The sequence below is a fragment of the Streptomyces ovatisporus genome (assembly GCF_042653885.1).
GTDB classification, from domain to species: Bacteria; Actinomycetota; Actinomycetes; order Streptomycetales; family Streptomycetaceae; genus Streptomyces; species Streptomyces ovatisporus.
Window position 1 is genome coordinate 115,105 of sequence record NZ_JBHSFH010000007.1, and the last position, 57,671, is coordinate 172,775.

The 57,671-nt window shown below is 70.1% G+C and carries 48 protein-coding genes, 1 tRNA gene and 2 pseudogenes (2 of these 51 only partly in view); 17 read left to right on the top strand and 34 right to left on the bottom strand.

Annotated elements, in window-relative coordinates; translation table 11 throughout:
- From topA to bldG, 7 genes are all read right to left on the bottom strand, one after another.
- Positions 1-2,797, bottom strand: the 5' portion of a protein-coding gene (gene topA / locus ACFPA8_RS14330; protein WP_386449435.1) for a type I DNA topoisomerase. 68 nt of this gene lie to the left of the window's left edge; the window shows 2,797 of its 2,865 coding nt (coding positions 1-2,797); its start codon is at positions 2,795-2,797; the stop codon falls past the left edge of the window.
- Positions 2,798-2,959: 162 nt separating this feature from the next.
- A complete protein-coding gene (locus ACFPA8_RS14335) occupies positions 2,960-3,169 on the bottom strand; it encodes a hypothetical protein (protein ID WP_386447926.1) in 210 nt (69 codons plus the stop codon).
- A 125-nt stretch (positions 3,170-3,294) separates the two neighbouring features.
- Positions 3,295-4,863, bottom strand: a complete 1,569-nt coding sequence (locus ACFPA8_RS14340) for a DUF7059 domain-containing protein (RefSeq protein WP_386449437.1) — start codon at positions 4,861-4,863, stop codon at positions 3,295-3,297.
- A 60-nt stretch (positions 4,864-4,923) separates the two neighbouring features.
- On the bottom strand, positions 4,924-5,484 hold the full coding sequence (locus ACFPA8_RS14345) for a small secreted protein (protein WP_386447928.1): 561 nt from the start codon (positions 5,482-5,484) through the stop codon (positions 4,924-4,926).
- Between the two features lie 209 nt (positions 5,485-5,693).
- Positions 5,694-8,126: a sodium-translocating pyrophosphatase gene (locus tag ACFPA8_RS14350; RefSeq protein ID WP_386447931.1), complete on the bottom strand. Its 2,433-nt coding sequence runs from the start codon at positions 8,124-8,126 to the stop codon at positions 5,694-5,696.
- Between the two features lie 731 nt (positions 8,127-8,857).
- A complete protein-coding gene (locus ACFPA8_RS14355) occupies positions 8,858-9,304 on the bottom strand; it encodes an ATP-binding protein (protein ID WP_386447934.1) in 447 nt (148 codons plus the stop codon).
- Between the two features lie 103 nt (positions 9,305-9,407).
- Positions 9,408-9,749: an anti-sigma factor antagonist BldG gene (bldG, locus tag ACFPA8_RS14360; RefSeq protein WP_019547857.1), complete on the bottom strand. Its 342-nt coding sequence runs from the start codon at positions 9,747-9,749 to the stop codon at positions 9,408-9,410.
- Positions 9,750-9,879: 130 nt separating this feature from the next.
- Here bldG and ACFPA8_RS14365 point away from each other — a divergent pair, with 130 nt between their 5' ends.
- Positions 9,880-12,387, top strand: coding sequence for a DEAD/DEAH box helicase (locus ACFPA8_RS14365; RefSeq protein ID WP_386447937.1), 2,508 nt, complete (start codon positions 9,880-9,882; stop codon positions 12,385-12,387).
- Between the two features lie 114 nt (positions 12,388-12,501).
- Here ACFPA8_RS14365 and ACFPA8_RS14370 read toward each other — a convergent pair.
- The 7 genes and pseudogenes from ACFPA8_RS14370 to ssd form a co-directional block, all read right to left on the bottom strand.
- A pseudogene (locus ACFPA8_RS14370) lies at positions 12,502-12,813 on the bottom strand (Rv3654c family TadE-like protein); the annotation flags it as partial.
- Positions 12,800-13,165 carry a TadE family type IV pilus minor pilin gene (locus tag ACFPA8_RS14375; RefSeq protein ID WP_386447940.1) on the bottom strand — a complete coding sequence of 122 codons (366 nt, stop codon included), beginning with the start codon at positions 13,163-13,165 and terminating at the stop codon, positions 12,800-12,802. The pseudogene ACFPA8_RS14370 and the gene ACFPA8_RS14375, both read right to left, overlap by 14 nt.
- Complete coding sequence (locus tag ACFPA8_RS14380; RefSeq protein WP_386447943.1) at positions 13,152-13,289, bottom strand: DUF4244 domain-containing protein; 138 nt, start codon at positions 13,287-13,289, stop codon at positions 13,152-13,154. The genes ACFPA8_RS14375 and ACFPA8_RS14380 overlap by 14 nt, the downstream gene beginning before the upstream one ends.
- Before the next feature lie 311 nt (positions 13,290-13,600).
- On the bottom strand, positions 13,601-14,500 hold the full coding sequence (locus ACFPA8_RS14385; protein WP_386447946.1) for a type II secretion system F family protein: 900 nt from the start codon (positions 14,498-14,500) through the stop codon (positions 13,601-13,603).
- On the bottom strand, positions 14,497-15,435 hold the full coding sequence (locus ACFPA8_RS14390; protein ID WP_386447949.1) for a type II secretion system F family protein: 939 nt from the start codon (positions 15,433-15,435) through the stop codon (positions 14,497-14,499). The genes ACFPA8_RS14385 and ACFPA8_RS14390 overlap by 4 nt, the downstream gene beginning before the upstream one ends.
- On the bottom strand, positions 15,432-16,850 hold the full coding sequence (locus ACFPA8_RS14395) for a TadA family conjugal transfer-associated ATPase (RefSeq protein WP_386447952.1): 1,419 nt from the start codon (positions 16,848-16,850) through the stop codon (positions 15,432-15,434). Before ACFPA8_RS14395 ends, ACFPA8_RS14390 begins: the two co-directional genes overlap by 4 nt.
- Positions 16,847-18,001 carry a septum site-determining protein Ssd gene (ssd, locus tag ACFPA8_RS14400; protein ID WP_386447954.1) on the bottom strand — a complete coding sequence of 385 codons (1,155 nt, stop codon included), beginning with the start codon at positions 17,999-18,001 and terminating at the stop codon, positions 16,847-16,849. Before ssd ends, ACFPA8_RS14395 begins: the two co-directional genes overlap by 4 nt.
- 452 nt (positions 18,002-18,453) lie before the next feature.
- Between ssd and ACFPA8_RS14405 the strand changes: the two genes are divergently transcribed.
- A complete protein-coding gene (locus tag ACFPA8_RS14405; protein ID WP_386447957.1) occupies positions 18,454-19,287 on the top strand; it encodes an HAD family hydrolase in 834 nt (277 codons plus the stop codon).
- A 415-nt stretch (positions 19,288-19,702) separates the two neighbouring features.
- On the opposite strand, the gene ACFPA8_RS14410 is transcribed toward ACFPA8_RS14405, so the two are convergent.
- Entirely contained in the window at positions 19,703-20,527 is an 825-nt protein-coding gene (locus tag ACFPA8_RS14410) for a Fic family protein (RefSeq protein WP_386447960.1), read from the bottom strand.
- 108 nt (positions 20,528-20,635) lie between these two features.
- Between ACFPA8_RS14410 and ACFPA8_RS14415 the strand changes: the two genes are divergently transcribed.
- The gene (locus ACFPA8_RS14415; protein WP_386447963.1) at positions 20,636-21,634 is read left to right on the top strand and encodes an ATP-binding protein; all 999 of its coding nucleotides are present in this window, start codon (positions 20,636-20,638) and stop codon (positions 21,632-21,634) included.
- A gap of 213 nt (positions 21,635-21,847) precedes the next feature.
- On the opposite strand, the gene ACFPA8_RS14420 is transcribed toward ACFPA8_RS14415, so the two are convergent.
- Positions 21,848-23,077 (bottom strand): polysaccharide deacetylase family protein, encoded by a 1,230-nt coding sequence (locus ACFPA8_RS14420; protein ID WP_386447965.1) that lies wholly within the window; start codon positions 23,075-23,077, stop codon positions 21,848-21,850.
- A 522-nt stretch (positions 23,078-23,599) separates the two neighbouring features.
- Between ACFPA8_RS14420 and acs the strand changes: the two genes are divergently transcribed.
- The 3 genes from acs to ACFPA8_RS14435 all read left to right on the top strand — a co-directional run bounded on the left by acs (position 23,600) and on the right by ACFPA8_RS14435 (position 27,566).
- Positions 23,600-25,564, top strand: a complete 1,965-nt coding sequence (acs, locus tag ACFPA8_RS14425; RefSeq protein WP_386447968.1) for an acetate--CoA ligase — start codon at positions 23,600-23,602, stop codon at positions 25,562-25,564.
- 389 nt (positions 25,565-25,953) lie between these two features.
- Positions 25,954-26,445: a phage holin family protein gene (locus ACFPA8_RS14430; protein ID WP_386447971.1), complete on the top strand. Its 492-nt coding sequence runs from the start codon at positions 25,954-25,956 to the stop codon at positions 26,443-26,445.
- A gap of 182 nt (positions 26,446-26,627) precedes the next feature.
- Entirely contained in the window at positions 26,628-27,566 is a 939-nt protein-coding gene (locus ACFPA8_RS14435) for an alpha/beta fold hydrolase (protein ID WP_386447974.1), read from the top strand.
- Between the two features lie 520 nt (positions 27,567-28,086).
- Here ACFPA8_RS14435 and ACFPA8_RS14440 read toward each other — a convergent pair.
- From ACFPA8_RS14440 to nth, 3 genes are all read right to left on the bottom strand, one after another.
- Positions 28,087-29,286, bottom strand: a complete 1,200-nt coding sequence (locus ACFPA8_RS14440; RefSeq protein ID WP_386447977.1) for a MarP family serine protease — start codon at positions 29,284-29,286, stop codon at positions 28,087-28,089.
- 130 nt (positions 29,287-29,416) lie between these two features.
- Complete coding sequence (locus ACFPA8_RS14445) at positions 29,417-30,079, bottom strand: NUDIX hydrolase (RefSeq protein WP_386449438.1); 663 nt, start codon at positions 30,077-30,079, stop codon at positions 29,417-29,419.
- A gap of 77 nt (positions 30,080-30,156) precedes the next feature.
- Positions 30,157-31,116: an endonuclease III gene (gene nth, locus ACFPA8_RS14450; RefSeq protein WP_386449440.1), complete on the bottom strand. Its 960-nt coding sequence runs from the start codon at positions 31,114-31,116 to the stop codon at positions 30,157-30,159.
- A 281-nt stretch (positions 31,117-31,397) separates the two neighbouring features.
- Here nth and ACFPA8_RS14455 point away from each other — a divergent pair, with 281 nt between their 5' ends.
- Complete coding sequence (locus ACFPA8_RS14455) at positions 31,398-32,072, top strand: Crp/Fnr family transcriptional regulator (protein WP_028438501.1); 675 nt, start codon at positions 31,398-31,400, stop codon at positions 32,070-32,072.
- Between the two features lie 87 nt (positions 32,073-32,159).
- Here the strand turns inward: ACFPA8_RS14455 and ACFPA8_RS14460 are convergent, their stop codons facing one another.
- The 4 genes from ACFPA8_RS14460 to ACFPA8_RS14475 all read right to left on the bottom strand — a co-directional run bounded on the left by ACFPA8_RS14460 (position 32,160) and on the right by ACFPA8_RS14475 (position 34,719).
- Positions 32,160-33,002 (bottom strand): MBL fold metallo-hydrolase, encoded by an 843-nt coding sequence (locus tag ACFPA8_RS14460; protein ID WP_386447981.1) that lies wholly within the window; start codon positions 33,000-33,002, stop codon positions 32,160-32,162.
- Positions 32,999-33,976: an NUDIX hydrolase gene (locus tag ACFPA8_RS14465; RefSeq protein WP_386447984.1), complete on the bottom strand. Its 978-nt coding sequence runs from the start codon at positions 33,974-33,976 to the stop codon at positions 32,999-33,001. The genes ACFPA8_RS14460 and ACFPA8_RS14465 overlap by 4 nt, the downstream gene beginning before the upstream one ends.
- A gap of 117 nt (positions 33,977-34,093) precedes the next feature.
- Positions 34,094-34,567, bottom strand: coding sequence for a RidA family protein (locus tag ACFPA8_RS14470; RefSeq protein ID WP_386447987.1), 474 nt, complete (start codon positions 34,565-34,567; stop codon positions 34,094-34,096).
- Positions 34,564-34,719 (bottom strand): DUF4177 domain-containing protein, encoded by a 156-nt coding sequence (locus ACFPA8_RS14475; RefSeq protein WP_074467952.1) that lies wholly within the window; start codon positions 34,717-34,719, stop codon positions 34,564-34,566. Before ACFPA8_RS14475 ends, ACFPA8_RS14470 begins: the two co-directional genes overlap by 4 nt.
- 44 nt (positions 34,720-34,763) lie before the next feature.
- On the opposite strand from ACFPA8_RS14475, the gene bagA reads away from it, so the two are divergent.
- Both bagA and bagB read left to right on the top strand, forming a co-directional pair.
- Entirely contained in the window at positions 34,764-35,750 is a 987-nt protein-coding gene (gene bagA, locus ACFPA8_RS14480) for an ATPase BagA (RefSeq protein ID WP_386447990.1), read from the top strand.
- On the top strand, positions 35,747-37,201 hold the full coding sequence (bagB, locus tag ACFPA8_RS14485) for an ATPase BagB (protein WP_386447993.1): 1,455 nt from the start codon (positions 35,747-35,749) through the stop codon (positions 37,199-37,201). The genes bagA and bagB overlap by 4 nt, the downstream gene beginning before the upstream one ends.
- Positions 37,202-37,686: 485 nt before the next feature.
- On the opposite strand, the gene ACFPA8_RS14490 is transcribed toward bagB, so the two are convergent.
- Positions 37,687-38,049: a WhiB family transcriptional regulator gene (locus ACFPA8_RS14490; RefSeq protein WP_386447996.1), complete on the bottom strand. Its 363-nt coding sequence runs from the start codon at positions 38,047-38,049 to the stop codon at positions 37,687-37,689.
- A 412-nt stretch (positions 38,050-38,461) separates the two neighbouring features.
- Here ACFPA8_RS14490 and ACFPA8_RS14495 point away from each other — a divergent pair, with 412 nt between their 5' ends.
- Entirely contained in the window at positions 38,462-40,765 is a 2,304-nt protein-coding gene (locus ACFPA8_RS14495) for a transglycosylase domain-containing protein (RefSeq protein WP_386447999.1), read from the top strand.
- Between the two features lie 242 nt (positions 40,766-41,007).
- Here ACFPA8_RS14495 and ACFPA8_RS14500 read toward each other — a convergent pair whose 3' ends face one another.
- Positions 41,008-41,475, bottom strand: a complete 468-nt coding sequence (locus ACFPA8_RS14500) for a GatB/YqeY domain-containing protein (RefSeq protein WP_386448001.1) — start codon at positions 41,473-41,475, stop codon at positions 41,008-41,010.
- A 141-nt stretch (positions 41,476-41,616) separates the two neighbouring features.
- Here ACFPA8_RS14500 and ACFPA8_RS14505 point away from each other — a divergent pair, with 141 nt between their 5' ends.
- The 3 genes from ACFPA8_RS14505 (at position 41,617) to ACFPA8_RS14515 (ending at position 44,872) form a co-directional block, all read left to right on the top strand.
- Complete coding sequence (locus ACFPA8_RS14505; RefSeq protein WP_386448004.1) at positions 41,617-42,546, top strand: metallophosphoesterase; 930 nt, start codon at positions 41,617-41,619, stop codon at positions 42,544-42,546.
- Positions 42,547-42,853: 307 nt separating this feature from the next.
- A tRNA-Pro gene (locus ACFPA8_RS14510) sits at positions 42,854-42,927 on the top strand.
- Between the two features lie 553 nt (positions 42,928-43,480).
- The gene (locus ACFPA8_RS14515; RefSeq protein ID WP_386448007.1) at positions 43,481-44,872 is read left to right on the top strand and encodes a serine/threonine-protein kinase; all 1,392 of its coding nucleotides are present in this window, start codon (positions 43,481-43,483) and stop codon (positions 44,870-44,872) included.
- A gap of 329 nt (positions 44,873-45,201) precedes the next feature.
- Here ACFPA8_RS14515 and ACFPA8_RS14520 read toward each other — a convergent pair whose 3' ends face one another.
- From ACFPA8_RS14520 to ACFPA8_RS14550, 7 genes and pseudogenes are all read right to left on the bottom strand, one after another.
- Positions 45,202-45,813, bottom strand: coding sequence for a hypothetical protein (locus ACFPA8_RS14520; RefSeq protein WP_386448010.1), 612 nt, complete (start codon positions 45,811-45,813; stop codon positions 45,202-45,204).
- Between the two features lie 662 nt (positions 45,814-46,475).
- Positions 46,476-46,985: pseudogene (locus ACFPA8_RS27670) on the bottom strand (N-acetylmuramoyl-L-alanine amidase); the annotation flags it as partial.
- Positions 46,986-47,953: 968 nt separating this feature from the next.
- Positions 47,954-49,000, bottom strand: coding sequence for an ABC transporter ATP-binding protein (locus ACFPA8_RS14530; protein ID WP_386448016.1), 1,047 nt, complete (start codon positions 48,998-49,000; stop codon positions 47,954-47,956).
- Positions 48,997-49,968, bottom strand: a complete 972-nt coding sequence (locus ACFPA8_RS14535; RefSeq protein ID WP_386448019.1) for an ABC transporter ATP-binding protein — start codon at positions 49,966-49,968, stop codon at positions 48,997-48,999. Before ACFPA8_RS14535 ends, ACFPA8_RS14530 begins: the two co-directional genes overlap by 4 nt.
- The gene (locus ACFPA8_RS14540) at positions 49,965-50,828 is read right to left on the bottom strand and encodes an ABC transporter permease (protein ID WP_386448022.1); all 864 of its coding nucleotides are present in this window, start codon (positions 50,826-50,828) and stop codon (positions 49,965-49,967) included. The genes ACFPA8_RS14535 and ACFPA8_RS14540 overlap by 4 nt, the downstream gene beginning before the upstream one ends.
- Positions 50,825-51,769, bottom strand: a complete 945-nt coding sequence (locus tag ACFPA8_RS14545) for an ABC transporter permease (protein WP_386448024.1) — start codon at positions 51,767-51,769, stop codon at positions 50,825-50,827. Before ACFPA8_RS14545 ends, ACFPA8_RS14540 begins: the two co-directional genes overlap by 4 nt.
- The gene (locus tag ACFPA8_RS14550) at positions 51,769-53,286 is read right to left on the bottom strand and encodes an ABC transporter substrate-binding protein (protein WP_386448027.1); all 1,518 of its coding nucleotides are present in this window, start codon (positions 53,284-53,286) and stop codon (positions 51,769-51,771) included. Before ACFPA8_RS14550 ends, ACFPA8_RS14545 begins: the two co-directional genes overlap by 1 nt.
- A 185-nt stretch (positions 53,287-53,471) precedes the next feature.
- Here ACFPA8_RS14550 and ACFPA8_RS14555 point away from each other — a divergent pair, with 185 nt between their 5' ends.
- The gene (locus ACFPA8_RS14555; protein ID WP_386448030.1) at positions 53,472-54,122 is read left to right on the top strand and encodes a DUF1028 domain-containing protein; all 651 of its coding nucleotides are present in this window, start codon (positions 53,472-53,474) and stop codon (positions 54,120-54,122) included.
- A gap of 107 nt (positions 54,123-54,229) precedes the next feature.
- On the opposite strand, the gene ACFPA8_RS14560 is transcribed toward ACFPA8_RS14555, so the two are convergent.
- Positions 54,230-54,877 carry a helix-turn-helix domain-containing protein gene (locus tag ACFPA8_RS14560; RefSeq protein ID WP_386448032.1) on the bottom strand — a complete coding sequence of 216 codons (648 nt, stop codon included), beginning with the start codon at positions 54,875-54,877 and terminating at the stop codon, positions 54,230-54,232.
- Positions 54,878-55,156: 279 nt separating this feature from the next.
- Positions 55,157-55,342, bottom strand: coding sequence for an excalibur calcium-binding domain-containing protein (locus ACFPA8_RS14565; protein WP_386449442.1), 186 nt, complete (start codon positions 55,340-55,342; stop codon positions 55,157-55,159).
- Position 55,343: 1 nt separating this feature from the next.
- Between ACFPA8_RS14565 and ACFPA8_RS14570 the strand changes: the two genes are divergently transcribed.
- From ACFPA8_RS14570 to ACFPA8_RS14580, 3 genes are all read left to right on the top strand, one after another.
- Positions 55,344-55,580 (top strand): hypothetical protein, encoded by a 237-nt coding sequence (locus ACFPA8_RS14570; protein ID WP_386449536.1) that lies wholly within the window; start codon positions 55,344-55,346, stop codon positions 55,578-55,580.
- Between the two features lie 575 nt (positions 55,581-56,155).
- A complete protein-coding gene (locus tag ACFPA8_RS14575) occupies positions 56,156-57,277 on the top strand; it encodes a family 43 glycosylhydrolase (protein ID WP_386448035.1) in 1,122 nt (373 codons plus the stop codon).
- Between the two features lie 76 nt (positions 57,278-57,353).
- Positions 57,354-57,671, top strand: partial view of a hypothetical protein gene (locus ACFPA8_RS14580; protein WP_386448038.1) — the beginning only. Its footprint extends 519 nt past the window's final position; the window shows 318 of its 837 coding nt (coding positions 1-318); its start codon is at positions 57,354-57,356; its stop codon lies beyond the right edge, outside the window.

The following is a 57,671-nucleotide window of genomic DNA, read 5'->3' on the forward strand; positions in this document are numbered from 1 at the left end:
CGGTCGTCTTCGCGGTCGTCTTCTTCGCAGTGGACTTCTTCGCGGTGGACTTCTTGGCCGTGGCCTTCTTCGCGGTCGTCTTCTTCGCCGTGGCCTTCTTCTTGGTGGCCTTCTTCGCCGGGCCCTTGGCCCGCTTGTCCGCCAGCAGTTCGAAGCCGCGCTCGGGGGTGATCGTCTCGACGTCGTCGTCCCGGCGCAGTGTGGCGTTGGTCTCGCCGTCGGTGACGTACGGGCCGAAGCGTCCGTCCTTGACGACCACGGGCCGCTCGGTCTCCGGGTCCGTGCCCAGCTCCTTCAGCGGCGGCTTGGCGGCGGCGCGGCCCCGCTGCTTGGGCTTGGAGTAGATCTCCAGCGCCTCGTCGAGGGTGATCGTGAAGAGCTGCTCCTCGGTCTCCAGCGAACGCGAGTCCGTACCGCGCTTCATGTACGGCCCGTACCGCCCGTTCTGCGCGGTGATCTCCTCACCCGTCTCCGGGTCGGTACCGACCACACGGGGCAGCGACAGCAGCTTGAGTGCCTGCTCGAGCGTCACCGTTTCGAGCGACATGGACTTGAAGAGCGAGGCGGTTCGCGGCTTCACCGCGTTCTTGCCGGTCTTCGGAGTGCCCTCCGGCAGGACCTCTGTGACGTACGGGCCGTACCGTCCGTCCCTGGCGACGACCGGACGGCCGCTCTCCGGGTCGGTGCCCAGCTCGAAGTCGCCGCTCGGCTTGGCCAGCAGCTCCTTCGCGAGCTCGACGGTCAGTTCGTCCGGCGGCAGGTCGTCGGGGACGTCGGCGCGCTGGCCCGGCTCGTCGGGCGAGGGCGGCGGTCCCTCGACGTACGGCCCGTACCGCCCCACCCGCAGGGTGATGCCCTCGCCCACGGGGAAGGACGAGACGCCCTTGGCGTCGATCGCCCCCAGGTCGGAGACGAGTTCCTTCAGACCGCCCAGGTGGTCGCCGTCGCCGTTGCCGGAGTCCGCGGCAGAGCCCCGCACGCCCTCGTCGGCGGCCTCCTCGCCGAAGTAGAAGCGGCGCAGCCAGGGCACCGACGCGGCACTGCCCGCGGCGATGCGGTCGAGGTCGTCCTCCATCTTCGCCGTGAAGTCGTAGTCGACGAGCCGTCCGAAGTGCTTCTCCAGCAGGCCCACCACGGCGAAGCTCAGGAAGGAGGGCACCAGGGCCGTCCCCTTCTTGAAGACGTAGCGCCGGTCGAGGATGGTGCTGATGATCGAGGCGTAGGTGGAGGGGCGTCCGATCTCCCGTTCCTCCAGCTCCTTCACCAGCGTGGCCTCGGTGTAGCGGGCGGGCGGCTTGGTGGCGTGCCCGTCGACCGAGAGGTCGTCGGCGGTGAGCGGGTCCCCCTCGGTGACGTGCGGCAGGCGGCGCTCGCGGTCGTCCAGCTCGGCGTTGGGGTCGTCGGAGCCCTCGACGTACGCCTTGAGGAAACCGTGGAAGGTGATGATCTTGCCGGTGGCGCTGAACTCGGCGTCCCGGCCGTCACTCGCACGACCGCCGACGCGCACGGTGACCGACTGGCCGGTCGCGTCCTTCATCTGCGATGCGACGGTCCGCTTCCAGATGAGCTCGTAGAGCCGGAACTGGTCGCCGGTCAGGCCCGTCTCGGCGGGGGTGCGGAAGCGGTCGCCGGAGGGGCGGATCGCCTCGTGCGCCTCCTGCGCGTTCTTGACCTTCCCCGCGTAGACACGGGGCTTGTCCGGCAGGTAGTCCGAGCCGTACAGCTGCGTCACCTGCGTGCGCGCTGCGCCGACCGCGGTGTCCGAGAGCGTCGTGGAGTCCGTACGCATGTAGGTGATGAAGCCGTTCTCGTACAGCTTCTGCGCCACCTGCATCGTCATCTTCGCGCCGAAGCCGAGCTTGCGGCTGGCCTCCTGCTGCAGGGTGGTCGTACGGAACGGCGCGTACGGGGAGCGGCGGTAGGGCTTGGACTCGACGGAGCGCACCGAGAACTGCGTGTCCGCCAGGGCGGAGGCGAGTGCGCGGGCGTTCTGCTCGTCCAGGTGCAGCACCTGGCCGGGGCTCTTCAGCTGCCCGTCGGAGCCGAAGTCGCGCCCCTGGGCGACCCGCCTGCCGTCGACGGAGCTGAGCCGGGCGCCGAACGTCCCCGGCTCGGAGGCGTCCGTGGCTCTCTCCGCGGCGAAGGAGGCCGTCAGATCCCAGTACTCGGCGGAGCGGAACGCCATGCGCTCCCGCTCCCGCTCCACGACGAGCCGCGTCGCCACCGACTGGACGCGGCCTGCCGAGAGCCGCGGCATGACCTTCTTCCACAGCACCGGCGACACCTCGTAGCCGTAAAGGCGGTCGAGGATGCGGCGGGTCTCCTGGGCGTCGACGAGGCGCTGGTTCAGGTCCCGCGGGTTGCGGACCGCGTCCTGGATGGCGTCCTTCGTGATCTCGTGGAACACCATCCGGCGCACCGGCACCTTGGGCTTGAGGACCTCGCGCAGATGCCAGGCGATGGCCTCGCCCTCACGGTCCTCATCGGTGGCGAGCAGGAGTTCGTCGGATTCGGCGAGAAGCTGCTTCAGCTTCTTGACCTGGTCCTTCTTGTCCGTGTTGACGACGTAGAGCGGTTCGAAGTCGCTGTTGACGTTCACGCCCAGCCGCGCCCAGGACTCCCCCTTGTACTTCGCCGGAACCTCGGCGGCACCGTTGGGAAGGTCGCGGATGTGACCCACGCTGGCCTCGACCACGTAACCGGGGCCGAGATAACCCTTGATCGTTTTGGCCTTGGCGGGCGACTCGACGATCACGAGTCGGCGCCCGCCGTTTGCGGGCTCGCGGGTCGGGGACAACTTCTCGCTCTTCTCTCCGGTCGGCATACGGCATCGGTAGCTCGGTATCGCTGCGGAGTGTGACGGTACCTCCCGCCTCCGTGTCAAACGGTAAAACTCCGCAACGCAACTCGAACGGTAACCCGACACCAATCGATCCTGCCGCCCGATACAGCCCGTTCCTCAGGCCGCGAGGAGGACCCAGCCGCCCGTGAGGAGCGAAATCACGCCGAAAACGACGGCCACGGCCGCTGCGGTGAAAGCCGGTACGCCGTGCGCCACCGGCAGGTGCGACCGCAGCCGCACACCGGTCCACAACAGCAGCGCCGTCCCGAACAGCGCCAGCGACAATCCCGCGAAAACGGACGGCGTACTCTCCATGCTGCTCTGCATGGCGCGCACCCTGGCACCGCAAGGCGACCCTGGTACGAACAGCAGGTGAACCCGCGAAGCCGCCTCCCCCGGCGCCGGGTCGACCCGGCGCCCTCCGGCACGGCCGGCCCGACGCGGACGGCCGCCTACTCCCCCGCCGTTCCGTCTTCTCTCGCCTCCACCGGCAGCAGGAAACCCTGCTCGACCAGGAGCCGGATGGCCCTGGGCGTACGGTCGCGCAGCAGCACCGGGTCCTCGCCCACCAGCTGCGCGATGGCGTCCAGAATCCGCCATGCGGGCAGCGAGCCGTCACACACCCCGGCGAATCCCGCCCCGACGGTGTCGACCTTGGTCGCCCGCCGCATGCCGCGGTGCTGACGCAGGACCACGTGTTCGGGGTCCTCGGCACCGGGCATGCCCACCTGTTCCTGCACGACCCCGTCGGCGAGCTGGAAGTGGCAGCCCAGGAGTGCCGCGTCGTCCGTCGCGCGCAGGAAGTCGTGCCGCTGGAAATGCTGCACGATCTCCTCCCCGAGAGGCTGCTCGACCGGATGCGGCCACTCCTCGACGAGGACCGCCGGATCGGCCGCCCCGCTCTTGCGCAGGGTGATCCAGCCGAACCCCACCGCCGTCGTGCCCCGCCGCTCGAACTCGTCCAGCCACTCGCCGTACCGGGCCGCGTATGCGGCGTCCCCCGCACGGTGATCGCCGGCGTCCCGCAGCCACAGCTCCGCGTACTGCGTGACGTCCTGCACCTCGCGCTGCACGATCCACGCGTCGCATCCGCGCGGCACCCAGGACCGCAGCCGCTCGTGCCAGTCCTCCCCCTCCCGGTGCTCCCAGTTGGCGAGCAGCTGGCAGTAGCCGCCCTGCGCCAGCCGGCCGGCGGCGCCGTCCACGAGAGTGCGGCACAGGTCGTCGCCGTCCATGCCGCCGTCCCTGTACGTCAGCCGGGCCCGCGGCGAGATCACGAACGGCGGGTTCGAGACGATCAGGTCGTACGGTTCGGCGTCGGCGACCGGTTCGAACAGCGGGCCCTGCCGGAACTCCGCTTCGGGGGCGCCGGAGAGCATGAGGGTGAGCCGGGCGAAGGCCAGGGCCCGGGGGTTGACGTCGGTGGCGGTCACGTGGCCGGCGTGCTGGGCGGCGTGCAGCGCCTGCAGCCCCGAGCCGGTTCCGATGTCGAGAGCGCGGGCGGCCGGTCTGCGGACCGTGATGCCCGCCAGTGTCGTGGACGCACCGCCCACGCCGAGGACGACGTCTCCGCCGAGCCCACCCGGCGCGGAGCCGACGCCTCCGGCCCCTGCCACGGCGCAGCCGAGGTCGGCGACGATCCACCAGTCCTGCCCCTCGGGACCGGAGTAGGGACGTACGTCCACAGTCGCCCGTACGGACTCGGCCGCCCCCGCCCGTCCCGGTTCCGTTTCGGCGCGGACGAGCCAGCCGCCGTCGAGGACGTCGTCGAGGGGAAGCGCCGCCCTTGCCTGGTCGTACGGAACGCTCTGCTGCAGCAGGAACAGCCTGACCAGTGTCGGCAGAGGTTCCGCTTCGCGTGTCGCGCGCAGCGCGGGCACGGTCTCGCTCCGGGCGAGTGCGGCGTAGGCGGGCCCCCCGAGCAGGTCCAGCAGGCCGTCGGCGGTGAAGTCAGCGCTGCGCAGCGCCTCCCGCAGTCGGCTGGTGCGTTCGAAGTCCGCTTCGGGAAGGCGTTCGCTGATACTCACGTCACCATTGTGTCGTCCCCCGGGCGCAGGCGTGCCGTCACGGGGGCGAAGATCCTAGACCTTCGGGGAGTTGGCGGGACGCTTGCAGCCCTGCTGATCGGCCATGGCCTTGCCGACGTCGCCGGACTGCAGCTTGCTCAGCGCCTTGTCGCCGCTCTTGCCGAGCGCGTCCAGCTTGGTGGCGACGCCCTGGAGGCCCTCGGCGAACTTCGCCTGGTCCTTGGTGTCCAGACCGTCGACGGTCTTGCGGAGCTGGCCGTACTTCTCGGAGATGGCGCGAAGTTCCTTCACCGCGTCCTGGTGCAGCTTCTCTCCGTCGTCCACGGGCGGCGGGCCGGCCTCGTCGACGGCGGTGCCGAGGGACTTGTAGGCGCCGGAGATCTTCTCGAACGCGGCCGCGTCGGTCTCCTTGACCTCTTCCGAGGAGCTCTTCTCCTTGGACGCCTCGTTGATGGAGGTGTTGGCCTCCTGGATCTTCTTGACCTCGGGCTGCACCTTGTCGCAGACCTTCTTGGCCCACGCGTCGGTCTCTTTGCCGCTGTCGTCGCTGCAACCGGTCAGCGCGAGTGCGAGCGCCGCGCCGCTGGAGAGTGCAGCCGCAACTTTCTTGTTCACCGGATCGGTCCCTTCCGTGGCTGTTCGGCCCGGAACATACACGCCCGGAGGCTGCACACGGCTAGTCGGGCGAGAATTCTGCGCCGCATTGTAGCCATTTGCACCACATACTCCGACGGGTTGTGGGCCTTCCCACACACGCACTCGGGCGGGCGGGGCGCCAACGCGCCTCGCCCGCCCGTGTGTTGACGGACCAACCTGCCCGAGGGTCAGGAAGCCGCGACCGGATCGGACGGCTTCGCCGTCCTATCGGCCTCGGTGCCCTCGCTGTCGCTTCCGCTCTCGGACGAGGTGTCGTCGTCGCTCATGGCGATACCGCGCCGCTTCGAGACGTACACGGCACCGACGACGATCGCCGCGGAGACGAGCGCGACCACTGTCCGCACGCCCGCGCTCGCGTCCTCGCCGTACGAGAACTGGATCACGGCGGGCGCGATGAGCAGCGCCACCAGGTTCATCACCTTCAGCAGCGGGTTGATCGCCGGGCCCGCGGTGTCCTTGAACGGGTCGCCGACGGTGTCGCCGATGATGGTCGCCTCGTGGGCCTGGCTGCCCTTGCCGCCGTGGTGCCCGTCCTCGACGAGCTTCTTGGCGTTGTCCCACGCGCCACCGGAGTTGGCGAGGAAGACGGCCATCAGCGTGCCCGTACCGATCGCCCCCGCCAGGAAGGCGGCGAGCGCACCGGCACCGAACGTGAAGCCCACCAGGATCGGCGACATGACGGCCAGCAGACCCGGCGTCGTCAGCTCACGCAGCGCGTCCTTGGTGCAGATGTCGACGACGCGCCCGTACTCCGGCTTCTCCGTGTAGTCCATGATCCCGGGCTTCTCGCGGAACTGCCGCCGGACCTCGTACACCACGGCGCCCGCCGACCTGGAGACGGCGTTGATGGCAAGGCCGGAGAAGAGGAAGACGACCGCCGCACCGAGCATCAGCCCGACCAGCGTGCTGGGCTGCGCGATGTCGAGAAGCTGCAGCATCTTGCCGCTGCTCTCCCCGGCCTCGCTGAGCGCGCTGACCATCTCCGTACGGTACGAACCGAACAGCGCCGCGGCGGCGAGCACGGCCGTCGCGATGGCGATGCCCTTGGTGATCGCCTTGGTGGTGTTGCCCACCGCGTCCAGGTCCGTGAGGACCTGGGCGCCCGCGCCCTCGACGTCGCCCGACATCTCGGCGATGCCCTGGGCGTTGTCGGAGACCGGACCGAAGGTGTCCATGGCCACGATGACGCCGACCGTGGTCAGCAGACCGGTGCCGGCGAGCGCGACCGCGAACAGCGCGAGCATGACGGTGCCGCCGCCGAGCAGGAAGGCGCCGTAGACGCTCAGCCCGATCAGCAGGGCCGTGTAGACGGCCGACTCGAGGCCGATCGACATGCCCGAAAGGATGACCGTGGCCGGGCCCGTCAGCGAGGTCCGGCCGATGTCCCGTACGGGCTTGCGGTTGGTCTCGGTGAAGTACCCCGTCAGCTGCTGGATCACTGCGGCGAGCACGATTCCGATGGCGACCGAGACGATCGCCAGCACACGCGGGTCGCCGCTGTGGTTCAGGATCTCCTGGGCGTCGTCCCCCGCAACGCCGGTCAGAGCGCCGTAGCTGGAGGGGAGGTAGGCGTAGGCCGCGATGGCGACCATCACCAGGGAGATCAGCGCGGAGATGAAGAATCCGCGGTTGATGGCGGTCATGCCGCTGCGGTCCTTGGCGCGCGGAGCAACCGTGAACACACCGATCATGGCCGTGATCACGCCGATGGCGGGGACCATCAGCGGGAACGCGAGACCGTCGTTGCCGAAGACAGCGGTGCCCAGAATCAGCGCGGCGACCAGGGTCACGGCGTACGACTCGAACAGGTCGGCGGCCATGCCGGCACAGTCGCCGACGTTGTCGCCGACGTTGTCCGCGATGGTCGCGGCGTTACGCGGGTCGTCCTCGGGGATGCCCTGCTCGACCTTGCCCACGAGGTCGGCGCCGACGTCCGCCGCCTTGGTGAAGATGCCGCCACCGACACGCATGAACATCGCGATCAGGGCGGCACCCAGGCCGAAGCCCTCCAGGACCTTGGGAGCGTCCGCCGCATAGACGAGCACCACGCAGGCCGCACCCAGCAGGCCGAGACCCACCGTGAACATGCCCACGACGCCGCCCGTGCGGAAAGCGATCTTCATGGCCTTGTGCGAGACGCTGGTCAGGTCCGCAGGGGGCGCCCCTTCTTCGGGCGTCGCCTCACGTGCCGCAGCAGCAACTCGTACGTTGCTGCGCACCGCGAGCCACATGCCGATATAGCCGGTGGCAGCGGAGAAAGCCGCGCCGACCAGGAAGAACAGCGAACGTCCAACACGCTGACCCATGTCATCGGCAGGCAACAGGAACAGCAGGAAGAAGACCACCACGGCGAAGATGCCGAGCGTTCGCATCTGCCGCGCGAGGTAGGCGTTCGCGCCTTCCTGCACCGCTGCTGCGATCTTCTTCATGCTGTCAGTGCCCTCGGATGCGGCGAGCACTTGACGGACCAGCACCACGGCGACGCCGAGAGCTGCCAGGGCGACTAGCGCGATCACGATGACGAGACCGCGGTTGGCGCTGGTCAGCACTGCGTCAGCGAGGTGCTGTTGATTCTGAGATGGGCTGAGGTGCCCCGCCATTCGTCCTCCTTGACGCTTGGCGCAGGGGCGCGCGGTTCGACGTACGGCTCCTGCTTGCAAAGATGTGGACGGATTGTAGGGATCAGCTCCAGATCAAAACAGAGCGCAGGATCGGCAATTCGCCTACACCAGCGGAGATCAAATGGAGTTCGTGTGGGGAATTAGCCCGGACGAGCTAGCCTTACAAAAATGCTGACGCTGTAAAAAATGATCAACACGGGCGCCGCACATGCCCCTCTTTTCCCATCAAAGCGGCTCAGAAAAGAGCCTTTCAGAGACCTCGCGGACGTCCGGCAGCCGAGCACGCGGAGGCTCGCATACGGGGGCGCGGACGCCCGAGAGCGGGTGTCACCGGGCTTGATGAAGATCCGGAAACATTTTGCGGCCGACGCGGAATGCTAGCTTCCGCATCCGTCTCTCCCAGCAGCCGCCCCCGGGGAGATGGACGGTGCCGGGGGGCTTGTCGCGCTGCGAGGTCGTGGACCGTCTCCAGCCGCTCATCCCCTGTCGCGAGGGCTGCCGGACGGGTGCGGTCCCCCGATGAGCGGGTCCCTCCGCCGCTCGTGCCGACGGCCGGCCGCCGCAAGCAGCCCGGGCCTGAAGCCCGGGCTGAGGAAATCGTGCAGCCTGCGAAGGGGGTTAGGGCACGTCGTTTGGATCTTCGCGGGCTCGCGACGCCCGAGCCGGCTCAGGGAAGAACCCGCTCAGGGAAGAACCCGCTCAGGGAACGCTCAGGGAAGGACCGGCTCCGGAGTCACCGGCCAGCTCATGCGGATCAGGCCGCCCTTGTCGTCCGTGGTCACTTCCACGTCGTCGACGAGACCGCTGATGACGGCCAGGCCCATCTCGCTCTCGGCTTCTTCACCGTCGGATGCCGCGGATGAAGCCGGGGCAGGCCCTGTGGAGCCACGGGCTCCGGCAGTCGCCGTGGGAGCCGCATCGCCGACCTCGATGGAGAACTTCTTCTCCTCCTCGATGAGCGCCACGCGTACGGGGGTGTCCAGGCCATGGCTCACATGCAGCCCGACGGCGCGGGAGCACGCCTCTCCGACCGCCAGCCGCACCTCGTCGAGCACGGCCTCGTCCACCCCGGCCCGCCGCGCGACTGCGGCGGCCACCAGCCTTGCCGTGCGCACGTGCTCCGGCAACGCGCTGAAGCGGAGTTCCACGATGGCCATGCCATCCCCCTCAGTCTTGCACTGTCACATTGCCGGGTACCGGGCTCGGCGAGCCCGGTACCTCCGGCGTCTTTCCGAATAGCCGGTCCGTCCGCGACGGACGTCAGTCGGTCGCGGCGACGGCCTCGTCCACGGAACCGTGGATGGGGAACACCTTGGTCAGACCGGTGATTCGGAAGATCTTGAGAATGCGCTCCTGGTTGCACACCAGGCGCAGCGAGCCCTCGTGGGCACGCACCCGCTTGAGCCCGCCGACGAGCACACCGAGCCCTGTGGAGTCCAGGAAGTCGACGCCTTCCATGTCCACGACGAGGTGGTAGCTGCCGTCGTTCACAAGCTCGACCAGCTGCTCCCGCAGCTTGGGCGCGGTGTATACATCAATCTCGCCACCGACCTCGACGATCGTGCGATCGCCTACGGTCCGGGTCGACAGGGACAGGTCCACGGATCCTCCAGCACCTTGCTATCGAGTCGTCCGCCCACTGAATTATCCCGGCCGAGGACAGGCCGGGACAGCGGGCGGATCGGCAGCCGCAGAAGCATTCAATCACTTACGGGCCTGCACGCACGACGCCTTGCGGTCATTGAGCGTCGCGCCGGGGACACCCTCGGTGCCCACGGCCGACCGACCGCATCTGGTCGCGACGAGCGTACGCTCACCTGCTGTGCCCTCCCGCAAGGTATCCGACAGTGATCCCCGAACGGTGCTCGCTCAACTCACCGCAGGGGAGGGCAGGGCTGCCCGCATCACCCATACGGAGCACTTGCCCCCGCGGATCGGCCGCCATGCGGATTGGCCCGGGCAGATCCGGCCTGAAGTGATCGATGCCGTAAGGGAGTCGGGGATCGACCGGCTCTGGCAGCACCAGGCGCGCACGGCCGAGCACGCCCTCCGGGGCGAGTCAGTGATCATCGCCACAGGCACCGCATCCGGCAAGTCCCTCTCGTATCTCATACCGACCCTGAGTGCTCTCCTCGACGGGGCGGACCCATCGGACGCGGACGGGGACGGGGACGGCGGACGTTCGCCGGCGCAGCGCGCCCAGCCGGCCGGCGGACCCCAGCAGCGCCGACGTGGCAGTACGGCCCTGTACCTGGCGCCCACGAAGGCGCTCGCAGCCGACCAGCGTCGCGCTGTGACGGAACTCGCCGCGCCGCTCGGCACGTCGGTACGCCCGGCCGTCTACGACGGGGACACCCCCTTCGAAGAGCGGGAATGGGTGCGCCTGTTCGCCAACTACGTGCTCACGAACCCCGACATGCTGCACCGGGGAATCCTCCCCGCGCACGCACGCTGGTCCTCCTTCCTGCGCTCCCTGCGCTACGTCGTCATCGACGAGTGCCACACCTACCGCGGTGTCTTCGGCTCCCACGTGGCCCAGGTGATCCGGCGGCTGCGGAGGATCTGCGCCCGGTACGGCTCGGAGCCCGTCTTCCTCCTGGCGTCCGCCACCTCGGCCGGGCCGGGCGAGGCCGCCACCCGGCTGACCGGCGTGCCCGTGACCGAAGTCACCGAAGACGCCTCTCCCCGGGGCGAGTTGGTCTTCGCGCTCTGGGAGCCTCCGCTGACCGAGCTGGAAGGCGAGCGCGGAGCGCCGGTACGGCGTACGGCCACTGCCGAGGCCGCGGAACTCCTGACGGACCTGGCCCTCCAGAGCGTGCGTACGGTCGCCTTCGTGCGCTCGCGCCGCGGCGCCGAGCTGATCTCCCTGATCGCCCAGGACCGTCTCGGCGCCGTCGACCGCCGGCTGCCGGACCGGATCGCCGCGTACCGGGGCGGCTACCTGCCGGAGGAGCGTCGCGCACTCGAACACCGTCTGCACACGGGAGACCTGCTCGGTCTGTCCGCGACGAACGCCCTGGAACTGGGTGTCGACGTGTCAGGGCTCGACGCCGTGCTCATCACCGGATATCCCGGCACACGTGCCTCTGTCTGGCAGCAGGCCGGGCGCGCCGGACGTACGGGCGAAGGGGCGCTCGCCATCCTGGTCGCGCGGGACGACCCCCTCGACACCTATCTCGTGCACCACCCCGAGTCGCTCTTCCGCACACCGGTCGAATCGACCGTCCTGGACCCGGACAACCCGTACGTCCTCGCTCCTCATCTGTGCGCGGCAGCGGCCGAGATCCCCCTCACCGAGGCCGATGCGGAACTCTTCGGGCCCGGCTGTCCGGCTCTGCTGCGGCAGCTGGAGGGACGCAAGCTGCTGCGCCGGAGGGGCGGGTCCTGGTACTGGACGCGCAAGGAGCGGGCGGCCGACCTCGCCGACATCCGCGGCTCCGGGGGAACGCCCGTGCAGATCGTGGAGGACGGTACGGGGCGTCTCCTCGGCACCGTGGACGCCGCGTCCGCGCACACCACCGTCCACGAAGGTGCCGTGCATCTGCACCAGGGCCGCACCTACGTGGTCAGGCGTCTCGACCTGGAGGACTCCGCCGCGCTCGTGGAAGAGGCGAGTCCGCCTTGGACCACGATGGCCAGGGACACCACTTCCGTATCCGTCCTCGAGACGGAGGCGGAGGTCCCCTGGGGCGACGCCCGCCTGTGCTACGGCACCGTGGAGGTGACGAACCAGGTCGTCTCCTACCTCCGCCGCCGCATGACGGGAGAGGTCATGGGCGAGACGAAGCTCGACCTTCCGCCTCGTACGCTGCGCACCCGCGCGGTGTGGTGGACCGTCACGGAGGACCAGCTCGACGCGGCGCGGGTCGGCCCGGAGATCCTCCCGGGGGCGCTGCACGCCGCCGAGCACGCGGCCATCGGTCTGCTGCCGCTCTTCGCGACGTGCGACCGCTGGGACATCGGCGGCGTCTCCGTCCCCCTGCACCCCGACACCCTGCTGCCCACCGTCTTCGTCTACGACGGGCAGCCCGGCGGCGCCGGTTTCGCCGAGCGGGCCTTCCGCACCGCCCGCGAGTGGCTGGCGGCAACCCGGGACGCCATCGCGGCATGCGAGTGCGAAGCCGGCTGTCCCTCGTGCATCCAGTCGCCCAAGTGCGGCAACGGCAACGATCCGCTGCACAAGCGGGGTGCCGTCCGGCTGCTCACGGAACTGCTCGAACCCACGCCCTCCGGGACGTAGGCGCACCGGCCACGGCCCTCTGCGTGGGGGAGCAGCGGCTGACGCAGGCGAGGCTTCGGCGCTGCCGGCGGCCCGGTGACCGTTGCCGGGCGTCACGTCCGGCGGTCCCGCCCTGGCCCGCGCCTCGGGCGCGTACGGGCCGGTCCGTACCCGCGCCGAGACGTCCGCGATCTCGCCGCGGACGGAGCACCGGACGAGACGGGCTCCTTGCACGGAGGCCACTCGACGGGCGGCGGCACATGCCCGGCGTTCGCCGTCGAGGGCACGGTCTGCGGCGGCGAGCGCCGACAGATCAGCCGCTCCGGCTGCGCGGTGCCGTACGGAGACGGCCTGTCCGAGCCCCAGCAGCACCGCGGTGACACCGCACAGCGCCACGCCGCTCAAGGCGGCCCAGACCGTCGCGGAACCGCGGTCACTTCTCAGCACGGCCGGTGCCCCCCGTCCCGTCCTCGGCCATGGCCACTGCTTCGGCGCTCAACGCGACCGACAGCGGTCCGGGACCGGATGAGCGTGCCTCGACGCGCACGCGCACGAAGTCGCCCTGGCGGAGCGTCTGCACGGTGGCCTCCTCAGGTGCGGCGGAGAGAGCGACGGCCCGCACCGCGGCCTCCTGCTCACCTCGTGCCGCCGCACGCGCGCCGACCCGCGCACCGTCGACCACCTGAATGTGCTGCGCGGCTGCCATGACGCCCCACAGCAGCATCCCGAACAGCAGTACCAGGGCCGGGACGACGACTGCCGTCTCCGCTGTGACGTAGCCGTCGTCATCGGCCGGCATCGAGTGCCCTCTCGATCAGTTGCTGCAGCTCGGCACTGACCGCACCGCTCGTCAGCACCTTGTAGAGCACGGCTGCGAACCCGCACGCGGCGATGGTCCCGACCGCGTATTCGGCGGTGCTCATGCCTGCGTCGTTCGTCAACTCGCGTCTCACAGCGAGCAGATGGCGGCGCCCCGCACCCCGCAGCCGATGCGGGGCGCCCCCGGATGCCGGACGGGCCGGACGCGCGGGACGGGCCGGACGGGCCGGACGGGCCGGACGGGCCGGACGGGCCGGACGGGCCGGACGGGCCGGACGAGCGGGACGAGCGGGACGAGCGGGACGAGCGGGACGGAGCTTCTTCGACATGGTCGTTTCCTTCCTGTGTGGTGAGGCCGGTCTGTGCGGGCCGTCGTGCCGTTGCCGGGCCCGATCCGCAGTGGTGCTCCCGTCGGTCAGAGCAGTGAACGGGCGAGGCCCATGACCACCGGGGCGACACCGACGGCGAGGAAGGCGGGCAGGAAGCACAGCCCCAGCGGCCCCGTCACCAGAACCGCCGTGCGCCTGGCGCGAGTTGTGGCTGCACGCGCCGCTCCGGCACGGAGTTCGGCTGCGAGCCGCGTCACGGACTCCACCGCCGGGACTCCGCCGCCACCCGCCCGCTCCATGGACCGGACGAAAGCGTCACCGCCCGGCAACCCCACGAACCGCGCCCAGACCGCAGCTGGTTCAGCGCCGAGTTGCAGCTCCGTGGCCGCCCGCATCAGCTGTGCCCCCAGCGGCCCTCCGACCGACCGGCCCACCGCGTCGGCTGCAGGGACGGGCGCGGAGCCTGCCGCGAGACAGGCTGCGAGCAACTCGGCCGTGAGAGGCAGCTGTTCAGCAGCAGTACGGGCCTCGGCGCTGTTCTCGCTGCTGGCCTCGGGTCCGTCCCGGTTGGCCGCCCGGCGCCACACGCAGTACGCCCCGGCACTTCCCACGAGCCACCCGGGCACTCCACCGACGACGATCACGGCCAGGGCCCCCGCACCCAGTGCCCCGGCCCCGGCGCGCAGCCGGCGGCGGCGCTCACGCCCCTTCCACCACTGTTGATGAGCCAGGAGGCTGTGGTCCGACGAGCGGGCGAGGCGGCGGCCGAGGGAGTGCTGCGGCCTGTCGGCGTGACTCCCGGACTGCTCCGCCCGCTCCCCCTCGGCCGGCTCTCCCAGCAACAGCCGGGTCCGGGCCCGCGACCGCCGTCCGCGCCAGACCTCCCAGCACCATGCGGCGAGACAGCCGGCCGTCACCAGCAGCGGCACCCACACCCACGGATCGGCGACAGCAGCCGCGGCGCCCGCGGTCATACGAGGGCTCATGCCGTTCCGCCCTTCTCGGCCTTGCCGGGACCTTCCGCGGTCCGGACGAGCCGAGCCACCCAGGCGAGACCCGCCCACTCCAGCAGCCCTCCGACGGCAAGACAGGCCAGCCCGGCCGGACTGTGCAGGAGAACCCGCATCGGATCGGCCCCCATGGCGGCTCCGAGCAGCAGACCGAAGGCGGGAAGGAGCGCGAGGACGAGAGCGGTGGAACGCGGTCCGGCCAGCAGGGCCTGCAATTCCGCGCGTTGGTCTCGTTCGGCTCGCAACGCGAGAGCCACCGCATCGAGCCCCTTCGCGAGCCCCGCCCCGCTCTCCACCGCCACCTGCCAGCAGGCGGCCACTCCGCTGAGCCCTTCCGCGCCAGGGCTCCGTGCCGCCTCCCGCAGAGCTTCCGGGACGTCCCCGCCGAAGCGCGCCGCTGCCAGGACCGCCGCTCCGCCCTCCCCCAGCTCCCTGAGGGGCAGGGCCCCTGCCGCCAGCAGCGCCCGGTCCGGCTGCCTCCCGGCGTGCAGCTCGCCCGCGACCGCGGCGCACAGTTCGACCACGGCCGATGCCCGGCGTTCCGCCGCGCTCCGCCGCCCACGCCTGAGCAGCATCCGTCTGGCGACGGGCACCGCGGCGGCTCCGGCGACGAGTGGCAGCCATGACTCGCCGAGGAGCCCCAGGACCGCCCCGGCCGCAAGACACCACCACGCCCGGTCTTCGCGGCAGCCCAGACGTTCGCGTACGGCGTCGAGCAACCGTGAGCAGGCGGGCGGCAGTTGAGGGCGTGTGTCGCACGCCCTGCCGACTCCCGCGAGCAGCAGACGTGCTCGCTTCGTCCCGTCCTCCCGTCCCGCCATCAGCCAGGCGGCGGCCCCCGCACACACCATCGCGGCGTACATGGGTGCCGCCTCGAGCCCCGGCACTCCTTCTCCTCCGGCGCCCGTCATCGCGCTCCCCTTTCGTGCGCGAACCCCCCGGGCTCGACGGCGGACTTCAGGGACTCGTATCCGGAGGCCCGGGCACGGTGACCTGGGTCGCCGTACCGGCGTCCGTCGTGATCCGGGACGGACCGACCTGTGCGCCCTCTTCCGCAGAGCCTCGCCAACTGCCCGGCGCCGCGCTCCTCGACGAAGCCCCGGTCGCCCCACACCACGGCCGGGACCGTCGTGACCAGGCCGTCCGAGCCGCGTGCCAGCACATGGATCTCAGCGACGCGCCGCTGACCCGAGCGGTCCCTCACGAGGTGCACCAGGACGTCCAGTGCGGCCGCCAACTGGCTGTGCAGAGCTGCCCGGTCCAGCCCGGCAGCCGTCCCGAGCGCTTCCAGCCGGGCGGGAACGTCCGCCGCAGCATTGGCGTGCAGCGTTCCGCAGCCGCCTTCGTGGCCGGTGTTCAACGCGGCCAGCAGTTCGGTGACTTCGGCACCCCGCACCTCCCCCACCACGAGTCTGTCGGGCCGCATCCGCAGTGCCTGACGCACCAGGTCGTCGAGACCCACCGTTCCGGCGCCTTCCTGGTTCGCGGGCCGGGCCTCCAGCCGCACGACGTGGGGGTGGTCGGGCCGCAGTTCGGCCGAGTCTTCCGCGAGGACGATCCGCTCATCGGGGGCCACCAGCCCCAGCAGCGAGCTCAGCAGCGTCGTCTTCCCCGAGCCCGTGCCGCCGCTGACGAGGAAGGAGAGCCTGGCGTCCAGCACGTCGCGAAGCAGCCGGTCGCCCCCGGGAGGAAGGGTGCCCGCACTCACCAACTCCGTCAGGCGGAAGGCCCGATGACGCACCACGCGCAACGACAGACACGTCGAGCCGACGGCGACCGGCGGCAGCACGGCGTGCAGCCTCGTGCCGTCCGGCAGCCGGGCGTCCACCCAGGGCCTCGCATCGTCCAGACGCCGCCCCGCCGACGTCGCGAGCCGCTGCGCCAGCCGTCTCACTGAAGCGGCATCGCGGAAGCGCACGTCCGTTCGCTCCAGGCCGCGGCCGCGGTCGACCCACACCTCGTCAGGACGGGTGACCAGTACGTCCGTGACCTCGGAGTCGGCCAGCAGCGGCTCCAGGGGCCCCGTGCCGACCAGTTCCGAGCGGAGAGCCTCCACCACTCCCAGCACGGCACTGTCGCCCAGCAGCCGCCCCTGGGCGCGCAGAGCCGATGCGACCCTGGCCGGTGTCGGTTCGGCTCCCGTCTCCGCGAGCCTGCGGCGCACGGCGTCGAGAAGCGGCTCCTGGGCCGCCGCCCGCGAGGCGGGTTCCGTCCCGTTGCCGGTGCTGCTCGCGTCATGGGCGCCGGAGCGTGCCACTCGACGCGCGCCCGTGACCGCCGCTGTCATACGCCCGTCGGCGCTCAGCCCTCCGTCCACCGCGCTCATACGGCCACACCCCCGCCGTTCACGTCGCCGCTGAGCGCCTGGGACCAGAAGTCCCTGCAGAAGCGGGCCAGCGCGCCGCTGGTTCGTGCGCCCGGCGGAACCCCCCGCTCGACCGCCTCCAACAGCCCTGCCTCCCACGGCAGTTCACCCGCCAACGGGAGCCGCAGCAGCCGTGCCACCTCCTCGTCGTCCAGCCCCGGGCCGTAGCTGCGCGTCCCGCCGGGGCCACCGGGCGTCCGCACGACCGCCCTCAGGTCGCGCAGCACCATCTGCGTACGGGAGGCGACACGGTGGGCGGCGGCGACCGCCCTCAGCTCGGCGGGGACCAGCAGCAGTCCGAGGTCCGTCTGTGCCAGCGCTTCGGCGACCGTCTCGTCGATCCGCCGCGGCAGGTCGACGACAACGACGCCGCCGCGCCGCCGCGCGGCGGAGAGCACGGACTTCATCGCGTCCGCGGGGATCAGCACGGAGTCCCCCCGGTCCCAGCTGAGCACGCTCAAGTCGTGCAGTTTCGGCAGTGATTCCGCGAGCGCACCGCCGCCGACCCGCCCCCGCGACTCCGCGAACGCCGGCCATCGCAGTCCCTCCGTCCGTTCTCCGCCGAGCAGCACGTCCAGGCCGCCTCCGAGGGCGTCGCCGTCGATGAGCATCGTGCGCTGCCCGTTCCGCGCCGCAGTGACGGCAAGGGCGCAGGCGAGAGTCGAAGCGCCCGCACCTCCCCGTCCGCCGAGTACGCCCACCGTCAGCGCCGGCCGGCCGACGCACTCCGCCGCGTCCGCGATACGCCCCGCCAGCCAGCTCTCCGCGTCCGGCAGCATGACGACGCCTTCGGCCCCGATCCGCGCCCCGCGCTCCCAGACGCCCGGGTCGTCCAGGTCCTTGCCGACGAGCAGCACGCCGGCTCTGCGCACAGCACCGGGTGTGCCTCCGCCCGACGCGCCGCTGAGACCGGGAGCTCCGGCGCAGTCGTCTCCTACGAGCACCAGAGGGGCCTTCTCCCAGGCTGCGGCGCCGCTCCAGCCCGCCCAGGCCGTCCGGCTCAGGGGCGCTCCGTGCGCGACTTCCGCTTCCGCACCGGCGGCCGCACACAGGCGCAGCAGGTCATCAAGGAGTTCTTCGTCCTCGGTGACAATCAGAATGGTTTCGGCCACGTTCCAGAGCCCCTTCACTCTTCACAGCCTCGCTCCCGCAAACACCTGCGAGAGCTGTCGGGAATCACTGTGCGGGGAAGAGGAAATGCCTGGTGATCATGGTCAAAAACTGTGGACATGCAGCGAGTTGTGAATAACTCCGTCACCCGTCCTGGCGACTTCCGCAGAGCAGCACATCGATTACAGTCAGTTACTGATTTGATGGGCACCGGAACAGACGCCCGAAGATCGCCCAGAGAGGGGGTGAGGACCTGCCGGCGGAGAAAAGGCCTCCGGACATGCGACGACCCCCGCCGGGGGGGAGAGCGGGGGTCGTCCCCAGGGCCGACTCGGGGGGGGAGGAGTCGGGCCGGGTTAGCACGGTCGCGAACGATCCGTGACTTCCATGGTGTACCCGAGGGCCTTCTCAGGCAAACCCACGCGCCACAGCTTACGCCGAATGGCTGGCGCCTATGCTCGCCTTCGTGGAAAACCTAGCGATGCGCCGCACAGCCGCGTTCTTCGATCTGGACAAGACGGTCATTGCGAAGTCGAGCACGCTCACCTTCGGCAGATCCTTCTACCAGGGTGGCCTGATCAATCGCCGTGCCGTACTCCGTACTGCCTACGCTCAGTTCGTATATCTCCTCGGCGGAGCCGACCACGACCAGATGGAGAGGATGCGCGAGTATCTCTCCGCCCTCTGCCGTGGCTGGAACGTCGAGCAGGTGAAGGAGATCGTCGCTGAGACCATTCACGACCTCATCGACCCGATCATCTACGACGAGGCCGCCTCCCTCATCGAGGAGCACCACCTCGCCGGGCGCGACGTCGTCATCGTCTCGACGTCCGGCGCGGAAGTGGTGGAGCCGATCGGTGAGTTGATCGGCGCGGACCGCGTCGTGGCGACCCGCATGGTCGTGGAGGACGGCTGCTACTCCGGCGAGATCGACTACTACGCATACGGACCTGCCAAGGCCGAGGCGATCGCCTGGCTCGCCGAGACCGAGGGGTACGACCTGAGCCGCTGCTACGCCTACAGCGACTCCATCACCGACGTCCCCATGCTGGAAGCGGTCGGCCACCCCTACGCCGTCAACCCGGACCGGGCACTGCGCAGGGAGGCCGTCAGCCGCGACTGGCCGGTGCTCACCTTCTCCCGCCCCGTGCGCCTCAAGCAGCGCCTCCCGAGCCTGTCGATGCCGTCCCGGCCCGCGCTCGCGATCGCTGCGGCGGCAGTGGGTGCAGCCGCCGCCACTGCGGGACTGGTCTGGTACACGAGCCAGCGCCGCGCCCGCTTCGAGTGAGTTTGAGGGGAAAGGTAAAGACCGTCCGCGAGGGGTTCCACATCGTCGTCGGCCGCAGTACAAATGAGTTGACGGCCCGCGAGACCAGCGGAATCGGTGCAAGGATTCCGATCGCAGTAAGGCCCACGGACCGGAAGCATGAATACCGGGTACCCACGCGACGCCAAGCCCGCGTAACGGGCTAGCTCGCAGGTGACGGGCAGAACGTCCCGCCCTGACGGGCCCGATGAGAGCACGCACTGGTAACGCGGTATCCATGCCAGCGGCGGCACCACCCGTACGGGCGGTGCCGCCGCAATTCTCTGCCCGTGGTCGCCTGCGTATCCGCAGTGCCACGACCCGCGGCTCCGTGCACGAAGTGACGCGTTCGCCCAGAACCCTCGATGCATGCGCCACGGACCTGCCGTACGCGTGCCTACGCCGCTCCTCGCTGGAGCGCCTCGCACACCGCCGTGGTCTCGCGGGCACCGAGCTCGGCCGCTCTCCCGCAGTGCCCGATCCACGCCGCCATGCCCTCGGGGGTACCCGAGGCGTATGCGGCCAGCGCCATCGTGTACTGCTCGCGCCCGAGTTCCGCATGGCCGGCCTCGGCGGGGCAGATCGACTTGGGGTCCAGCCCGCTCGCCACCAGGACGATCCGCTCGGCCGCCCGCGCCACCAGTCCGTTGTACGAGCCGAAGGGCCGCAGTGTGGCCAGTTCGCCGTGCACCACCGAGGCGACCACCAGTGCCGGTGCCTCGCTTCCGGCCACGACGAACTGCGCCAGCCCGTCCAGCCGTACGGCCACGTCCTCCGCAGCCGGAACTTCACCCACGCCCGGTTCCGGTTCCCGCACGGGCTCGCCTGCGAGCCGGGGTCTCCCCACGGTCTCGTCCGAGGCGTCGCCTCCCGCCACCACCAGATGCAGCCGGGCCAGTACACGAAGAGGTGACTGCCGCCATACGTCGAGGAGTTGGCCGGACTCGGCGGTTGCCCGCAGGGCGGCCCCCACTGTGCGCGGCTCGCCCTCTTCCCCGAAGTCGGTGCGACGCCGCATCTCCTCCAGCGCCCAGTCGGCGCCCTCCAGCGCTGCGGAGCCCCGCGCACCCCGCAGGGCCGCCTCCGCGGTCACCTCGCTGCTGCGGCGGCGCATGACGCGGTGCCCGTAGATGCGGTCCACTGCTTTCCGCACGGATTCCACGGAGTCCTGAACGCCCGGCAGCTTCCCGAGCGGGGCGAGAGGGTCAGCGGTGCTACTCATGCGTACGACCCTACGCGCCCGCACTGCCGCAAGCTGCGCCCCACGATCGGGTGGTCTTCCTGACGCCCTCTCAGCCCCGGGGCCGACGGCAGCCCTACGCTCTTGTTCATGAAAATCGCTTTCGTTGGCAAGGGCGGCAGCGGCAAGACGACGCTGTCCTCACTCTTCATCCGTCATCTCGCCGCGCGGCGCAGTCCCGTGGTCGCAGTGGACGCGGACATCAATCAGCACCTCGGCGCCGCGCTGGGCCTCGATGAGGCCGAGGCGGCGGAGCTGCCCGCGATGGGCGCCGAACTCCCTCTCATCAAGGACTATCTGCGCGGCACCAATCCGCGTATCGCCTCCGCCGAGACGATGATCAAGACGACGCCGCCCGGCGACGGTTCCCGTCTGCTGAGCGTCACCGAGGACAACCCCGTCTACCGGGCATGCGCTCGCACCGTCAGACCTGAGGGCGACCATGGCGGCGACGTGCGGCTGATGGTCACCGGTCCGTTCACCGAGGCCGACCTGGGAGTGGCCTGTTATCACTCCAAGACCGGCGCGGTCGAGCTCTGCCTGAACCACCTCACCGACGGACGCGACGAGTTCGTGGTCGTCGACATGACAGCGGGCAGCGACTCCTTCGCCTCCGGCATGTTCACCCGCTTCGACATGACGTTCCTGGTCGCGGAGCCGACCCGCAAGGGCGTCTCGGTGCACCGCCAGTACAAGGAGTACGCGCGGGACTTCGGGGTGCCGTTGTGCGTGGTGGGCAACAAGGTGCAGGGGGAGGACGACCTGGAGTTCCTGCGGGACGAGGTCGGCGACGACCTGCTCGCCGTGTTCGGGCAGTCCGACTGGGTGCGGGCCATGGAGAAGGGCCGTCCGAGGACGCTGGCGGAGCTGGAGAAGCCCAACCGCGAGGCCCTGCACGCCCTTTGGGAGACGGCGGACGCGTCCTACGAACGTCGCGACTGGAATCGCTACATGAAGCAGATGGTCCACTTCCACCTTCGCAACGCCGAGAGCTGGGGCAACGAGAAGACCGGCGCCGACCTGGCCGCGCAGGTCGACCCCGGCTTCGTACTGAGCGAACGGCCGGCTGCGCAGCCGCAGCCCGCCTGAGCGGAAGGCGTTCGGCGTCGGCGGCGTCCCGTCCGGGACCGCAGGCGGGCAGCGGGCCGTGAGCAGGCCGGGCTGCCGGCCGCCGTCCCGGCGGGCGACGGCGGCAGCCCGGGCTCTCACTCGGCGGCAGGGGACGGGGGGTGGACGGCAGGGGCAGAGGGGCGGGAGGGCGGCGGTGCGCAGTGGGCCGGGCCGGGCGTCAGAGGCCGGGCGTCACCGGGAGAGCAGTTCGGTGCGCGGTGCGCGCATGAACTTCCTCCAGCCGCCCTCGGGCTTCTCACCGACCGGCAGCGAACCCAGCCTGGCGAGCACCTTCGGGTCCTGCTGGTCCAGCCAATCGACCAGCTGCTTGAACGAGACGCAGCGGACCTCGCGCTTCTGGCACACCGACTTCATGACGTCCTCGACGGCGTCCATGTACACCCCGCCGTTCCAGTCCTCGAAGTGGTTGCCGATGATCATCGGCGCGCGGTTGCCCTTGTAGGCCCGCTCGAAGCCCTGCATCAGGCCGTCACGCATCTGCTTGCCGTAGGACGCGTGCTTCGAGGCCGGACCGTGGACGGTCCCCGACTGGTTCGCCAGGAAGTTGTAGTCCATGGACAGAGTCTCGAACTTCCGGCCCGGCATGGGGACTTCCTGCAGCGGGACGTCCCACAGACCGCCCTTCTTCTTGGGCCAGACCTGCCTTCCGTTGCCGCTGGAGTCGTAGCGGAAGCCCATCTGCTTCGCCGCTCGCAGCAGGTTCTCCTGGCCCTGGAGACAGGGGGTGCGCCCGCCTATCAGTTCCCTGTCGTAGTCGAAGGGAAGCGGGTCCTCGCCCTTCCAGCCCGTGGTCGTCTTCCAGTTCTTGACGAACCATTTGGCCTGGCGTATCTCACTCTTCCACTGGTCGGTCGACCAGCTGCCGACACCGTTCGGCCCGCAGAAGTGGCCGTTGAAGTGGGTGCCTATCTCGTTTCCGTCGAGCCACGCCTTGCGTATCTCCTTGAGCGTGGCACGTATGTTCTTGTCCTTGAGGTAGCCGATGTCCGAGGCGCCTGTGCGGTGCCCGGGGGGCTTGTAGTGCGTGGACTTGTGCTCGGGGAGGGCGTAGACGCCGCTGAGGAAGAACGACTGGGCCGCGCCGTACCGCTTGCCCGCCTTGCGGAACCGGGAGAAGAGCTTCTTGCCGTCCTCCCCCGCGCCGTCCCACGAGAAGACCACGAACTGCGGCGGTTTCTCACCGGGGGCGAGTTTGCGGGAGGCGGGCTGATTCGGCTGAGCGCCCGTCAGAGCCGTCGAACCGTCCCCGATGACGCGGGCCTGCTGTGCCGGCTTCTCCTCGGGAGCGCGCTTGCCGTGGCCTTCCGGGCTTCCCGCGGTGCTGCCGGAACAGCCGCTCATCACCACTGTGAGCGCCATCCCCGTGGATATGCCCACGAGCCACCGTCGCGTGGCTGTCATCGGATCACCTCATCCTTGTCCTTGTCTCTCCGTAACGGAGCAACTCCGGTACGTGAGTCAAACGTTGCACCTCGTGCGTAACGGGCAACTCGGGCAAGGGGTTGGGGTGACTTCTTCACTCATTGGGCGGAACGGACGTCGCCGGGCGGCGCCGCCGGGCCCGGCACGGGATCCGGAGCGCAGAAGTCACCCAGCGAGTGCCGGTTCACCCTCAGCCGGTGACTGCGGCACGGGCAGCGGGCCCGGCGCGTACGACGACCGGGCGCGTACGACGACCGGGGGCATACGAGGGCGGGGCGCAAGCCCACGGGGTCCGGTGAGCCCCGGTGGAGGCCGCGTCCGCAATCCGGCACCGCCCGCGAGGTCCCCCGCTCCGGGACGGGGCACATGCCCATGACAGGTCTAAACCAATTTCGTCGAGAACCCTTGTCACAACGGCGCAACGGCTGATGAGCTGTACCCGAGGTCCGAGGTCCGAGGCCTGTGGAGGACACAACAGACACCCTGGGAAAGGGAGATGTCGTGAGCAACGAAAGCCTGGCCAATCTGCTCAAGGAAGAGCGGAGGTTCACGCCGCCCGCCGATCTGGCTGCCGAAGCCAACGTGACCGCTGCGGCGTACGAGCAGGCGAGGACTGATCGGCTGGGCTTCTGGGCCGAGCAGGCACGCCGCCTGAGCTGGGGCAAGGAGCCGACCGAGACGCTCGACTGGTCCAACCCGCCCTTCGCCAAGTGGTTCAAGGACGGCAAGCTCAACGTCGCGTACAACTGCGTGGACCGCCATGTCGAAGCCGGGCACGGCGACCGCGTCGCACTGCACTTCGAGGGCGAGCCGGGCGACACCCGCGCCCTCACCTACGCCGAGCTCCAGCGGGAGGTCTCCAAGGCCGCCAACGCCTTGACGGAGCTGGGCGTCCAGGCCGGCGACCGCGTCGCCGTCTACTTGCCGATGATTCCGGAGACGGTGGTCGCGATGCTGGCGTGCGCCCGCATCGGCGCCCCGCACTCGGTGGTCTTCGGCGGCTTCTCCGCCGACGCCCTGGCGACCCGCATCCAGGACGCCGACGCCCGCGTCGTCATCACGGCGGACGGCGGCTACCGCAAGGGCGGGGCCAGTGCGCTCAAGCCCGCCGTCGACGAGGCGCTGACCAGGCCCGGCACCGAGAAGGTACGGAGCGTGCTGGTCGTCCGGCGCACCGGCCAGGAGGACATCGACTGGACGGACGGGCGCGACGTGTGGTGGCACGACGTCGTCGACCGCCAGAGCGACCAGCACACGCCGGAGAACTTCGACGCGGAGCACCCGCTCTTCATCCTCTACACCTCCGGCACCACCGGTAAGCCGAAGGGCATCCTGCACACCACCGGCGGCTACCTGACCCAGGTCGCCTACACCCACCACGCCGTCTTCGACCTCAAGCCGGAGAAGGACGTCTACTGGTGCACGGCTGACGTCGGCTGGGTCACCGGGCACTCCTACATCGTCTACGGACCGCTCGCGAACGGCGCCACCGAGGTGCTGTACGAGGGCACTCCCGACACCCCGCACAAGGGCCGCTGGTGGGAGATCGTCCAGAAGTACAAGGTCTCCCTCCTCTACACCGCGCCGACCGCGATCCGCGCCTGCATGAAGTGGGGCGACGACATCCCGGCCAAGTTCGACCTGTCGTCGCTGCGCATCCTGGGTTCCGTCGGCGAGCCCATCAACCCGGAGGCGTGGATCTGGTACCGCCACCACATCGGCGGGGACCGCACGCCCATCGTGGACACCTGGTGGCAGACGGAGACCGGCGGCGTCATGGTCAGCCCGCTGCCGGGGGTCACCGAGACCAAGCCCGGCTCCGCGCAGCAGGCGCTTCCCGGCATCTCGGCGACGGTCGTGGACGACGAGGCCCGCGAAGTGCCGGACGGCGGCGGCGGATACCTGGTCCTCACCGAGCCCTGGCCCTCGATGCTGCGCACCATCTGGGGCGACGACCAGCGGTTCCTGGACACGTACTGGTCGCGTTTCGAGAACCGGTACTTCGCCGGGGACGGCGCGAAGAAGGACGACGACGGAGACATCTGGCTGCTGGGCCGGGTCGACGACGTCATGCTCGTCTCGGGGCACAACATCTCCACCACCGAGGTCGAGTCCGCGCTCGTCTCCCACCCGAAGGTCGCCGAAGCGGCCGTCGTCGGGGCGACGGACCCGCAGACGACGCAGGCCATCTGCGCGTTCGTCATTCTCCGCGGTTCGGCCGCCGAGGACGAGGGACTGGTGGACGAGCTGCGTCAGCACGTCTCGAAGCAGCTCGGGCCGATCGCAAAGCCCAAGCGGATCCTGCCGGTTGCGGAGCTTCCCAAGACGCGGTCCGGCAAGATCATGCGCCGGCTTCTCAGGGACATCGCGGAGAACAGGGAGCTCGGTGATGTCAGCACACTGACCGACTCCTCCGTGATGGCGCTGATCCAGGAGAAGCTGCCGAGCGCGGCCAGCGAGGACTGAGCCGGGCGAAGTCCCGCCTCGGACCGGCCGGTTCCGGCCGGTTCCGGCAGGACCGTCCGACGGGGCGGCAGCACCGCGAGACCGACGGAGGACCGGGCGCGGGGCAGGTGGCACGCCGAAACGGTTCGTAAAGGAGGGACATCCGGCACCCGCCGGGTGTCCCTCTCCGCGTTGCCTGCCCGCTCGGTGAAGGCCCGCTCGGTGAACGGTCGACCCGGCACGGCCCGTTCACGTTGCGCCGCCCGCCGGGCCCCGCCCCGTACGCTTCGTCAACGTCACGGCCGCGGGGCGGGCTTGCACCAGTGGCCTCCCTGGGCACGTGTACAGCACGATCGTCCGGCATGATCTGACGGACGAGCAGGCCAGATTCGATGGAGAGGGAGACACTGATGAGTTCTGCCGACGACGGCCGCAGTCTCGGCCAGTTGGTCGCCTCGGCCACGGCCGAGATGTCCGCACTCGTACACGACGAGATCGCGCTGGCCAAGGCCGAGATCAGGCAGGACGTGAAGCGGGGGATCGTCGGCGGCGGCGCCGCCACGGTCGCCGGTGTGCTGCTGCTCTTCTCGCTGCCCGTGCTCAGCTTCGCCGCGGCCTACGGCATCCACAACCTCGGTCTGGGACTCGCCTGGTCGTTCCTGATCGTGGGCGGCGCGTACATCCTCGTCGCTCTGATCCTGCTGCTCCTGGCGATGCGGAAGTTCAAGCGGATCAAGCCGCCGGAGAAGTCGATCGCCTCGGCGAAGGAGACGGCAGCCGTGCTCTCACGTGCAAAGCCGCATCCCCGCCCGTCTGCCGGCCGAGGCAAGGCCGATCCGAGACTCGAAGGGGACGCAGGTCGTCCGGCCGTGGAGCGGGCACCGCACTCCGCAGGGGTGTGAGCCGCCCCGTCCGCCTGCCGCGACTGGAATGAGCGGATGAGCGCCGGCAGATGGCGTACGCCGGCGCCCTCTGGGACGCCTGTGCACCGGAGTTCGCACCCCGCGCCGCTGTGTGCCTCCGCCGCCGGGCTGCCGCTCCCTTGCGGCGTTCGGTCCGCCGGAAGTGTGACAAGCTCGTCCGTATGACCCGTCCAGCAGTCCCCGCCAACGTGATCCGTCCCGAAGGCCCCTGGACGCACCGGGACGTGGCTGCCAACGGAGCGCGCTTCCACATCGCCGAGACGGGTGACGGGCCGCTCGTGCTGCTGCTGCACGGATTCCCGCAGTACTGGTGGACGTGGCGGCACCAGCTGACGGCCCTCGCCGATGCCGGATTCCGCGCCGTCGCCATGGACCTGCGCGGTGTCGGCGGCAGCGACCGCACGCCACGCGGCTACGACCCGGCCAACCTCGCCCTCGACGTGACCGGCGTCATCCGCTCCCTCGGCGAGCCCGACGCCGCGCTCGTCGGCCACGACCTCGGCGGCTACCTGGCCTGGACGGCGGCCGTGATGCGGCCGAAGCTGATCCGGCGGCTGGCCGTCTCCTCGATGCCGCATCCCCGGCGCTGGCGGGCGTCGATGCTCAAGGACGTACGGCAGACAGCGGCCGGCTCGTACATCTGGGGCTTTCAGCGCCCCTGGGTGCCGGAGCGTCAACTGGTCGCCGACAACGGCGAGTTGGTGGGAAAGCTGGTGCGGGGGTGGGGCGGGCCCCGGCTGTCGGAGCAGCCCGACGCCGCAGAGGCGGTCGCCCGTTACCAGCAGGCCATGTGCATTCCGTCGACGGCGCACTGCTCGGTCGAGCCGTACCGCTGGCTGGTGCGGTCGTTGGCACGTCCGGACGGGATCCAGTTCAACCGGCGCATGAAGCGGCCCGTACGGGTGCCGACCCTGCAGGTGCACGGGTCCCTCGATCCGGTGCTGCGGACGCGGAGTTCGGCCGGGTCGGGGCAGTACGTCGAAGCGCCGTACCGCTGGCGGCTGTTCGACGGCCTCGGGCACTGGCCGCACGAAGAGGACCCTGCCGCCTTCTCGGCCGAACTCATCGGCTGGCTGAAGGATCCCGAACCCGACAGGTGACGGAGACGGAGCGCGGACGGCCGGCGGACGGACCCTCGGCCCCCCTTTCACGCCTCACCCACGCCGCCAACACGTGCCCCCCGCATAACCGTTTGATGGACCGTCAGACGATTACCGACCTTGGCACCCGGGCAGAGTGCGCTGTATGGGCTGGACGCACGACTACCGTGACGTGGCACGCAACCGCAGCGGACTCAAAGGGCTGGTCCCTGTGCAGCGGACGGGACGCAACCGTCCCGATCGGCTCGGACTGATCGCCGAGCCTGGAATTCCACACCTTCTCCGTCGTCGCGCGCGCTGGTTCGGTGCGCGGCTGCGGCATCCACGCGGCTGAAGCGCGGCATGAGCTGAACCGCGCATCCCGCCGGGCCACGCCGGAGCGGACCTGCGCCGCGGCGGGACCGCGGTGGCGGCTGGACCACGCCGGCGGGGAACCGACCGTGGCCGGACCTGGGTCTGCCCTGACGGCCGGGCCGGTGCCCTGTCCGGCCGTCCCGGCCGCAGGGCACGAAGTGCCGTCTCACATCGCGCAGTTCTGGCTGTCGGCCCGCTCGGCGGCGCTGCGGCCCCGGACTGCGTCGGACCGCACCTCGTCGGCGGTCAGGGCGTACCCGGTGCGCGAGTCGTCGAGCGACTTGGCGAAGACGACGCCGTAGACCTTGCCGTCGGGAGTGAGGAGCGGGCCGCCGCTGTTGCCCTGGCGGATGGTGGTGTGGAGCGAGTAGATGTCGCGCTTCACCTTGTCGCGGTGGTAGATGTCCGGGCCGTCGGCGTCCACGCGGTCCCGTACGCGGGCGGCGCGGACGTCGTACCCCCCGTTCTCCGGGAAGCCCGCGACGATCGCACCGTCGCCCCGCTCCGCGTCCTTGCCGGCGAACTCCAGCGCCGGAGCTTCCAGGGAGGGGACGTCGAGGACGGCCACGTCGCGCTTCCAGTCGTACAGGACCACCCTGGCGTCGTGGACCCGTCCCGCACCGCCGATCTGCACGGTCGGTTCCAGGACGCCTCCGACCACATGGGCGTTCGTCATCACGCGGTGCCGGCCGTAGACGAATCCGGTGCCCTCGAGCACCTTGCCGCACTTCTCGGCCGTTCCGAGGACCTTGACGATGCTGCGCTTGGCTTCAGCCGCGACCGGCGACTTCGCGAGCTTCGGGTCGGGGGCGGGCACGGACGTGATCGGCTCGTCGGAGAAAGGTGAGAAGACCTGCGGAAGCCCGTTCTGCGCGAGCGTCGAGGAGAAGTCGTTGAACCAGCTGTCGGCCTGCTGCGGCAGCACACGGGAAACTCCCAGCAGGACGCTGGAGTTGCGCACCTCCTTGCTGAGAGTCGGGAGGGACGTGCCGGCGAGGGCCGATCCGATGAGCCAGGCCACGAGCAGCATCGCCACCACGTTCACCAGCGCACCGCCCGTGGCGTCGAGTGCCCGGGCAGGCGACCAGGTGATGTGCTGCCGCAGCTTGTTGCCGAGATGCGTGGTGAACGCCTGCCCGACCGACGCACACACGATGACGAGCACGACGGCCGCCACCACGGCGGCCGTCCCGGGCGGCGAATCGTCCGTCAGCCGCTCCCAGACGAAGGGCAGCAGATAGACGGCGACCAGACCGCCGCCGAGGAAGCCGACCACCGAGAGGACGCCCACGACGAAGCCCTGCCGGTAGCCCACGACGGCGAACCAGACGGCGGCGAGCAGGAGCACGAAGTCCAGCATGTTCACGGAAGCCACCGTTTCATCCAGGTCCCGGAGGCCGGACACGGGGCCGGGACCCGGGTACGGGGCGGTGGGGTCACGAGGCCGTCCAGCACGTCATTCGTCTCTTCTCTTTCCGGTGGGCGGGGAGGGCGGCTCACGCGCGCCAGTCGAGCGGTACGCGTCTGTCGCGGTCCCAGGGCTTCTCCCAGCCGGCGTGGTGCAGGATCCGGTCGATGACGCCCGCGGTGAAGCCCCACACCAGGGCCGGACCCACGCTGAAGGCCGGGCCGGTGTGGCCCGAGGGATGCGCGGCCATGGCGCGGTTCACAGGATCGGCGAGCTCGGACACCGGGACGGTGAAGACCCGCGCCGTCTCCGCGGGATCGACGGGCGCCACCGGGGTGGGGCGCCGCCACCAGGCGAGCACTGGCGTGACCACGAAATCGCTCACCGGGATGTACAGCGCGGGCAGCGTGGCGAAGATCTGCACACCGGACGGATCGAGGCCGGTCTCCTCCTCCGCCTCGCGCAGCGCGGCCCGCAACGGTCCGTCGCCGTCCGGGTCGCCGTCCTCGGGATCGAGGGCGCCGCCGGGGAACGACGGCTGGCCGGCATGCGAGCGGAGACTCGACGCACGCTCTATCAGCAGCAGTTCCGGGCCGTCCGCGCCTTCGCCGAAGAGGACGAGCACCGCCGAGGGACGGCCCTCACCGTCGGCCGGCGGAAGGAACCGGCTCAGCTGCCTGGCTTCGAGCGAGCCGGCCGCCCGCGCAACGGGCGTCAGCCAGCTGGGCAGCCCGCTCTCGTCGACGTCCACGGAACCGGCCGTGAAGCCGGCGGGGGAGCCTGCATGGAGACCGGAGCCGTCACGCGCCGGGCCGGTACGAGGTCCGCTCACCGGGCGGCCCCGTTGCCGCCCAGCGGAGGAGCGGGGAGGCCCGGATAGTCGGACGGGGGCTTGAGGCGCTGACCCGGCAGGCCGCCCATCTCGTACTTCAGCAGCTTCTTCGCCTTCTCCGGATCGACCTCGCCCTCCCCGTACGAGGGGCAGAGCTGCGCGATCGGGCAGGCTCCGCAGGCCGGCTTGCGCGAATGGCAGATGCGCCGGCCGTGGAAGATCGTGCGGTGCGAGAACATCGTCCACTCGCTCTTGGGGAGCAGGTCGGCGATCTCCGTCTCGACCTTGTCCGCGTCCGTCTGCTCCGTGAGTCTCCAGCGGCGTACGAGCCGGCCGAAGTGGGTGTCGACCGTCAGGCCGGGCACACCGAAGGCGTTGCCGAGCACGACGAAGGCGGTCTTGCGGCCCACGCCCGGCAGCGAGACGAGGTCCTCTATCCGGCCGGGCACCTCGCCGCCGAACCGGTCCCGGAGGGCTGCGGAGAGACCGAGCACTGATCTGGCCTTGGCCCGGAAGAAGCCCGTGGGGCGCAGCATCTCCTCCAGCTTCTCGGGGTCGGCCGCCGCCATGTCCTCGGGCGTGGGGTAGGCGGCGAACAGCGCCGGGGTCGTCTGATTGACGCGGAGGTCTGTGGTCTGGGCGGACAGCACGGTGGCGACGAGGAGCTGGAAGGGGTTCTCGAAGTCGAGCTCGGGGTGCGCGTAGTAGTACACCTCGCTCAGCTCGCGGTTGATGCGCCGGGCGCGGCGGACCTTGGTGAGGCGGGACTCGGAGGCGGAGGCGGACGAGCTGCCGCCGGCGGCCCTCGCGGGTGCCTTCCCGGCGGGGGCGGGCTTCTTCGCCGCGGCCTTCTTCGCCGTGGTCTTCTTCGCCGCGGGCTTCGTCCCTCTTGCCTCCGCGGCCGCTTCCTCCGCCTTCGCCTGGCTTGTTCTCTTCACGGGCTCCTGTTCGCCCACAGCGGAATCTCCCATCGCGGTCACCCGTCCGGCCCCGCTCCGCGTGCGCTCACCGGGGCAATGGACACCCGGCCAGACTAAAGGGGCCCGATGACATCCGCCCCGCACGAAGGCAATTCACAGCCCAATCGGCCCCCTGCCTTCGGGAGCGGGGGGTGCGTGCGTCAAACTTGTGACTGATCGCACTGTTTCACCCTCCGGCATCATGGGGTCCAACGGTCCCCTCGGTCCTGCGGGCCGGGGAGGTTTCATCCATGGGCAGGTCGACAAGGAGAGAACTCGTGGACGACGTTCTGCGGCGCGCCCCGCTCTTCGCGGCGCTCGATGAGGAGCAAGCCGCTGAGCTGCGCGCCTCCATGTCTGAGACCACGCTCGCGCGCAGTGAGGCCCTCTTCCACGAGGGCGACCCGGGCGACCGTCTCTATGTAGTGACCGAGGGGAAGGTGAAGCTCCACCGCACCTCCCCGGACGGCCGCGAGAACATGCTCGCCGTCCTGGGGCCCGGCGAGCTGATCGGCGAGCTGTCCCTCTTCGACCCGGGCCCGCGTACGGCAACCGCCTCCGCTCTGACGGAGGTCAAGCTGCTCGGCCTCGGCCACGGGGATCTGCAGCCCTGGCTGAACGTACGTCCCGAGGTCGCCTCCGCACTGCTGCGGGCCATCGCCCGCAGGCTGCGCCGTACCAACGACTCGATGTCCGACCTCGTCTTCTCGGACGTTCCCGGCCGCGTCGCCAAGCAGCTGCTGGACCTCTCGCGCCGCTTCGGCGTGCAGTCCGAGGAGGGCATCCACGTCGTCCACGACCTCACGCAGGAGGAGCTGGCCCAACTGGTCGGCGCTTCCCGCGAGACGGTGAACAAGGCGCTCGCCGACTTCGCCGGGCGCGGTTGGCTGCGGCTGGAGGCCCGCGCCGTGATCCTGCTGGACATCGAACGGCTGGCCAAGCGGAGCCGCTGAGGTCCCACGTCAGCAGCACCGGCTTGTAAGGGGCGTCCTCTCGGGAGGGCGCCCCTTACGCGGTGCAGGGACTCCCGCGGAGTCAGTTCAGGAGTCTCCCGCAGAGAGCCCCTGCTCCCGCAGATACACCAGCTGGGCGCGGACGGACATTTCCGCCGCGGGCCACAGGGATCGGTCGACGTCCGCGTAGACGTGCGCGACCACCTCGGAGGGCGTACGGAATCCGCTCCGCACCGCGGACTCGATCTGTGCGAGACGCTCCCGGCGGTGCGCCAGATAGAAGTCGACGACCCCCTGGGCGTCCTCAAGCACGGGGCCGTGCCCGGGGAGGACCGTGGACACCCCGTCGTCGGCTGTCAGCGAGCGCAGCCGGCGCAGCGAGTCCAGGTAGTCGCCCAGCCGTCCGTCCGGGTGCGCCACGACAGTCGTACCGCGCCCCAGCACGGTGTCGCCCGTCAGTACGGCCCCTTCGGCGGGCAGGTGGAAGCAGAGGGAGTCGGCGGTGTGCCCCGGCGTCGGAACCACGCGCAGTTCGAGGCCTCCGGTGTCGACGACGTCACCCGCGGCCAGGCCCTCGTCGCCAAGGCGGAGGGCCGGGTCGAGCGCTCGTACGGACGTGCCGGACAGCTCCGCGAACCGTGCCGCACCCTCCGCGTGGTCGGGATGACCGTGGGTGAGGAGGGTGAGCGCGACGCGTTTCCCCGCGCGTTCAGCCGTGTCGATCACATGGCGCAGGTGCCCCTCGTCGAGCGGGCCGGGATCGACGACGACGGCGAGGCCGGAGCCCGGTTCGGCGACGATCCAGGTGTTCGTTCCGTCCAGCGTCATGGCGGAGGGATTCGGCGCCAGGACGCAGTGCGCACGGCTGGTCGCCGGTCCGCTGATCACGCCACCGCGCGGCTGGCCGGGCAGGGAGGCGGCGTCGGTCATGCCATGGTGCTCCCGTCCCCCGTCGCACCGTCCGCGATGGCGCTCGCGCTGTCACCGCCGGCGCGTGCCCCGCTGCCGTCACCGTCCACGGTGTCGACGCGCTTGGTGAACTCGTCGTGGCCCGGCCAGCTGAGCACGACCTGTCCGTCCTCGAGCCGTGCCTTCGCCAGCACCGGTGAGAGGTCACGCTGCGCACTCGCCCGCAGCGCCTCGGCAGCCGTACGGTACGGCGCCAGCTGGCGCAGCATGGCGATCGTGGGCGGCATCATGAGCAGCTCGCCCCTGTCGTAACCCCCGGCGGCGTCGGCGGGACGTGTCCAGACCGTGCGGTCGGCCTCGGTGGAGGCGTTGCGCGTGCGCTGACCTTCCGGGAGCGCGGCCACGAAGAACCAGGTGTCGTAGCGGCGCGCTTCGAACTCCGGCGTGATCCAGTGCGACCAGCCGCCCAGCAGATCGCTCCGGAGCACCAGGCCCCGGCGCTGGAGGAAGTCGGCGAAGGACAACTCGTGGGCGGCGAGCGCCGCGCGGTCCCTCTCCCAGTCGTCGCCTGTCGTGTCGTCCACGACGCTCGACTCGTCCGGGCCCGCGAGCAGTACGCCTGCCTCCTCGAATGTCTCGCGCACGGCCGCACAGACGATCGCCTGTGCAGTGGCCTCGTCCGTACGGAAACGTTCCGCCCACTCGGTACGGGAAGGGCCCGCCCAACCGTCGCCCGGCCTGCGGCCGTCGGTGCCCCAGTGTTCGTCGCGCGGGTCGACGCCGCCGCCGGGATAGGCGTACGCACCTCCGGCGAAGGGCATGGAGGTGCGGCGGCGCAGCATGTACACCGAGGGCCCGCTGCCGGGGGTGTCGCGCAGCAGCATGACCGTCGCGGCCAGCCGGGGAGTCACGGGAGTGAGTTCACCCGCGGCCAGGGCACGGATGCGGTCCGGCCATTCCGGGGGATACCACTGACCGTTCGTGGAGGACGACATGGGCGGATGCTACGGGCCCTCGCTGCGATGTTCGAGAGGGGCCGGGACCGGGAGGCGCCGCCGCAGGAAGGACGGGCGGCGCCGTCCCGCCTGCGGGCACTCCGCTGCGTCTCGCGGTCAGTCCGCCCAGTCGGCGAGCTCGACCTGCATCTCGACCTCGACCGGCGCGTCCATGGGAAGCACGGCGACGCCCACCGCACTGCGCGCGTGCACGCCCCTGTCGCCGAGGACCTGGCCCAGCAGCTCGCTCGCGCCGTTCAGCACAGCGGGCTGCCCGGTGAAATCGGGCGCGGACGCCACGAAGCCGGTGACCTTCACGACGCGCACGACGCGATCGAGGCCGCCTGCGACCGAACTCACCGCGGCCAGGCCGTTCAACGCGCACGTGCGCGCGAGGTCCTTGGCCTCCTCCGGCGTGACCTCAGCACCGACCTTGCCGGTCATCGGCAGCTTGCCGTCGACGAACGGCACCTGGCCCGCCGTGTAGACGTACCGTCCGCTGCGCAGCGCCGGAACGTACGCCCCCGCAGGAGTCGCCACGTCGGGCAGTGTGATTCCCAGTTCGGCGAGCCTGGACTCGACGCCGCTCACTGCTTCTCCCGCTTGAGGTATGCCACCAGCTGCTCGGAGTTCGGTCCGGGGACGACCTGGACGAGCTCCCAGCCGTCCTCCCCCCAGGTGTCCAGGATCTGCTTCGTCGCGTGGACGAGCAACGGCACTGTCGAGTATTCCCACTTCGTCATGGTGCCGAGCGTAGCCCGTCGGTTCCCTGGTTAGGCTCCCGGGCGTGAGCAGGCTGCATGTGGTGACGGGCAAGGGCGGGACCGGCAAGACGACGGTCGCCGCCGCACTCGCGTTGGCACTGGCCAGCGGGGGCAGGCGGACACTCCTGATCGAGGTCGAGGGCAGACAGGGCATCGCCCAGCTCTTCGAGACGGAGGCCCTGCCCTACGAGGAGCGCAAGATCGCTGTCGCGCACGACGGCGGGGAGGTCCACGCGCTGGCCATAGACCCCGAACGGGCCCTGCTGGACTACCTGCAGATGTTCTACAAGCTGGGAAGCGCCGGCCGGGCGCTGAAGAAGCTCGGCGCGATCGACTTCGCCACGACCATCGCGCCCGGGCTCCGGGACGTACTGCTGACGGGCAAGGCCTGCGAGGCGGTGCGCCGCCGCGACAAGAACGACCGGCGCGTGTACGACGCCGTGGTCATGGACGCGCCCCCGACCGGGCGCATCACCCGCTTCCTCGCCGTCAACGAGGAGGTCGCCGGGCTGGCCAAGGTCGGCCCCGTGCACAACCAGGCGCAGGCGGTGATGCGAGTGCTGAAGTCGCCCGAGACGGCAGTGCACCTGGTGACGCTGCTGGAGGAGATGCCCGTCCAGGAGACTCTCGACGGAGTGGCCGAACTGCGCGCGGCGGGGCTGCCCGTGGGAGCCGTCCTCGTGAACATGGTGCGGCCGCACCTGCTCGACGAGGACCTGCTGGACCGGGCCGGGACCGGACGGCCGGAAGGTTCCGCCGGACACGTCACCGACGCCCTCGGCCGCGCCGGCCTCTCCCACGCGGACAGGCTGGTGGCTCCGCTGCTGGATCAGGCACGCGAGCATGCGGAGCGCGTGGGCCTGGAGCGGGAGCAGCGCGCCGCACTGGCGGAGCTGGACATGCCCGTCCACGAACTCGGCCTGCTCGGCGAGGGAATCGAACTCGCAGGTCTCTATCAGCTCGCTGCGGACCTGCGCGACCAGTTGCCACCGTCCAGGGAAGCGGCATGACCGACAAGACCCCTCCACCCGGAAACCCCTCGGGCCCCGGCGGCGGCTCCGGCCCCGGCGGCAACCCGCTCGCCGCCGAAGTGCCTCTGGCCGTCGACCCGTTGCTCGACGACCCAGGCACCCGGATCATCGTCTGCTGCGGGGCCGGAGGCGTCGGCAAGACGACGACGGCTGCCGCACTGGGCGTACGGGCGGCGGAACGCGGCCGTAGGGCAGTCGTACTGACCATCGACCCGGCACGCCGCCTCGCACAGTCGATGGGGCTGACCGAACTCGACAACACCCCGCGCCCCGTGCCGGGCATCGACAGGGCAGAAGGCGGCGAACTGCACGCCATGATGCTCGACATGAAACGGACCTTCGACGAGATCGTCGAGGCCCACACCGACCCCGAGCGCGCCCAGGCCATCCTCGACAACCCCTTCTACCAGTCGCTTTCGGCAGGCTTCGCGGGGACGCAGGAGTACATGGCGATGGAGAAGCTGGGGCAGCTGCGCTCCCCCTCGGGAGGAGGCGAGGAGTGGGACCTGATCGTCGTCGACACCCCGCCGTCGCGTTCCGCTCTGGACTTCCTGGACGCCCCGAAACGGCTCGGCTCCTTCCTGGACGGCCGCTTCATCAGGATGCTGATGGCGCCGGCGAAGGCGGGAGGCCGGGCCGGAATGAAGTTCGTCAATCTCGGGATGGCGGGGCTCTCGATGTTCACCGGGGCTCTCAACAAGCTGCTGGGCACCGGGCTGCTGAGCGACGTGCAGACCTTCGTGGCGGCGATGGACACGATGTTCGGCGGTTTCCGCACCCGCGCCGACGCCACGTACCGCCTCCTGCAGGCGCCGGGCACGGCCTTCCTGGTGGTGGCCGCGCCGGAGCGGGACGCGCTGCGCGAGGCGGCGTACTTCGTGGAACGGCTGGCCGAGGACCGCATGCCGCTGGCCGGTCTGGTGCTCAACCGCGTGCACGGCAGCGGCGCTTGTGAACTGAGCGCGGAGAGAGCGATCGCAGCGGCGGAAAATCTTGAAGAGGGCCGCATTGTCGATCGGGGGGACGGGAAGGAAAAATGGGACGGCGCCCCCTCCCCCGGGCGGCCCGACACCACGGACAGTACGGACAGTACGGACCGGACACCCGGTACCGAACGTCACGGCGGGAATCCCTCGACGGAACCCGGCGAAGAGTCCGGCGCGCCCGGTTCCTCACAACTGACCGACTCCGCACCGGAGTCGACGGAGCGGGCCGAGACGGCAGTGGAGACCGATCAGCTGGCCGCCGCTCTTCTGCGGCTGCACGCCGAACGCATGCGGCTGCTCACCCGTGAGCGGCGCACTCGCGACCGCTTCGCCGCACTGCACCCCGAAGTGCCGGTCGCAGAAGTGGGTGCACTCGCCGGTGACGTACACGACCTGGCAGGACTGCGGGCGATCGGCGCCCAGTTGGCGGACGAGCCCTCCTGATGCCTGACCTGAGCCCGGGCCTGCCTCTTTGACGGCAGCAACGGCAACGGCACGTGACCTGTGCCGCATTGACGCGGGCATCGACGTGAGACGAGAGACGCGGGCGTAGCCGGTGACTGCGGACGAAGCCGGTGACTGCGCGCCGACCCGATGGGGGTGGCGGGTCGGCACGGGCCCGGTTCGTTCCGCGGCTCCTGAGGCTGTCGCCCCAACAACCAGGCGGTGCACGGTCCGGACTGCCCACGGGCCCGGCCGCTGGTCGCGGCCGGCCCGTCGGACGTCCGCCGTACGTCTTCCCACGGTGGACGGGCGTCCCGGGTCAGGGGACGCGTCCCGGCAGTACCGTGCACCCATGTGCACGGCGCTACCGCGGTCGCCGTGTCTCACCGCGAGTGGTCCCGACGCGGACCGCCCGGCCGTCGGTCACCCGGCCGCTCGGTCGCCCGGCCGCTCGGTCACCCGGCCACTCGCACAACGCAGCGGAGTCAGCCCGCCGCTGCGTAGTCCTTCACGGCGTTCACGGCGTAGTCCTTCGCCTCCTCAAGGTCCAGAGGCAGCACGCCACCCGAGTCGCGCTCATACTCACTGCGCGCTGTCTCGAGCAAACGGCGCCAGGAAGTGACCGTCGGACGCCGGCGCAACAACGCCCTGCGTTCCCGCTCGGTCATTCCGCCCCAGACACCGAACTCCACTCGGTTGTCCAGAGCATCGGCCAGACACTCGGTGCGCACGGGGCACCCGGTGCAGACGGCCTTGGCGCGGTTCTGTGCCGCTCCTTGCACGAACAGTTCATCCGGATCGGTAGTGCGGCAGGCTGCCTGCGCACTCCAGTCGGTTACCCAGCCCATAGCCGGCGCCGTCCTCTCCCGAATCGAGGCTCCCCCACGGCGGCGAACGGCATATTCACCGTTGCCAGATGGTGACGTTACGGAAGGTGGGCAGGGTGCAACACCCCCTGCGGGCCCAAACTTGAATGGCCCGAACGGACTATGTGCGCGCGGCAGATCACCCACCGGAGTGAGTCGGTCACAACCTGGGACTTCGGAAGCGAAGCAGGTGGTCCGTCAATGCGATGGGGCGGGACTTGCCAGACACATCACGACACTTGGCGCTGTTCCGGACAATCCTCATCACTCACAGGAGTGAGCGAAAGGCAGTTGCGGTGCGATGCCGCGATGACGGTGTGAGGTTCGATGTGTCCATCAGCTTAGGCGAACAGAGGCTCCCCTGTCCGGCAATTGAGAACGTAGGCTGATCGGCATGGTGAAGAAGGGCTCGGGCGGCGCAGGCGTGTCCGTATCGCAGCAGGCGGCCAAGTTTCTCGGGGTCAGTGTGCTGGCGGGTGCGGTCCTGGCAGGGCTGGCGCTGCCCGCCGCCGGCGGCCTCGGACTGATGGCGAAGGGCACCGTCGAAGGCTTCGACGAACTGCCCGCCAACCTCAAGCGCCCGCCGCTCAGTCAGCGCACCACGATCCTCGACTCCGAGGGCGGAGAGATCGCCAAGATCTACTCGCGGGACCGCACGGTGGTCGACCTCGAAGACGTCTCCCCCACCATGCGCAAGGCGATCGTCGCCATCGAGGACGCCCGCTTCTACAAGCACGGCGCGGTGGACCTCAAGGGCATCCTCCGCGCGCTCAACCGCAACGCGCAGAACGGCGAGGTCGAGGAGGGAGCCTCCTCCCTCACCCAGCAGTACGTGAAGAACGTCTTCGTGGAGGAAGCGGGCGACGACCCGGACAAGGTCGCGCAGGCCACCCGGCAGACCATCGGCCGGAAGATCAAGGAACTCAAGTACGCGATCCAGGTCGAGGAGAGCCTCGGGAAGAAGAAGATCCTCGAGAACTACCTCAACATCACCTTCTTCGGGCAGCAGGCGTACGGCATCGAGGCCGCCGCCCAGCGCTACTTCTCCAAGCCGGCGAAGGAACTCGGCCTGGCCGAGTCGGCGCTGCTCGCCGGCCTCGTGCAGTCGCCAGCGCGGTACGACCCCGTCCAGAACGAGGAGGCGGCCGAGAAGCGGCGCAACACCGTGCTCGCCCGCATGGCAGCTCTCGGGAACATCACGGAGAAAGAGGCCCGGGAGGCCCGGAAGGAACCCCTCGGCCTCGAGATGAGCAAGCCGCAGAACGGCTGCATCACCGCCTCGCACGGCGCCGGCTTCTTCTGCGACTACGTGCGCGAAGTCGTCCTCAACGACCCGGCGTTCGGAAAGTCGGAAAAGGCCCGCGCGAAGCGCTGGAACCAGGGCGGTCTGACGATCAGGACGACCCTGGACCCGAAGGCGCAGAAGTCGGTCGAGGCGTCGGTGAAGGGGCATGTGAACAAGTCGGACAAGGTGGCGACGGCAGCCTCCATCGTCCAGCCCGGCACCGGCCGCATCCTGGCGATGGGTCAGTCACGTCCGTACGGCTTCGGCAAGAACGAGACGCAGATCAACCTCTCCGTGGACCAGGACATGGGCGGCGGCGCCGGCTACCAGCCGGGCTCCACCTTCAAGCCGGTCATCGCGGCGGCCGCGCTGGAGCGCGGCATGAGCGTGTACAAGAGGTACCCGTCGCCGTACAAGATGCAGTACCCCTCCCCCGTGCAGACGTGCAAGGGGCAGTGGAGCGGCAACGCACCCGTGGAGAACGAGAACCGGCGCGAAGTCGGCCCGTACGCGATGAAGGAGGCGACCGCGAAGTCGGTCAACACCTACTTCGTCTCCCTCATCAGCGAGACCGGGGTGTGCCCCGTCACGGAGATGGCGGACAAGATGGGCATCAAGCGGGCCGACGGCAAGAAGATCGACCAGGTGCCGTCGATCACCCTGGGAACCCAGGAGATGTCTCCCCTGACGATGGCCGAGGGGTACGCGACCTTCGCCAACCGGGGAGTGCACTGCACGCCCGTCGCGCTGAAGTCGATCACCGACGCGAACGGCAAGAGGCTGCCCGTACCGAAGACTTCGTGCACGCGGGCCATGAGCCAGCGCACCGCGGACACCGTCAACTCGCTGCTGCGCGGCGTCGTCGAGGACGGCACCGGCCAGAAGGCCGGGCTGAGCGGACGTGACAGCGCGGGCAAGACCGGTACGACGGACCAGCGTTACGCGGCCTGGTTCGTCGGCTACACACCGAACATGTCCGGCGCGGTCTGGGTCGGGGACCCCGCACACAAGACGCAGATGACGAACATCAGCATCGGCGGCGTCTACCACGACAAGGTCTTCGGAGGCGAAGTCCCGGGCCCCATCTGGCGGGACGCCATGGCGGGCGCCCTGGAGGGCGAACCCGCACCGGGCTTCCACCACATCCCGATCAGGGACGGCAAGGACGACGGCAAGGGCAAGGGCCGGGACAAGCCGAAGCCGCCGGACGACGACAGCCCCTGGCCCGACATCACGCTCCCGCCGGACTTCATCGGCGGTGGAGGCAACGGCGGCGCCGACACGGGAGCGACAGGCGGCCCCGGCGGAGGCTCCACCACGGGCGGCGGGTTCGACGGCGGTACGTCGGACGGGGGCACGGACGGCGGCTTCCCGTTCGGCGGCAACGGGAACGGCGGCCGGGGCGGCGGGTAGGACACACACTGGCCAGTGCTGTGGCCGGGCCGGGACTCAACGCGTGAGGGGCGCCCTCCTGGGACGCCCCTCACACGTACGCGAGACCTTCTGCGGACTGTGCGCCGCACGGCACCGGAGCGCACTCGGCGGACCGGGATTCGACCGGCGGACCGGGCCGCATGTGCGGACCGTGCCTGCATGTGCGTGCCGTGCCTGCATGTGCGTGCCGGACGGAGCGCGGCAGGCTCACCGGGAGGGTTTCAGCCCTCCGCCAGCCGCTTCTTGACGGCGGCAGCCACCCGGCCGCCCTCCGCCCGTCCTGCCACCTTCGGGTTGACGATCTTCATCACGGCACCCATGGCCCGCGGCCCCTCGGCGCCGCCGGCCTGCGCCTCGGCCACAGCCTCGCCGACCAGCGCGTCCAGCTCCTCGTCCGTCAGCTGCTTCGGCAGGTAGCCGGCGAGCACTTCGCCCTCCGCGCGCTCCCGCTCGGCCTGCTCGGTGCGCCCGCCGTCGGCGAACGCCTCCGCGGCCTCCCGGCGCTTCTTCGCCTCCCGGGTGATCACCGACTGCACCTCGTCGTCGGAGAGTTCACGCGCGGACTTGCCCGCGACCTCCTCCTTGGTGATCGCTGCGAGGGTCATTCGGAGGGTGGCTGAGCGCAGCTCGTCGCGCTTCTTGATCGCTGCGGTGAGGTCGTCCTGCAGCCGGGACTTGAGCGTAGTCATGACGTCTTCGTGTCCTCCAGAGATTCGGGGGCCATCATCTCTCACGCGCAGCACAGCGCACCCGTGATTGCCGGTGCCCGGCGGCGGCCCGGCCCACGGCGCCGAATGCGGGCGGCGGGCCGTGTCTGCGACGATGGACGCATGCGCGCCCGATACGGAATTCCCCTCACCCTGACGGCACTCGGCGCGGCCTGCGCCGGCTACGCGACCGTCGTCGAGCCCCGTTCCTTCCGGCTTCGACGCGTCACCGTCCCCGTGCTGCCGCCCGGAATTGACTCGCTGCGCGTGCTGCACGTCTCGGACGTCCACATGGTGAGCGGGCAGCGCAGGAAGCAGCGCTGGCTCCAGTCCCTCGCCGGTCTGCGTCCCGACTTCGTCGTCAACACGGGCGACAACCTCTCGGACCCCGAAGCCGTACCGGAGGTCCTGGACGCACTCGGCCCGCTCATGGAGCTCCCCGGCGCATACGTCTTCGGCTCCAACGACTACTACGGCCCGAAGCTGCGCAATCCCGCCCGCTATCTGCTGGAGAAGGCGAGCGGACGCCACGGACTCAACGGCAACCCGCCCGCCGTCGGCGCCGTCCACAACCCGTGGGAAGGCATGCGCGACGCCTTCGACAAGGCGGGGTGGGTCGGCCTCAGCAACACCCGCGGGCGGCTGAAACTGGAGACGGGCCAGGAGATCGGCCTCACCGGCCTCGACGACCCCCACATCAAGCGGGACCGCTACAGCTCCGTCATCGGCGGCCCCGAGTCCGGTGCCGACTTCTCCCTGGCGGTCGTACACGCCCCGTACCTGCGCGTGCTCGACGCCTTCACCGCCGACCGCTACCCGCTGATCCTCGCCGGTCACACGCATGGGGGACAGCTCTGCGTCCCCTTCTACGGGGCGCTCGTCACCAACTGTGACCTGGACACCCGGCGGGTGAAGGGCCTCTCCAGCCACCGGGCGGGCGGCCGTACGTCCTACCTGCACGTCTCCGCGGGCTGCGGCGCCAACCGCTACACGCCGGTGCGCTTCGCCTGCCCGCCGGAGGCGACACTGCTGACGCTGACGGCCCGGCCCTGAGGGATCGGCCCTGAGGGATCGGCCCTGAGGGGTCGGCGTCGACGGGACGGTCCCCACGGGACCCCGTCGGAGCCGGCCTGTCCGGGGGTGGGGGCAGGGCAGCCGGCGGACGGGGCGAGTCGTGGACGGCGCGGAGTCGGTGGACGCCGTGGTGCCGGGGTCCGACGCCGTGGACGCCGGGGGCCGGAGCCGCCCCGGAGCTGGGGCTGCTCATGGGGCCGGTGCGGTGCCCCGGCGAGCTGCGGTCCCGCACGGAAACCGGATTTCGCCTCAGCGTCCGGCTGGGCTAAAGTAGTGCGCGTTGCTTCGGGGTGTGGCGCAGCTTGGCAGCGCGCTTCGTTCGGGACGAAGAGGTCGTGGGTTCAAATCCCGCCACCCCGACAGATGAAATACCAGCTCAGGGGCCTTATCCGCACAGCGGGTCGGGCCCCTGAGGCGTTCCCGGGGGCTGGTTGGGAGAAACCTGGGAGAAGATCCTGCGAGCGCCAGCGCAGGGACGGGCGAGGGGCATCCGTGACGCCCTGCGAAAGCGGTGACCGGGAGGTTGTTCAGCGGACAGCGCTGACGACGAACAGATGACGCGGCGCAGGCGTAGTCGATCCGCTTCGACAGCCCGAATCACCAACTCCGTCGGTGAGTGACGGCCGGCGCCGGATCGGCGTCGTGAGGTTGCCTGAGAATGATCAGTTGCCGTCGCGGTGTGGCCGGCAGTTCACGGCCGTGGAGGAGACGACGCTCCGACTCAACGAGCTGTTGTTGCCGTCAGTCGTGGACGTACAGGGCCTGATGTGAACTGCCATGAGCGCGACGAAGGTTCCTCGTACGGCGGCCAGGAAGCAGCCCCGTCTCTTTCCGACCAGGCCCTCCACGCCCAAACTTGCGGAGGTGAGACGATCCCCCGTACCGGACGATCTGGAGTGACGCGGGGGACATCGTGGAGGATCGGCTGAGTGGGGGCCATGAGGGACCGGTCGGACCCGCCGTGCACGGCGGCCGCATCGGCTCGTACGCCGTCGAGCGCAAGCTTGGTGAGGGCGGTATGGGGAGCGTCTATCTGGCCCGTTCCCGCGGTGGGCGTGCCGTCGCGGTGAAGGTCGCCAGGGCTGAACTCGCGGCCGACCCCGACTTCCGTCGGCGCTTCCGGGCCGAGATCGCCGCGGCACGCATGGTCGGCGGCTTCCATACGGCACCCGTTGTCGACGCAGATCCGGATGCGCCGGAGCCCTGGCTGGCGACCGCGTACGTCCCCGGGCCGACACTCGCCGAGCACATCGACCACAACGGGCCCATGAACGCGGGGGAGTTGACGGCACTCGGCGCCGCGCTCGCCGAGGCGCTGGAAGCCATTCACCGATGCGGCCTTGTCCACCGTGATCTGAAGCCCGGCAACATCGTGATGGCCGACGACGGCCCCCGGGTCATCGACTTCGGCATCGCGCGTGCGGTCGACTCCACCCGTCTGACCGCTACCAACCACGCCTTCGGCACGCCGGGGTACCTGGCTCCCGAGCAGGCGACGGGCGGCGAAGTCACGGGCATGGCAGATGTGTTCGCGCTCGGGGCCGTGCTCACGGCGGCGGCGGGCGGCAGGGCGTTCGGGACGGGGACGCCGATGTCGCTGATGTACCGCTCCGTGCACGAGGCGCCGGATCTGAGTGCCCTGCCGGACGGGGTACGGGATGTGGCGGCGGCCTGCCTGGACAAGGAGCCTTCACAGCGCCCCGGCACGGCCCGGCTCCTGGACTGGTTCGAGGAGTTGGCGGGCCGCACGGAGGGTGGTGAACGGCCCGGCAGCACTGATCCGCGGGTGGCGCTGCTGTCGTCCCCGCAGCCTCCGCCGCCACGGGCATCGTCTCCGGAGCTGCCATACCCGTCCTCGTCCCCGCAGCCTCCGGCGCCACCGTCACCGTATGCACCGACGCGGCCGGACGCTCCGAGGCCGCCGAGGGCCGCCCCTACGCCGCTCGTTCACGCATCGGAGGACGAGGCGAGCGAGGCAGGCGAGGCGTTCATGGCCGCGGACGCGGACACCGCCGTCGTTGTCGACGCCGACGGCGTGGTGCTTCTTCTGGAGCAGCGCTGGCGCCGGCTCGACGAGATCGAGAACGGCCAGGACCTCGATCGGGCAGAGACGGAGGCCGAGTTCGCCTGGGTCGAGATCGCCGACGTCACCATCGGCACCGCCGACCGCACGTATCTGACCGTCACGGTCGTACTGCGTGACGGCTCGTCCCACTTCTGCGCGGTCAACGCCCGCCGCGCGGCCCGTCTCAATGCCTGGCGGCGCGACCTCGCCGAGGCCGTACAGCAATACCTGCGCCGCTGAGACCGTCAGCGGTCGCCGTCCCTTACGGAAGCCGTGGCCTCCCAGACGAACCCGTCCGGATTGGTGAACGGACCCGTGATGCCGTCGGCGACGACGGGCCAGTCCGGCAGCTATGCGCACGCGCGTGCGTCCGCGTGCAGGAAGATGCCTGCACTTGCGGGGACGACAGGGACTCCGGAGCTGTGACGAAGCCGTCCGGGGGCAGGTCCCCACGCGCGGGGATCTGCCCCTGGACGGCAGGAGGAGGTGGTACCGATCTCCCGTCGGGCCCGAGGGCGCGGGAACCTTCCTGATGCGCAGGGCATCGGTTGCGTCAGGAGCAAATGCTCCTAGCCGGTGGGGAACGAACCTGGATATCCCGGAGTGGCGCCCTCTTCGCTGATCGCCTCGCCGAGCCCCTCGTTGAGGCGAGGGTTCGTCGCAAACTCGGCGCCCTTCAACGGGAGTCCAACCTGACTGGGCGTTTTGGGGAGCAGCGCCCCGTTGATTTCTTTGATGTCCTCATGCAGGTCCTCCAGGGTGTATTCATCCGCCGGGAGCCCGTCGGCTGCGTGGCGCTCCGGCTCCTCGACTGGCGCCGGTGGCGGTGGTGCCGGATCACCGGCGTTCTCCGGCGGTGCCTGCGCCGGTGGCGGTGCCGGATCACCGGCGCCCTCCGGCGGTGCCTGCGCCGGTGGCGGTGCCGGATCACCGGCGCCCTCCGGCGGTGCCTGCGCCGGTGGCGGTGCCGGATCACCGGCGCCCTCCGGCGGTGCCTGTGGCGGTGGTGGCGGGGGCGCGTCGAAGGTGCTGGTGCCGTGCTGAGTGGACACCGTCCTTGACCCGTCATCGTTGTTCCGAACGACGATCTGGGTGTTGCTCGTCCGCGCCGCGTCGTGTGACGACGTGATCGTGGTCGACCTGTCACGGTCGTGCCGCGCCGTGGTCTGCTGGGCGCTCACGCCCGAGTCGGGGGCCGACGTCTCGCAATCGCACGCTCGATTCCCGGAAGGTACCCGGGTTTGCGGGGAAGCCGAGTCCCGCGTGGACGAGTCGACGTTGCTCCGGCTGACAGTCCCCGGGGTCGCCTTGGTGCTTGATCGGACGCTTCCCTGAGCACTCACGCTCGAGCCGGGCCCGGACCCGGTATCCGCGGCTGCCGGCGCGGCGGCCACGACACTCGCGACGACGGCACCGGCCATGATGATGGCACTGCGCTTTGCCGCAGAACGTGACGACAGCCCACGATGAGCTGCCGGTGAATGGCGGTTGGTACGTGCTGTCATTCATGTTCCTTTCTCGGCCCGCGAGTCCGGCTCTGGTCCGAAGGCTGCGCCTACGGAGTCCGATGAGCCGTACATCGCCACTGACATGCTGCGGAGTTGCGGCTTGGTCGCTCGGTCGAAGAACCGCCGGTACTCGATTGCTCGATTGATGGCCGGTCAGGTCAGCTTGGTAGCCGTTCCGGCGACGCAAGATCTCCCTCAAGTACCGCTGCGAATGGGAGAGTTCACTCCCACACGATGAGGGTGATGATGCGCCCCGGTGGCTCAGCGTCCTGCTGAGCCACCGAGTCACTCCCTCTTTCAGAGCTGACGCGCCTCCCGTCGCGCGATCATTCGTTCACGTAACGCATGTACTTGTCCCAGTCCCAGTTCGGGCCGGGGTCTGTGTGGTCGTTACCGGGGACCTCGGCGTGGCCGACGATGTGCTCGCGGTCCCTCGGGATGCCGTACTTGTCGGCCAGGCTTCTCGTCAGTGCGGCCGAGGAGCGGTACATCTCCTCGGTGAAGTACGACGGATCGTCGACGAAGCCCTCGTGCTCGATGCCGATCGCTGTGGGGTTGCCGTTACCGACGTGCCAGGCGGTGTCGCTGTCGTCGACCATCTGGGTCACCTCGCCGTCGGCGGAACGCACCACGTAGTGGGCGCTGACCTCGGCCTCCGGGTTCTTGAACCAGTTGATCGTGCTGTCGTAGCTGCCCTGCGTGACGTGGATGACGACCTGTGAGATCTCCCCGTTCCGGCCGGGGGTGTAGTTCGCCGGGTTTGCCGGGTCGAAGTTGGGCGGGGCCGGAGCGTCGGCCGGTGGCGGGGCCGGAGCGTCGGCCGGACCGGGTGCCGGTGCAGGTGCGTCGGCCGGGCCCGGTGCCGGGGCGGGGGCATCAGCAGGTGGCGGTGCCGGTGCGTCGGCCGGACCGGGTGCCGGTGCAGGTGCATCGTCCGGAGCCGGTGCTGGTGCCGGAGCGTCGGCAGGCGCCGGTGGCGGTGCCGGGGCATCGTCCGGGAGACCGTCGGCAGCATGCCGCTCCGGCTCCTCAACAGGCGCCGGACCCGGTGCAGGTGCAACATCCGGGAGACCATCGGCAGCATGCCGCTCCGGCTCCTCAACAGGCGCCGGACCCGGTGCAGGACCTGGTGCCGGGCCCGGGTCATGAGCCGGACCCGGGGCATCGGCCGGACCTGGAGCCGGAGCGTCGACCGGACCTGGAGCCGGGGCCGGGGCATCGGCAGGCGGCGGCGCCGGTGCGTCGACCGGACCCGGAGCATCGACCGGACCCGGAGCCGGACCCGGACCATGAGCCGTACCCGGGCCGTCGGCCGGACCCGGACCCGGTGCCGGGCCATCCGAAGCCGGGGCATCGGCCGGACCCGGTGCCGGTGCAGTCGTACTCGAGTCGGGCCCGGGCCCGGGCCCGGGGTCCGCGGCTGCCGACCCGGTTGCCACGACACTCGCTACGAAGGCACCCGCGATGACAATGCCGCTGCGCTTTCCGATAGATCTGGACAAACCACGGTGAAATGATTCTGATGGACGACGGTGGCGTCCTGCCATTCGTCTTCCTCTCTTCGGCCGGCGTCCAGCGCCGGTCTGTGGGTTGTGGCGCTCATGGGCTCTGATGAGCCGTCGTCGCCCCTGACACGCCGTGGAGTCGCGGCTCGGCCGCCAGGCCGAAGAACGACCGCCCGGCGGCTCCCGGGCCACGCGTTGCGCATGACTCCGCGACGGGGTGCTGGGATCGGCCGCCCGAACTCCTCCCGGTGCCGGGCTTGTTCAATCGGTGCTCCCTTCTGGGCCGGAGACCCCGTGCCGGCTGCCGGTCAGTGCACGAAGCGGCGGAGCCGCTCCGGCGACAGCGAGTCGCCGGTACGTACGCACCAGGCGACGTGGTTGTCGGAGACGGTGGTCTGCGGGACTGGTTCGGCGCATTCGTCGGCCGCCATGGGACAGCGGGTGCGGAACACGCAGCCGGACGGCGGATCGAGTGGGCTGGGCGGGTCGCCGCCGAGCAGGATCCGCTCACGGTCCTTCTCCGTTGCCGGGTCCGTGTCGGGTACCGCGGACATGAGCGCCTGCGTGTACGGGTGCGCAGGCCGGGCGTAGAGATGGTCCGTGGGGCCTGTCTCCATGAGACGGCCGAGGTACATCACGACGACGCGGTGGCTCATGTGCTCGACAGCGGCGAGGTCATGGGAGACGAACAGGTAGGTCAGCCCGAGTTCGCCCTGCAACTCCCGGAGCAGGTTCATGATCTGGGCCTGTACCGAGACGTCGAGGGAAGCGGTCGATTCGTCCAGGACGATCAGGTCCGGCTCCGCAGCCAGCGCGCGTGCGATGCTCACGCGCTGGCGCTGCCCGCCGGAGAGTTCGTGCGGGTACCGGGCGGCGGTCCGCGGTACGAGCCCTACGAGGTCGAGGAGTTCGGCCACTCTGCGGTTGCGCCCGGCGCGTCCGGAATGCATCCGGTGCACGTCCATGGGCTCCCGCACGGTCGCACCGGCGGTGCGCCTCGGGTCGAGCGAGGCGTACGGGTCCTGGAAGACCATGGCGATCCGTCGTCGCAGCTCGCGCGCAGCGGCACCTCGCGCTGCCAGTACGTCTTGGCCGTCGAGGTGAACCGTTCCCGACGTGGGCTTGACCAGACGGGTCAGCGCGTTGCCGATCGTCGACTTGCCGGACCCTGATTCGCCCACCAGACCCAGCGTCCGGCCACGCTCGACGGCGAAGGACACGTCCTCGACCGCGTGCACCCACGACCGGTGACGTCCCTCCCGCGGGCCCGGGAACCGTACGCACAGGTTCCGTACGTCCAGCAGCGGTTCCGATCGGGTGCCCCGGGCCGTGCCCGGGCCTGGTTCGCTACTCACTGGTCCTCCGGGCAGAACGTGCGAGCGTAGTGGCCGCGCCCGACCTCCACGAGATCCGGGACCTCGGTCTCGCACCGCGGGTCTCCCTTGACGGGACAGCGGTCGAAGAAGACGCAGCCGGGCGGCAGTTCACGCGGGTCGGGCGGTGTGCCCGGAATGGCGGTGAGCTGTTCGCGTCGCCTGCCGAGGACGGGACGTGCTCCCAGCAGGCCACGTGTGTAGGGATGTGCGGGCGCGCTGTGCAGGGTCTCGACCGGTGCCTGCTCGACCACCTGTCCGCCGTACATCACCACGACGTCGTCGGCGAGCCCGCCCACCACGGCGAGGTCGTGGCTGATCCAGACCACCGCCATGCCCGTGCGCTCCTGCCGTTCGCGCACGAGGTCCAGGATCTGCGCCTGCGTCGTGACGTCCAGTGCCGTCGTCGGCTCGTCCGCCACGAGGACGTCCGGTCCGCAGGACAGCGCGATCGCGATCATCACCCGCTGCCGCATCCCCCCGGACAACTGGTGGGGATAGGCGTCCAGTCGGCGGTCGGGGTCGGGGATGCCGACCGTCTCGAGGAGCTCACGCGCACGGTCGCGGGCGGCGCGCCGGGTGGCGCCGAGATGTTCCTCGATGCCCTCGGTGATCTGCCGTTCGACTGTGAGAAGCGGGTTGAGCGACGTCATCGGGTCCTGGAAGACGAATCCGAGCCGCCGGCCCCGTATGCCTTCGAGCTCACGCCGGGACAGCGTCAGCAGGTCCCGGCCGCCGAGCAGCGCGCTGCCGGTGACGGTCGCCGGCGGTGGGACGAGCCCTGCCGAGGCGAGCACCGTCATCGACTTCCCCGAGCCGGACTCCCCGACCACGCCGAGTGTCCGTCCCGCTTCGACGGACCACGACACCCCCCGTACGACGCGGGCCGCGCGTCTGCCCCGGCCGAGTACGACCGTGAGGTCACGCACGGCGAAACCGGGTGCGTTCATCGGCCCCTCCTGGACTCGATGACGGACCGCTGCCGGGGGTCGAGCACGTCGCGCAGCCCGTCTCCCACGAGGTTGAACGCAAGCACCGTGACGAAGATGGCGAGCCCCGGGAAGACGCTCATCCACCAGGCGTCGGTGAAGCCCTTGCCGTCGAAGAGCATCCGTCCCCAGGACGGTTGCGGCGGCTGCACACCGAGGCCGAGGAAGGACAGCGCCGCCTCCGAGAGGATCGCGAACGCCAGGCTGAGCGAGGTCTGGACGATGACCGGCGCCGAGACGTTGGGCAGTACGTGGGTGCGAATGATGCGCAGCGGCCCGGCGCCGATGCCGGCGGCGGCCTTCACATACGGCTCCTCGCGCACTGCCAGCGCACTCGCGCGGGTGACCCGGGCGAAGACCGGTACGTACACCACGCCGATCGCAACCGTCGCGGTGGTCACGCCGGGCCCGAGCACGGCGACGACCGCGATGGCCAGGAGCATGATCGGGAACGCGAAGACCACATCGACGACGCGCATGATCACGGCGTCGGCCCATCCCCGGAAGTAGCCGGCGACCAGACCGAGCGCCACGCCGGCGACCAGCGCGATGCTCACACTGATCAGGCTGACCTGCAGGGACACCCTGGCGGCGAGGACGACCCGGCTCAGGACGTCCCGTCCCAGGTCGTCGGTGCCGAACCAGTGCTCCGGGCTCGGTGGTTGCAGGGCACGGGTGACGTCGACGGCGTTCGGGCCGTAGGGCGCGAGTTGCGGGCCCAGGAAGGCGAGAACCACGAGCAGGGCCACGACACCGAGGCCGGCAGCCGACACGGGGCGCCGCAGCAGATGACTCCACGCGGAGAACGGACGGGCGCTCATCGGATCGATATCCTCGGGTCGATTCGCGCGTACAGCAGGTCGACGGCCATGCTGACGAGCAGGAACAGCGCCGCGACCAGCAGCACCGCCCCCTGCACGACGGGATAGTCCCGTGCTGAGACGGCGTCGAACGTCAGCCGCCCCAACCCGGGCCAGGCGAAGACCACTTCGATGACGATGACCCCGCCCATCAGGATCGCCGCCTGCACGCCGATCACGGTGATGACGGGGACCATCGCGTTGCGGACCACATGCCGCCTTCTCACGATGCGGCGCCGCAGGCCCTTGGCGCGGGCGGTGCGCGCGTGTTCGGAGCCGAGGGATTCGAGGACGGCGCTGCGGACGAAGCGCGTGATGATCGCTCCGGAGACGAGGCCCACCGCCGTCGCAGGCATGATCACCCTGGACAGCCAGCCGAGGGGGTCCTCGGTCAGCGGCACGTAACCGGACGGCGGCAGCCATCCCAGCGTGCTCGAGAACAGCAGGACGAACAGGATGCCGAGCCAGAAGTCGGGTACGGAGACCCCGAACTGGCTCACGACGCGCACGATCGTGTCGCTGACCCTCCCCTGATGCGTCGCCGCGTAGACGCCCAGGGGAAACGCGATCCCCACGGCGATGACCATCGCCGCGAAAGCCAGGGAAAGCGTCGCCGGAAGACGTCCGAGCAACACGAGCGTGACCGGTTCCCCCGTGCGGAAACTCACGCCCAGATCACCGGTGAGCGCACTGCCCACGTAGTGGAAGTACTGGCTGACGAGCGGCCGGTCGAGTCCCGAAGCCGTACGCAGCGCCTCGTAGGACTCGGGCGTGTACTGCGTGCCCAGAGCGACCCGCACCGGGTCACCCGGCACCAGATGCACCAGGGCGAAGACGACGACCGTCACCCCCAGCAGGACGACCACGGCGTGCCCGGCACGGGCCAGAGAGAAGCGCAGCATCAGTCGGCCAGCCTCACGTCGCGGAAACGGATGGCGCCGTCGCTGCGGACCTCGTATCCCTCCAACTGCGGTGCCCACGCCTGCACGACGTCGGGGTTGTAGAGATAGATGTAGCTCGCGTCGTCGGCGATCTTCCGGGCCGCTTCGGCGTAATGGTCCTTGCGGGCCTTCTCGCCGGTCTCCTCCTGACCCGCCTCCAGCAGTTGGTCGACCTCGGGGTTCGCGTACTTCTGGAAGTTGAAGTTCCCCTTGGAGTGGTGCTGGGCGTAGTAGAAGTCCTCGGCGTCCAGATTGCCGAGCCAGCCGAGCATCAGCATGTCGTATTCGCCCTTGCCCTGCTTGTCCAGCCAGGTGGCGAAGTCGACCTCGCGGGGCCTGACGGTGATCCCGATCTTCTCGAGCTGGGACGCGATCACCTGCCCCGTGATGATGGTCTCCGGGTACTCCTTGGTGACCAGCATGTCGATCGTCAGGTCACGTACGCCCGCCGCAGCGAGCAACTTGGCCGCCCGGCGCGTGTTGTGCGAGTACGGGGAGTACGCGGTGTACCAGGGGTTGGTCTTCGGTACGGCCAGCTGGTTCACGGTCGCGTTGCCGTACTGCGTCGCCTGGACGATGGCCTTGCGGTCGATGCCGTAGGCGATGGCCTTCCTGACTCGCGGGTCGTCGAAGGGCCGGCGGTCCTGGTTGGCCGCCAGATACCAGTAGTCGTTGCCCACGGCCCTGTCGAGCTCGAGGTCCTGGTTCTGTGCGACTCGCTCGACCTGCTGGGGCGGGATGTTGTCGGTCCAGTTGATCTCACCGGCTTCCAGGTCCGCGAGGGCCGTCGTGGGCTCGGGTATGAACCGGAAGGTCAGCGACGGGATCTTCGGAGTGCCGCCCCACCAGTGCGGGTTGGCCTTCAGCCTGACCGACTCGCCGGGGTTGTAGTCGTCGAAGGAGAAGGGCCCGGTGCCGACCGGATGCGTCTTGATCTTTCCGCTCTCGACGTTCTTCTTGTTGACGACGGCGAGCCCTTTGTGGCCGCCGATCCTGGAGAGCAGGTTGTACATGGGCCTGTCGAGCTCGAGCACGACGGTCGAATCGTCCGGAGCCGAGATGTCCTTGACGCCGTCGAATCGCCAGGCGTTCCCCAGCTTCTTGTCGATGATGCGCCGGTAGGAGTAGACGACGTCGTCCGCGCCGAAGTCGGAGCCGTCGTGCCAGGTGACGCCCTCGCGGAGGGTGAACGTCCAGGTGAGGCGGTCCTCGCTGACCTTCCAGCGCTCGGCCAGCGCCGGTTTCATGTCCAGGTTCCGGTCCGGCTCGACCAGGGTGTCGAAGGTGTTCTCCAGGACCTGGAAGGAGAAGTACGCCGAGGTGCGGTGCGGGTCGAGCTGGTCGGGCTCGCCGGCGATCGCGGCCACGACGCCGGAGCCGTCCTTGCTCAGGCCGCGGTCCACTCCCGTTCCGGGTGAACACGCGCCGAGCAGGACCGATACGAGTGCGGCACCTGCCCATCGGCTCAGCCGTCCCACGCCTTGCCTCCCCCGCTTCGGTCGGATGGTCGTCGGCAGGCTTCATCATTATGATGAAGCTGCGTCATTATGACGAAGCACGGCGGGCACGTTACGAACCTCGGCGAGTGAGGTCAAGACACTGCCCGTAACCGTTACTCGGAGTTGACCCGGGCAGCAGCCCGGCCGTTCGGACAGGAAGACATGTGACCTATTCCCTGGTGGTACGGGACGATGACGGAAGTTTCGGCGTCGTCACCGCCTCGAAGTCCCTCGCCGTGGGCGCCTCCGTACCCGCCGTGGCCGCGGACGCGGGCGCCCTCGTGACGCAGGCCCACACCAACACGGCGTTCGCCGAGCGTGGGATCACGCAACTGCGTGCGGGTCTCGACGCGGCTCAGACGGTCGAGCGCCTGATCTCCTCCGACCCGGGGCGTTCACGGCGACAGCTCGCGGTGCTCGGTTCGACGGGTGACGCCGCTGCGTGGACCGGCCCCGACTGCACGGGCGCCGCCGGACATCTCCTCGGTCCCGGATGCGTGGCCGCCGGGAACTGCCTGAGCGGAACGCCGGTTCTCAGCGCCCTGTTGGACACCTTCCTGGCCTCGGTCGGCGCGCTCCCCCATCGTCTGCTCGCGGCGCTCGCCAGCGGCGAGGAAGCCGGTGGGGACCGTCGCGGCAGGCAGAGCGCCGCCCTGCGCGTCGTCGGCCCGGCCGACGACGGCAGCCTCCGCAGCACGGCCCGTGTCGACCTGCGGGTGGACGATCACGGCGACCCTGTCGGCGAGTTGCGCCGCCTCCTCGCGCTGCACGACGTCTTCACAGGCGCGGCGGACCCGTCCCGACGTGGCCTCTGAAGGCGGCGCCGCCTGCCGGTGGTCCGCTGCGATAGCCCGAACAGGGCCTGCCGTACGGCCTGTTCGGCGTGGTCGCTGCCGAACGGGCCCCAACCCGTGACGGCCGGTCAGAAGGCCAGGGGAGTGACCGCTCCGAGCACCACGGTGGTCTCCGTTCCGGGGTTGGCCCACCAGTGGGCTGCTGTGCAGTCGTAGGTGATCGTGTCGCCCTGCGACAGGTCGACGATCTCCTGGCCGATGCTCACCCTGAGCCGGCCCGACAGCACGACGACGCACTCCTGACCCAGGTGGCGATAGGAACGCCCCTCATTGCTGAACCCCGGGGGCACCTCGCTCCGGATCACTTGCAGCCGTCCGCCCGACGGGGTCAGCAGCTCGCGCAGCACCTGCGAGTCGCGTGTGTCATCGCTCGGCGCGGGCAGCCGGGGCCCGTGACCGGCGCGGACGACGTGGTGCTCGGGCTCGGCCGCTCCCTGGAGCAACTGCACCAGCGGGATGCTGAGTGCGGTGGCCAGACGCTGCAGCGTCTGGAGGGAGGGATTGCCCTGACCGCGTTCGAGCTGGCTCAGCGCGCCGGTGCTCACGCCCGCGCGGGACGCGAGTGCTTCGACGGTCATACCCATCAGGCGCCGCGTCGACCGGACGGTCGTCCCGATCGTGGCGAGTTCGCCGTCACGGTCTCCGGCGGGGGCGCCCCGGGAATCCGCGAACTCCCCTGCTGAACCGTCGGATTCCCCGGCGGGTTTCCTCGGCATCCCTCACCCTTCGGTACACCGCTGCGGTCGGACGCCCTCATGAGCGCCCCAGGATTCTATGCGTCCGCGGCCGAGGCGCCCGGAGCGCCGACCCTCCCACTGCGCGCGTGGTGCGGTGGGCGAGGCGGTGCAGGTCCGCCATCCGAAAAACAGGCTTGAGCTGCGGGTGACCCTTGAGATCACGCCTTGCCCGAGCGGCCCCGACGGGTTGGCCGCTGTTGAAAGCCGTCGTGCAGGGCTTCCCGAGGCATCGGCCCCCGAGCGAGCAAAAGGACGACGCTAGTCGCAGCCGACGCCGTCTCCATCACGGTCGAGGTGTCGGCCGTAGCCGGGTTGACCCCGGCGGACAGGTGCGGCTCCGTGAGCGCGAGCGTCCGCACAGTTGTCGTAGTAGGTGCTACCCCCTCCTGTATCGCTGTCCGCGTCGTCAGCCGAACTGGGGTCTGCCGTCACGGTCTCGGTCACCTTGACGCTGACCTTCCTGGTCTCGGTGACGGTGGGAGCGGGCTTCGCATCGGTGGTGGGCGTGGCGGTAATGGTGGCGGTAGCGGTCGCGGCGGGTGCCGGCGTCTTGGCGTCGCTCGCGCCCTCGGACGGGATCATGGCGGTGCAGCTGAAGGTCGCAAACCACACGATGGCAATGGCGAGCCAGAACTTGCCGCGTCGGCGCATCCGGTTCGGTGGGGGTGACGCAGGTCCGTGAGGAGGTTGCGGCCCCCAAACCGGTGGTAACTGGCTCATCTGCAACTCTCCGTCCATATCGGCCATTTGACGAGGAAGTGGTAACTGTGTGACCGCCGCGAGTACCAGGGGGTTGTACGGCTGGGCTTCCCACCTGAGCCAACGAGTCAACAAGTGCTCTGTGGCGGCTCCAGCAGGACCACCTCTCCCCCGGGAGAGAAGATCTCGCGCTGAGGAGCTCCTAAGGACACGCCAGACCAACGCGCACCGCACGCTCTCTGCAGTGCAGCGAGCGCGAGCACAGGGGAGCGCGGCCGCAGGGCCGGCCGGGGTCGGGGTTCGTGGCCGCTGTCGGCGGAGGCCGTCCACGCCGGCGTCCCGTCGTGCGCCGCCGCACGTGTCGCGCCCGTCCCGGCGGTCATGGCGCGATCCGATTCGCTCGGCCGGAATGTATCGGCTTTGTATGTCCACTCACTTCAATTGCGGGTTCCGATCACGACCTGGTGACGAATTGCGAATCTCACGTGGCCGGCCGGCTTCGGCCTCGCAGTGTGCGGGGGTCAGCGGGCGTACGCAGCTACTGGGGGACGGGGAATCATGGACAACAAGAGAGCCAAGTTCGTCGCGGCGGCCATAGTGGCGGTGTTCGCCGCCAGTTCAGCGGTGGCGGGGGCCACGGCTGCGGTGACTGCGGACGGTACGGGCGGGGGCGCGGCGAACAGCGACTCCTCGTCCACGCGCAGCGCATCGAAGTTCAAGCTGGCCGACCCGGACACGGTGCTGACCGACCAGGGCGACTACATCACCTACGGCACCAGCAGTGCGGGCAAGAAGTGCGGTGGCGCGAAGCAGTCCTTCAAGGTGCCGATGCTGCGCCACGGCTCCGGCGACGACGTCGGGATCGCCGACTGCGCCGTCGGTGACGCGCTGCCGAAGAAGAACATAGGCGGCTGGGCGGACAAGTCGGGCGGGGTGTGGGCTCCCGGCGTCGTCAAGCACAAGGGCGCCTACCTGATGTACTACACGATGTCCAAGAAGGGCTCGAAGCAGAAGTGCATCGGCTTGGCGAGGTCGACGGATGCGAGCGGCCCGTTCAAGGACGGCGGAAACCGTCCGTGGGCCTGCCCGGCGAGCGGCAGGTGGGTGATCGACGCCAATCCGTACGTCGCGGGCGGCCAGTTGTACGTCGCGTACCGCGACGATCAGGTCGCGCGAGGCATCGAGAGCGGTGTCTCCGTCGTCGGCGCCGGCGGGAACGGATGGGCGGACAAGAACTTCTCCTCGCGCCGTACCGCGATCACGAGCAACGACATCGCGTGGGACAGCGCGAAGAACAAGGGCAACAACCACATCGTCGAGAACCCGTCGATGTTCAAGGTGGGCAAGAGCTGGTATCTCGCCTACTCGGCGAACGCCTGGGACAGCGCGCGCTACGCGACCGGTATCGCCAAATGCGGCACGAAGCCGATTCCGCGGAGCAAGTGTGCCCCGTTGCGCAACGGTGTGAAGCGGCCGTACTTCGGCTTCAAGGGGAAGGCAGGCCTCGGACCGTGGCGGGGACTGCCCGGCAACCACACAGGCCCTGGCGGAATGGACATCTTCCAGGCTCAGAACGGAAGCCACCGGGCCGTCTACCACTGGTTCAAGCGTTCGGACAAGACCCGCTACCCCATCACCGGCACCTTCGCATGGCACAACGGCGGATTCGCGGTGAAGTAAGGGCCCCGCTCGGGCCATCGGCCGGACACTCAGAGCTCGTCACACATGTCATCCACCCCGCGTGGAAGGGAAACCCATGGAATCGATCAGCAGAAGACGCGCCCTCGTGCTGGGAGGCGGCGCCGTTCTCGGGGCAGGCGCAGCACTGACGGCCGCCGGCGGCGCCGGCGCGGCTGTCGACTGGAAGCGCCTCGTGGTCGTCACCGCCAACATCGGACGCAAGAACCTCGGTCAACGGGAACGGGCCATCCGCGATGTCCGTCACGCGGTGAAGACAGGCGGCCGATTCGCCAAGCCGCTCGTGGGCTGGCAGGAGATCGGCGAGGGGGACGACGACGGCCGGGAGCGGCGCTGGATCAACGAGCACTTCGGCAAGGGCTTCCGGAACCTGTTC

Coding starts and splice junctions, on each gene's coding strand:
- ACFPA8_RS14335 (WP_386447926.1), bottom strand. CDS start 3,169: ATGCAGAGCAGCATGGAGAGTACGCCGTCCGTTTTCGCGGGATTGTCG.
- ACFPA8_RS14350 (WP_386447931.1), bottom strand. CDS start 8,126: ATGGCGGGGCACCTCAGCCCATCTCAGAATCAACAGCACCTCGCTGAC.
- ACFPA8_RS14355 (WP_386447934.1), bottom strand. CDS start 9,304: ATGGCCATCGTGGAACTCCGCTTCAGCGCGTTGCCGGAGCACGTGCGC.
- ACFPA8_RS14375 (WP_386447940.1), bottom strand. CDS start 13,165: ATGCCGGCCGATGACGACGGCTACGTCACAGCGGAGACGGCAGTCGTC.
- ACFPA8_RS14380 (WP_386447943.1), bottom strand. CDS start 13,289: ATGAGCACCGCCGAATACGCGGTCGGGACCATCGCCGCGTGCGGGTTC.
- ACFPA8_RS14385 (WP_386447946.1), bottom strand. CDS start 14,500: ATGAGCCCTCGTATGACCGCGGGCGCCGCGGCTGCTGTCGCCGATCCG.
- ACFPA8_RS14390 (WP_386447949.1), bottom strand. CDS start 15,435: ATGACGGGCGCCGGAGGAGAAGGAGTGCCGGGGCTCGAGGCGGCACCC.
- ACFPA8_RS14395 (WP_386447952.1), bottom strand. CDS start 16,850: ATGAGCGCGGTGGACGGAGGGCTGAGCGCCGACGGGCGTATGACAGCG.
- ACFPA8_RS14405 (WP_386447957.1), top strand. CDS start 18,454: ATGCTCGCCTTCGTGGAAAACCTAGCGATGCGCCGCACAGCCGCGTTC.
- ACFPA8_RS14410 (WP_386447960.1), bottom strand. CDS start 20,527: ATGAGTAGCACCGCTGACCCTCTCGCCCCGCTCGGGAAGCTGCCGGGC.
- ACFPA8_RS14415 (WP_386447963.1), top strand. CDS start 20,636: ATGAAAATCGCTTTCGTTGGCAAGGGCGGCAGCGGCAAGACGACGCTG.
- ACFPA8_RS14420 (WP_386447965.1), bottom strand. CDS start 23,077: ATGACAGCCACGCGACGGTGGCTCGTGGGCATATCCACGGGGATGGCG.
- ACFPA8_RS14430 (WP_386447971.1), top strand. CDS start 25,954: ATGAGTTCTGCCGACGACGGCCGCAGTCTCGGCCAGTTGGTCGCCTCG.
- ACFPA8_RS14435 (WP_386447974.1), top strand. CDS start 26,628: ATGACCCGTCCAGCAGTCCCCGCCAACGTGATCCGTCCCGAAGGCCCC.
- ACFPA8_RS14460 (WP_386447981.1), bottom strand. CDS start 33,002: ATGACCGACGCCGCCTCCCTGCCCGGCCAGCCGCGCGGTGGCGTGATC.
- ACFPA8_RS14465 (WP_386447984.1), bottom strand. CDS start 33,976: ATGTCGTCCTCCACGAACGGTCAGTGGTATCCCCCGGAATGGCCGGAC.
- ACFPA8_RS14475 (WP_074467952.1), bottom strand. CDS start 34,719: ATGACGAAGTGGGAATACTCGACAGTGCCGTTGCTCGTCCACGCGACG.
- bagB (WP_386447993.1), top strand. CDS start 35,747: ATGACCGACAAGACCCCTCCACCCGGAAACCCCTCGGGCCCCGGCGGC.
- ACFPA8_RS14490 (WP_386447996.1), bottom strand. CDS start 38,049: ATGGGCTGGGTAACCGACTGGAGTGCGCAGGCAGCCTGCCGCACTACC.
- ACFPA8_RS14495 (WP_386447999.1), top strand. CDS start 38,462: ATGGTGAAGAAGGGCTCGGGCGGCGCAGGCGTGTCCGTATCGCAGCAG.
- ACFPA8_RS14500 (WP_386448001.1), bottom strand. CDS start 41,475: ATGACTACGCTCAAGTCCCGGCTGCAGGACGACCTCACCGCAGCGATC.
- ACFPA8_RS14505 (WP_386448004.1), top strand. CDS start 41,617: ATGCGCGCCCGATACGGAATTCCCCTCACCCTGACGGCACTCGGCGCG.
- ACFPA8_RS14535 (WP_386448019.1), bottom strand. CDS start 49,968: ATGAACGCACCCGGTTTCGCCGTGCGTGACCTCACGGTCGTACTCGGC.
- ACFPA8_RS14540 (WP_386448022.1), bottom strand. CDS start 50,828: ATGAGCGCCCGTCCGTTCTCCGCGTGGAGTCATCTGCTGCGGCGCCCC.
- ACFPA8_RS14545 (WP_386448024.1), bottom strand. CDS start 51,769: ATGCTGCGCTTCTCTCTGGCCCGTGCCGGGCACGCCGTGGTCGTCCTG.
- ACFPA8_RS14560 (WP_386448032.1), bottom strand. CDS start 54,877: ATGCCGAGGAAACCCGCCGGGGAATCCGACGGTTCAGCAGGGGAGTTC.
- ACFPA8_RS14575 (WP_386448035.1), top strand. CDS start 56,156: ATGGACAACAAGAGAGCCAAGTTCGTCGCGGCGGCCATAGTGGCGGTG.